Raw genomic sequence first — 56,066 nt, forward strand, 5'->3', positions numbered from 1 at the left:
GTCCGAGCCGAGTGGTACTAATAGCCCGGGACTTTCCTCACAGGGAAGGTTGATATATTTTAAGACGATAAGGCGAAGCTAGTTCTTCGGATTGATGTCCGGTCAAAATCTTGATAATGAAATTAAGGTGGCTATAGCACGAGGGATCCACCTCTTCCCATTCCGAACAGAGAAGTTAAGCCTCGTCACGCCGATGGTACTGCGTAACAGTGGAAGAGTAGGTAGCCGCCGTCTTGAAGAAGGCGATAGCCGATGGAGAGGAGTCAGTCCGTAAGGGGTGACTCCTTTTTTTGGTATATATCCTCTCTGCCTTTTTCTATTTTTAGGTGTACTTTGTTGTTCGGATGGATAAGAAATTGTAATTTTGTGCTTTTGTAATAGCTAAGAACCTCATATGGATACTGAAAAGAAAGAGAATAAAGAAGTAAATAAACTTTCGCTACTTATCGTAGCAGTTATAGTATTGGTACTGATTATTGCTGGTGCCGGTTATTATATTTATCATCAAAAGCAGCAAATGACTGATTTGGTGGAAACCTTTGATCTTGAGAAAGAATCTTTGGAGGATGAATATAATGAATTGTCTCTTCAATATGAAGGTTATAAGTTTAGCGTAGGCAATGATTCCCTTGTTGCCCTATTATCTACGGAGCAAGCAAAGGTACAACGTTTATTGGAAGAATTGCGTACGGTGAAGGCTACGAATGCGAAGGAAATAGCTCGCTTGAAAAAGGAATTGGATACCTTACGTAAAATCATGCGTAACTATGTTGTCCAAATCGATTCCTTGAATCGTGAGAATGAGCAATTGAAGGTTGAGAAGAAAGAGGCTGTTCAGAAATATCAGAGGGCTACTTCACAAGCTGCTACCTTGAAAAAGGAAAAAGAGAAATTGACGGAAAGAGTAACGTTAGCTAGTCGTTTGGATGCGACGGATATTAACGTGACTCCTGTGAACTCTCGAGGTAAACTAGCTAAGCGTATTAAGAAGATGCAGCAATTCGTCGTGACTTTCAAGATAGCGAAGAACATTACCGCTCCTGTCGGCGAAAAGATGGTATATGTACGGATCATGAAACCGGATGACGATATATTGGTGAAAAGCCGTGCGGATGTATTCGCTTTTGAAGGAAAGGAAATCAATTATTCTATGAAGAAAATGATAGAATATGAAGGTGAGGAGGTGGCTGTGACCATGTATTGGAATATCGAGGAATTCTTATCTCCGGGTACTTACCGTGTGGATATTTTCTCTGACGGTAATTTGATCGGACAGAAGAGATTTACCTTGGATGATTAACTATGAAATTATCTCCCGACTTTGAGAAGTTCCTAAGTTTTATTCCGGAGATTCTGTCTCGAGATGAATCTTTCCTAAAGGATTTGGAAAGTTGTACTCGAGGTGTGACAATCCGGAAAGGGGATTATTTGATTCGTACGGGCGAGTTGTGCCAAGATGCCTATTTTATTAATAAAGGGCTTTTTATCAATCAATATATTAATGAGAATGGGAATGAATGCGTAACCGGTTTCTCCTCGGATAGTATGTACCCATTTGTTTCTACAATCGGTTATTTTACACAAGTCCCTTCCGAGTTTGAGGTGAAAGCTATCGAGGATGGTGAATTACTTTGTTTCTCCCGGACGGATATCGAACGTTTGACGTTGGGATATCCAGCTTTCGCTACCTGTTATCAGAATGTGATGCTGATGATTATTTCCAAGCTCTATTCAATGTTCGCTGTCCGTCAAACCTGTAAGGCGGAAGAATTCCTGAAATATCTTTATACGAACCACCAATGGATCGTAAGCCGGGTACCTGATAAATATATAGCTCAATATATGGGGGTTAGTGATTCTTGGTATTGTAAGTTGAAGAAACGTATCCTTTATTGAATTAGTTCAATTTTATATTCGCTTTAAACCTATACTTTTGTGCGGGTTTTTATATTTTTGTCACATAGGGAATATGATGGCATTATATAGGTAGGTTAAAACGATATAAAGATGAAACGAACTATCTTACTATTAGCATTTGTAGTCACGGTGAGCTGTATGCACGCTCAGCGAATGTTGACATTGGAAGAGTGCCGGAATCTGGCGATCCAGAACAATAAGGAGCTACAAATCTCTGGCGAAAAGATCAAGATGGCGGATAACGAGAAGAAAGCCGCTTTTACCAAGTATTTTCCTCAATTATCGGCAAACGGTGCCTATATGTGGAACCAGAAGGATATAAACTTACTGGACATGGGCGCTTTGTCCTCATCCTTGAGTTCTTCTTTAGGTGGCTTGGCCCAATTACCGATGATCCAACATTTGATGAGTGGGGTGAACGATATGCAACATTTGGATGTGCAGAATATCTGGGTGGGTAATGTATCGTTGGTGCAGCCTGTATTCATGGGCGGGAAGATCGTTAATTATAACCAAATCACTAAGTTTGCCAAGCAATTAGCGGAGTCAATGAATAATTTACAGTTGCAGGACTTGATTTATAAGACTGACGAGACCTATTGGCAGGTCATATCTTTGGTGAATAAGAAGAAATTGGCGGACGCTTATGTGGATTTGCTCCGTAAGATGGATAGTGATGTGACCGCTATGATCTATGAGGGAGTCGCTACCGAGGCCGATGGTCTTTCTGTCAAGGTGAAACTGAATGAGGCGGAGATGGCTCAGACTAAGGTTGAGAATGGTCTGGCTTTAACCCGAATGCTTTTAGCGCAAATTTGTGGTCTGTCTTTAGAGGAGGATTTATCGCTTGCAGACGAGAAGCTGGATAATTTTCCGGTAGAGACAACACAAGCCTCGGCCGATCTGAATGAGGCTTTCATGAATCGTAATGAACTGAGAAGTTTGGATCTGGCAACGAAAATCTATAAGCGAAAAGAACGTATTGCTTTGGCAGAGATGTTGCCTAATGTCGCTTTAGCGGCGAATTACTTCGTCACGAATCCGAATGTTTTTAATGGTTTTAAAAATGATTTCGCCGGTATGTTTAATGTCGGAGTTATGGTAAAGGTACCCTTGTCCGGTTGGTGGGAAGGCACTTATAGGCGTAACTCGGCGAAAGCGGAAACGCGCATAAAAACACTGGAATGGCAGGATGCTCGTGAAAAGATCGAGTTGCAGGTAAATCAATCCGTTTATAAAGTGAATGAAGCGGGCAAAAAGTTGATCGCTTCTTCCCGTAATATGGAAAATGCGGAAGAGAATTTGCGGCGTGCGAATTTCGGTTTTGAGGAAGGGGTTATCCCGGCTTTGAACTTAATGGAGGCGCAGACAGCATGGGTTTCTGCTCGCTCTAGTTTGATTGATGCTCAAATCGAGGTGAAATTAACAGAAGTTTATCTAAGCAAGGCTTTGGGTAAACTGTCCGCAAATGAATAAGAGTAATAACAAATAAAAATATACACAGAGATGAACGAGAACAAGAAGTTTTCTATCAGTAACATGATGTTAGCTTTTATCACGGTATTGGTCGTGATCGGATTGGTAGCCTTGGCGGGTTTCTTCCTGCTTACACCGCCTGACGATATTATAATGGGGCAGGCCGAGGCCACCCAAGTTCGTATCTCCGGTAAGGTTCCCGGACGTATCGCTTCTTATCGTTTTGGCGAAGGCGATCAGGTAAAAGCCGGAGATACTTTGGTCTTTTTAGACACGCCCGAGGTTATGGCGAAGCTGAAACAAGCGGAGGCGGCTCGTGCGGCAGCGGAGGCGCAGAACGCTAAAGCAATTAAAGGAGCCCGTGAACAGGAAATCACGGCCGCTTATGAGATGTGGCAAAAGGCGCAAGCTGGATTAACTATCGCTAAGAAATCTTTCGATCGTATTCAGAATTTATACGAGAAAGGGGTGATGTCCGCTCAAAAAAGAGACGAGGTGGAGGCTAATTATAACGCTATGGTAGCGACAGAGAAGGCTGCCCGTTCTCAATATGAGATGGCAAAAGAAGGTGCCCGTAAGGAAGATAAGGCTGCCGCTGCCGCTATGGTCCAACGTGCGGAAGGTGCTATCGCCGAAGTGGAGTCGTATGTGGGCGAGAGCGCTTTGGTGGCTCCGATTGACGGGGAGGTTTCAGAACGGTTCCCGGAAGTCGGCGAGTTGGTTGGTACAGGCGCTCCGATCATGAATATCTCTGATTTAAATGATGTATGGGTAACTTTCAGTATTCGTGAGGATCTGTTGAAAGATATCAAGATTGGTTCGGAAGTAAATGCTTTTATTCCGGCGTTGGGGGACCTACCGGTGAAGTTGAAAGTCTATTATATGAAGGATATGGGTTCGTATGCCGCATGGAAAGCGACAAAGACGAATGGACAATATGACTCGAAGACTTTCGAGGTGCGTGCTCGTCCGTTGGAGAAAGTCGCTGATCTTCGTCCGGGAATGTCCGTGATCTTAAAGAAAAAAGGGAAAGAGATCGTATGACCTATAAAGAAAGTTTGCATAGAATCTGGCTTATCGCGAAGCGCGAGGTGCATCGGCTGGTGGCTCAACCGATTTACTTCTTTTGTATGCTGATCGCTCCGGCTATCTGTGTCATTTTCTTTGTATCGTTGATGCATGAGGGATTGCCGACCGATCTGCCGATAGCAGTGGTGGATATGGATAACTCTGCTACTTCACGCAATTTGATTCGCCAGTTGGATGCCTTTGAGCAGACAGAGGTGTATATGAAAACCATGTCGTTTACCGAGGCTCGTCAGGAAATGCAGAAAGGGAATGTATATGGAATTTTTTACATTCCATCCGGTTTCGCCGTGGACGCCACATCTGGAAAGCAGCCCCGGTTGTCTTTCTATACGAATGGTACCTATTTGATCGCCGCTTCCTTGCTGTTTCGGGATATGAAAACGATGTCGGTATTGGCAGGGGCCGCTGTGGGTTTACAGACCGGACAAGCTAAAGGATATACCGAAGCGCAGATCATGGGACAGCTACAACCGATCGTGATCGATACGCATCCGATCGGCAATCCGTGGTTGAATTATTCGGTATATTTGAATAATACGGTTTTGCCGGGTATCATTCAGTTGATGGTATTTCTAGTGACGGTATTCAGCATTGGTACAGAAATTAAATATTCTACATCCCGTAAATGGTTGGATATGGGAGGGAGTTCTATCGCAGTTAGTTTGTTGGGAAAGTTATTGCCGCAGACGGCTATTTTTACGGTCGTAGGCTTTATGTATTGTGCGGTGTTGTATGGATTTAATTCTTTCCCGTTAAATAGCGGTTGGTTTCCGATGCTTTTGGCGATGTTTTTGCTGATTATATCCTCTCAGGCGGTAGGCGTATTTATGATCGGCGTATTACCTACTCCCCGTTTAGGGCTTAGCTTCGCCAGCCTGTTCGGAATGATCTCGTTCTCCATTGTCGGATTCTCGTTTCCAGTACAAGGTATGGACCCTACGTTGCAAGCGTTGGCTCGTTTGTTTCCTCTACGGCATTATTTCTTGATTTATGTCGATCAAGCCTTGAACGGGCGGGCGCTATTCTATACGTTGGGCGAGTACGCTTGGTTGTTGGGATTTCTGATCTTGCCGTTCCTTATCGGGCGGAACTTGAAGAGGGCGTTGTTGGATTTCAAATATCTACCGTAAAAACTGTATGTGATGAAAAGAGAACATCGTTTACGATATATCATAAAGGAAGGTCTTCTGGATACGTTTTATATTTGGAAGGATGAATTGAGAAACGTGTTTAAAGATGCGGGGGTCATGATTTTCTTTTTCTTGGTGCCTTTCGTATATCCGCTGCTTTATTCATTTATATATAATAACGAGGTAGTACACGAGGCGAAGATGGTGGTGGTAGATCAAAGTGATTCCTATTTGAGTCGTGAGTTTACCAGACGGGTTAACGCCACGCCAGATGTGGAAGTAGTGGGTGTTTGTCCGGATATGGCGGAAGCCAAGAAGATGTTGGATGAGAAGAAGGCCTATGGGATTTTGCTCTTTCCCCCGGATTATAGTAAGGACCTGCATGAAGGGCGACAGACAACCGTCTCGTTGTATTGCGATATGAGCGCCTTATTGTTTTATAAGGCTTTCCTTTTGGCGACGACAGAGGTGTCATTGGATATGGGTAAGGAACTTCGGATGCATAATAATCCGTCGTCTACGGATAAGATGGACCAGATCACGGTAGACCCGATCCCGTATGAATCGGTAGCGTTGTTTAATTCCCAGAATGGCTTTGCCAGTTTCTTGGTACCGGCTATCTTGATCTTGGTGTTGCAACAGACCTTGATATTGGGTATCGGAATGTTGGGAGGAACGGCCCGGGAAAAGAACCGCTTTCATAGTCTGGTGCCTATTTGCCGGCATTTTAATGGGACTTTGCGTATCGTGTTCGGCAAGTCGCTGACTTATCTTTTGCTGTATGTGGTGGTTTGCATCTGGGTATTGGCTATTGTCCCTAAGTTATTCTCCTTACCTCAGGTTGGTGAGCCACTGACTATTTTGTTGTTTTTACTGCCTTACCTGTTTGCCTGTATTTTTATGTCTATGACGCTATCTGGATTTATGACGAGTCGTGAGTCGCCTATGTTGGTATTCGTTTTCACGTCTGTCATCTTGTTATTTATCTCGGGTGTCTCTTGGCCGGAGGCGGCTATTCCTCCGTTTTGGAAAGTGGTGGGTTATTTGTTTCCTTCTACTCCGGGTATCCAGGGATTTATTCGTATCAATACGGCAGGCGCTTCCTTGCATGAGGTGGCGCATGAATATCGGGTATTATGGATTCAAGCGGGCGTATATTTCATCTTGTCTTGTATCATTTACCGTTATCAGATCATACGTAGCCGCAAGATGATTATTAAGCAATATCGGTATATGAAGATGCGACGGATGTTGCGAGAGAGAGAATAATCCCTCGTTTAGGTCTACCCTAATCGCTCATTTAGGGTGTCCCTAAACGGGGGATTAGGGTGAGGGTAAATGTGTGATTAGATTTTAACTTTCGGTTTATACATATCCTCAGCCGTCAGGCCACATTCTTTCATCATGCGGATACTGTAAGACAGATCGCTGACGTTTGGTGTCACGTTGTTACTTCCAAACGTGAATTTAACGCCGGCGGCTTTCGCCTTCATAATGATCGCTTTATTTGGAATATTGTATAGTTCGTTGATCTCTAAAGCTTTTCCGCTTTTTGCCAATGCCTCGACGAAACGGTTCATGCGGGCCTCCGTCCAGAACTCGTCAAAACGCTTATCCATCGGAGATGGCAAGAAACAAGGATTTACATAGATATCTACCGGCTCTTCCAATACGGAGCAGATACGATCTACGATCATGTCCATATATTGCTCCTCATTCTCGATCCAAGTCTCTTCCGGAATCCATAGGCGGGTACGGCGACCTTTATTGTCCTTGAACGTCAAAGCGTCCGTAAACACATAGTCGAATTCTTTAAGAGTCTCGGGAGAGAATGTGGTTATCCATTCGCGTCCTTCCGCTTGCATACCAAGGATGAAAGGCTGTGAGCGCATCTCATTTAGGTAATCCATGACTTGTTGGTCGTTCGTGATCGGGAAACCGATGCCGCAGTTCGGTGCGATCGTATAATTGATACCGGTCTTGCGGGATTGCTTAGCGGCAACTTCCTTGGTTAATCCACCTTTTAAATGCACGTGATAATCCAATACAGGGAAATCCGATTGATGTAATTTTATGATCTCGTCATTTTGCTCATCGTTAGCTTCCGCCAATTGTGCGTTGATATCGATCGTGGATTCATCAATTACGTTCACGGTGATGTTCTTGATCTGGATCTCACCGCTACCATCACTCTCTATGCCAAATGTCCCTTCCGATAATAAGGCATAGGTGTTAGCGTCCGTACGATACGGTGCGGTCGGTTGGATATACTCTACAACCGGTTCGCCGTTTATATTTACATCGATCTCTTGTCCGGCTACCCGGATATCCATCTTGAACCATTGATCTTCTTTTACGAAGCTTTTGGTCAAATTCCTCACGGAAACAAGACTTCCTGTCATTTTCCACCAAACCTTATCAGCCCGGTCATTATTGATAGCGATACGATATCCTTTCTTCAAGTTCGGGTCCGTATGGAACCAGACGGCGCCTTTGCCTCCCGGGGTAGTATGTAAATCAAGGGTCAGATCGAAGTTTTTGTATTTGCCGTTTTTCAGTACGACCAGCGCATCCGTACCTTTCAAGGTCATTATGTCGTCTTGAACGGAGACATCGCCTGTCATTTTCCATTTGTTACTATCTTTGCCATCGAATAAGGTGCCACTGCCAGAAACACTACAGGCTGTGGTCAGGACAAAGAGAAGGCCCATCGCTAGAATTGATAATTTTTTCATGATATAAATGATTTAAGTAATAATATATCCTCCAAAGATAACGAAAATTAAAATACAATGTCCTTTTTGAAGATTTTAACTTCCATAAAGATATAAACCTAAGAATATAGTCTTACTTTTGTAAAAATTCTCAATCAAACTTAATTAATAGTACTATGCAGAACAGACGTAATTTTTTGAAGCAAGCCTCTTTGATGCTTGCGGGTGGGTTGGTAGCCCCGCAGTTATTATCTTCTTGTGGCGGTAAATCAGGACAAGCTGCCGCTACAGCATCGGAGTCTTCTAAATATATAGGGCTTCAATTGTATTCTTTAAGAGACCTTGTAAAAGATGAAGGTATCCAGAAAGTATTGGAAACCGCCGCTAAGATGGGTTATAAGAATCTGGAGACAGCAAGCTATGATAACGGTAAGATTTACGGTTTAGCTCCCGCTGAATTTAAGAAAATGGTGAATGACCTAGGTATGAAGTGTACGAGCGCTCACCTTGGACAGGCCTTTACGAAAGAAAAAGAAGCCGAGGTTATGAGTTGGTGGGATCAAGCGATCGATGCTCATAATGAGTTAGGCGTTAAATATATGGTTCAACCGTGGATGCCGGTTAACGATAAGACTACCTTGGATGACTTGAAGATGTACTGTGATTATTTCAACACGGTTGGTTATAAGACCGCTGCCGCTAGTATCGCATTCGGTTATCATAACCATGACTTCGAGTTCCGTAAGATTGACGATCAGTTGATCTATGATTATCTGTTGGATAACGTAAGCCCGAACCACGTATTCTTCGAGATGGATGTATACTGGGTAATGATGGGTGGCGGTGATCCTGTTGCTTACTTGAAGAACCGTCCGAGCCAGTTCAAGGCTATCCATATCAAGGATGAGAAAGAGATCGGCGCAAGCGGTAAGATGGATTTCAAGCCTATCTTCGATCAAATGTACGCTAATAACGTAAAGGATTGGTATGTTGAAGTGGAACAATATACTAACAATGATCCGGTTGCCAGCGTTCAGCAAAGCTATGATTTCTTGAATAAGGCTGATTATGTGAAATAATCCGTTCGATGATAAAAAAGAAGAGGCTACTTCATTATCGGGTAGCCTCTTTTTTTATGTTCGCTTATTTGGAATACTCGTTCAATCGGGTGGATTTCGCAAGCTCGATGATTTGTTTCCAATCTTTAGCTAAGTTTTCCATATCCGGATATAGTAAATCCGCTCCGGCATCTAATAAAACTTGATCGGGGAGAGGTCCGGTGTTTACGGCTATCGTAAAGATATTGGCTGCCACGGCAGCTTCTACTCCCATGGGAGCGTTCTCTACCACAAAAGTTTCATTAGGCTTCGCATGCGCTTTTTGAAGTCCCATTAAATAAGGTTCGGGGTGTGGCTTGCCATATTTCACGTCGAAAGCCGTAACCATTTTCTCTCGGTTGAAATGTCCCGGATAGGTATGGTTTAGCTTATCGATCAAGCTATGTTGGCCGGAACCGGTGACAACCAATCGTTGCAGTCCGGATGCTTCCACTTCTTTTAGAACCTCTGCGGCGCCGGTCATGGGGGCACCGTCATTATAGGTATTGAATAGATCCGCTTTCTCTTTATAGATCGTTTGCTTCTCCTCGGCGGTAGCGTCTCGTTGGAAAGTGCGTTGGTATAGCTCGTTGATCGTGCTTTCCCCAGTACGTCCTTCGAACCTATAAAAGTCTTCCGGCCGAGAAGTTAGCTGATGGAGGGTCGCTACCTCATGCCATGCCCGTGCATGAAAACGCATAGAGTCATATAATACACCATCCATATCGAAAAGAACAGCTTTGGGAGAAAGGGATTCCTGCCTGTGTTTACGCAGATATCGGATAATCGCTTCTTGAATCATGTTATTACCTTCTTAAAAACCAATACAAAGGTACGTAATAAATCGGAATTAACAGAAATGGGAGGAAAGCTTCTTGAAATTAAATAAATATGATATATAATGGAATTTCATTTTATGAAACAAAAATGGTTTAAATGGGTGCTTACTTTTGATCCACCTACATGTACACCCTAACCGGATTGATAAATTTTATAATTATCTGGATGAGTTGATAGATGTATTGAAAAATAAGGGATATAAATTTATTTCGTTGAGATAATTAATCAATAAATTATGACGTAGTTCGGTGAGAACTCTAGTAAGCGCATTAATAACGAATTTTCAAAGGCTATAACTTGCTATGAATAAGTGATATCATAATACTGTATACTATTTCTTATTAATTATATTTCTACCAAAGTCTCACTTGTCTATCTGAAAGGGGTTCAATTATACCTACATTTAGGTATATAATATTTCTGTATGCATTGATTTTTAATATATGTTATTTTGATATTCCCCAAATATTCATATATTTGCAATGATTAAACAACTAAGTTCTCACCGGACTCTTTTCTGGTGAAGAATGGTATATTTATTATCTAGTATGAATAGAGGAGAATTAGTACAATCTCTTGTGGAAGAAACAGGATTGCCGAAAAATGTTGTTAGAACCGTAGTGAATGCGTTACCGACTGTTGTGGCGAAAGGAATACGGGAAGGAGAATCTATTTCCATGAAAGGATTTGGATCTTTTGTACCTTGGCAACAATCCGAGCGATTGGCACGTAATCCGAAAACAGGGGAGGAAGTAATGATTACTCCACGTGTCTCGGTCAAATTCAAGGCCGGGAGCGATTTACTTAAAGAATTAAATGAGTAATAAAAACTATTCAAACGAAAAAACGGTTTCCTCGTGATGAGAAAACCGTTTTTTTATGGGGTAAATCGTATTATAAACGTGCTTTGATAGCTTCGCTTTCTTTCTCGTATCCCGGCTTATTCAACAGGGCGAACATATTCTTCTTATAAGCCTCAACACCCGGTTGATTGAATGGGTTAACGCCCAACATATAACCACTGATGCCACAAGCTTTCTCGAAGAAATAGAACAACTGACCAATATAGAACGCACTTACTTCCGGCATAGTTACCTTGATATTAGGAACGCCACCATCTACGTGAGCTAACTGAGTACCTAACTCAGCCATCTTGTTTACCTCGTCTACATGCTTACCTGCCAAGAAATTCAATCCATCCAAATCAGCCTCGTCCGTAGGAACCAATACGCTATGATCTGTAGCTTCCACGGAGATAACCGTTTCGAAAATCGTACGTTCACCGTCTTGAATCCATTGACCCATGGAATGCAAATCGGTTGTCAAATCTACAGATGCGGGGAAAATACCTTTACCGTCTTTACCTTCGCTCTCGCCATAAAGTTGTTTCCACCATTCTGCGATATAATGCAATTTCGGATGGAAGTTAGCCAAGATCTCAATCTTTTTACCGCTCTTATACAACTCGTTACGAGTAGCGGCATAGATAGCGGCCATATTATCAGCGAAAGGAACGCTCGCGTCTGTAGCTTTTTCCATGGAAACAGCTCCAGCAACCAAGTCACGGATGCTGATACCTGCCACGGCGATCGGAAGCAAACCTACCGGAGTCAAAACAGAAAAACGCCCACCTACGTTATCAGGGATGATGAAAGTCTTGTAACCTTCTTGATCCGCCAAGGTACGCAAAGCGCCTCTCTTAGCGTCCGTGATAGCTACGATACGATGTTTAGCCTCTTCCTTGCCAACAGCATCTTCCAATTGTTTCTTCAAGATACGGAAAGCCAAAGCCGGCTCTGTAGTCGTACCAGACTTGGAGATATTGATAATACCGAATTGCTTACCTTTCAAAACTTCGCTTAATTCATAAAGATAATCCTCTCCGATATTGTGTCCGGCGTATAACATAACCGGGTTTTTACGGTCGTTTTGCAACCAGTCGAAGCTGTTGTTTAACGCTTCTACTACCGCTTTGGTACCCAAATAGCTACCACCGATACCAATGGCTACGACCACCTCACATTTAGAACGAAGCACGTTCGCCGTATTCTCGATGTCGGCCAACTCTGTGTCCGTGATAGAAGAGGGGAGATGCAACCAACCCAAAAAGTCGTTACCTGCTCCGTTACCATTATGTAATGTGGCAATACATTCCATTGCCTTGGCCTCTTGAGCGTAAACCTGTTCCTTGGAGACAGTGCCCAGAGCCTTGTCGATGTTTAAACTGATGTTTTTCATATGCTATTTTATTTAAACGTTTCCGTTAATTGACGAATGACCGTCGTCGGCGATTTCTTCTCGTACAATATATCATAAACAGCGTCCAGTATCGGCATGTTCACTTTATATTTCTCATTGATCTCACGCATACACTTGGTTCCATAATATCCCTCGGCGATCATTTCCATCTCCAGCTGCGCTGTCTTCACGGAATATCCTTTACCGATCATGGTTCCGAAAGTACGGTTACGGCTGAACCGGGAATAAGCGGTAACCAGCAAATCGCCAAGGTAGACGGAGTCGGTGATATCCCGCTCCAGCCCGTGTACGGCGTCCACGAAATTACGCATCTCCTCAATAGCGTTCGAGATAAATACGGCTTGGAAGTTATCGCCATATTTCATCCCATGGCAAATACCGGCGGCGATAGCGTACACGTTCTTCAGTACGGCGGCGTATTCGATACCGGTCACATCCTTACAGAAGGAATTCTTTAAGTATTGATTCTTGAAAACGGGGGATATCGTACGGACCTTCTCGATGTCGGAACAAGCCAACGTAATGTACGAGAGCCGCTCCAGAGCGATCTCTTCCGCATGACAGGGACCACCGATAACTGCTATATTTTCTGTCGGAACCTTGTAATACTCCGCGAAGTAATCCGTAATCAACATATTCTCATCCGGTACGATACCCTTGATCGCCGAGATGATAAACTTATCTTTCAAAGAGGTCTTCACCTTCTTCAAATGTTGTTTCAAGAAAGGGGAAGGCGTAGCGAAGATCAAGGTATCCGACTCCTTGATCGCTTGGTTGATATTGGAATAGAAGTTTATCTTATTCGTGTCGAATTTCACGGCGGTGAGGTAACACGGGTTGTGTCCCAACTGCTTGAACTCCTCGATACGATCGGGCCTACGCATGTACCAGTTGATACTATCTTGAGTTGAAAGTACGATCTTGGCTAAGGCGGTAGCCCAGCTACCACCTCCCATTATCGCGATTTTTCCGGGCAAATCCATCGTATCACGCTTTTATTCTCCTACATTGGCTATCCAAGCCTCTACTTCTTGGACCGTAGGATTTTGCAGTTCTAACTTATATTTTTTATTAAGCTCACAAAGATCTTGTCTTAATTTGTTGGCGTTCGCTTCTTTCAGCGTGTCAACCGTCAAGTAGCCGGCTTTCTGCAAAGCGGGAATCCACTCCTCGGAAATACCCAAGGCTACGTATTTGTCGGCGTTATCTTTCTTTACGGTTTTCTCCGGACGCATTTGCGGGAAAAGCAATACCTCTTGGATCGTTGTCTGTCCGGTCATCAACATAACCAGACGGTCGATACCGATACCGATACCCGACGTAGGAGGCATACCGAATTGAAGGGCGCGTAAGAAATCTTGATCGATGAACATCGCCTCGTCGTCCCCTTTCTCGCTCAAGCGTAATTGCTCCTTGAAACGTTCTTCTTGGTCGATCGGATCGTTCAGCTCGCTATAAGCGTTCGCCAATTCCTTCCCGTTTACCATCAACTCGAAGCGTTCGGTCAATCCCGGTTTGCTACGGTGCATTTTAGTCAGCGGGCTCATCTCAACCGGATAGTCGATGATGAAGGTCGGCTGGATAAACGTACCCTCGCAGAACTCCCCGAAGATCTCGTCGATCAATTTACCTTTACCCATCGTATCGTCGATCTCCATCTTCAATGCCTTGCAGATCGTACGGATCTCGTCCTCGCTCTTACCTTCCAAGTCGTAACCCGTCTTTTCCTTGATCGCCTCCAAGATCGGCAAACGGCGGAAAGGAGCCTTGAAGCTGATTGTCTTACCGTCGATCGTGCTCTCGCTCGTACCGTTCACGGCGATACAGATACGCTCCAACAGCTTCTCAGTGAAGCTCATCATCCAGTTATAGTCTTTGTATTGGACATAAAGTTCCATACAAGTGAACTCCGGGTTGTGCGTACGGTCCATACCCTCGTTACGGAAATTCTTACCGATCTCGTATACACCCTCGAATCCACCGACGATCAATCGTTTCAAATACAACTCAGTAGCGATACGTAAATATAAATCGATGTCCAAGGAGTTATGATGTGTCGTGAACGGACGTGCGCTAGCTCCTCCGGCGATAGATTGCAGGATCGGAGTCTCTACCTCCGTGTATCCGGCCTCATCCAAAGCGGTACGCATGGTCTTGATGATAGCCGCACGTTTCATGAAAATATCTTTTACGCCATCGTTTACTACCAAATCCACGTAACGTTGACGGTAGCGAAGCTCCGGGTCATTAAAACCGTCGTAAGCGACACCGTCCTTATATTTAACGACCGGTAGCGGACGAAGTGATTTAGACAAAACTGTTAATTCTTGAGCATGAACGGAAATTTCTCCCATCTGAGTACGGAAAACGAATCCCTTGATCCCGACGAAATCACCGATATCCAGTAACTTCTTGAAAACGACATTGTAGGTGTCCTTATTCTCATCCGGACAAATATCGTCACGGGAGATATAGACCTGTATTCTGCCTTCGGAATCCTGTAATTCCATGAAGGAAGCCTTACCCATGATACGACGGCTCATGATACGGCCGGCGATACTTACCGGGCGTGGCTCAGCGTCGTCTTTGAATGTCTCTTTTATTTCTTTGGAAAATGCGTTCGTTACATACTCAGCTGCGGGATAAGGCTCTATCCCCATCTGACGCAACTGCTCCATGCTATTACGTCTTATTATTTCCTGTTCACTCAGTTCTAATAGATTCATTATGCTATTATTTTGTATAATACGGTGCAAAAGTACAAAATATTTCTGATTTATGCTGACTTATGTGGTAAAAGGTTGAGGTCACCGATCTTGTTTGTTCATGGATAAAGTATCTTAGGTTCATCGGTAAAGTATCTTAGGATCCTTGGTGAAGTATCTTAGGTTTGTAGGCCATGAACTTAAGACCCAATAATTTTATCTTTACATCCTGTTTTGATCCCGGGGATGAGACAAATGGAATAAACAGCCCTCACTCCGATAAATCCGGTAGCCAAAACTCAACCAACGGTAATGTCTTTCTCCGTCCTCCAAGCCCCAGCCATAGAAATCCTCATTTTCCATACCCGCTTGCAGATATTTGTTCGTTTGGACAAAAATCGCTCCTCCGACTGCCCCAATAACTCCTTCCACCATATACAAAGAGTTCATTTTTCTTTGGTGTTTTTTTAGGAAGTCAATGTCTCTATGTGTCCAGTAATGTTCCCTCAATATATTTGAAGTGTCCAAAGCATTCCCATCGTATGGATAAGCTACCTTGTATGTCTTAGATCTTGTCAAGTCTATTCGCATAAATATCTTTGCTTAATGTTCAACAATGCCAATATCACACCGGGGAAACCATTCAGTAATCCTCGGTGTAACCGTTAGTTATTCACTTGACAAGGCTCAAATTATATATTTGGATACTCCAAAAAGATTATCGAGTGAGCCTGTTTTGATGTTACGGGGATCATCTTTAACGGCTGTGCTGTAAAACATGTTTTAATGGGAATTTTGGCAGATTGCCCTAAGATGGCAAAGCTGTAAATAATCACGGTATAACTTCCCTTCTCGAAGAATATATACTTCAAGTGGCATAGGATATATACTTCATAGCCCAAGTAAGTATATCTTCTATCGCAGGTATGTCACTGATTTGCTACTGACCCGAAATAAGGTCGCACTCCTTCCGGCAGGAAGAAACGGATATCCTTGCCGGTTTGGTAAGCGTTACGGATAAATGTGGAGGAGATTTCCATCAAGGGAGCGTCTACCTTTTTCACGTTCGGATAAATGGTTGGGATCGAGATATCGAATCCTAGGCGGGGATAAATCAGCAGTTTGTAGTTTTGGAGTATTTTTTCATATTCTTTCCATCGGGGAAAAAGCAGCCAGTTATCGGCTCCCATGATAAAATAAAAGTCCCTATCCGGATAGTTGCTGGATAAGGCTCGCAAGGTATCAATGGAATAAGAAGGTTTCGGCAGGTGGAACTCAATATCGCAGACCTTGAATTTCGGATATCCGTCAATGGCGGCTTGGGCCATTTCCAACCGTAGTGAGTCATCTAGCAAGTCATCCTTTTTCTTCAGCGGATTATGAGGCGTGACCACGAACCACACCTCATTCAGTCCCTCGAACTCACATAGCCAGTTCGCCAAGGCGAGATGGCCTATGTGAATGGGATTGAACGATCCACTGTAGATGCCGGTCTTGAGTCTCATCCGATTTATACTTACCCCTTCTTTTGCCAACCCTTATAGTTGATAAAACAAATGAATATATTAAATATCAGGGCACCCCCGATGATATACTCCTTATAATACAGGCTGATACCACCTAATACGAGGCTCGCTATCCCACAAACGATAGAAAGCCCCATCATAAAACGGGTATTCTTGAATATATTAGGCATAGACTATTTGTTTAAGAACTCACGAATGATCTTCAACGCGTCTTTTTGGGCAGTCTCCAGATCATCGTTTACGACAACCTTATCAAACCGTCCCGTGAACCCTAATTCATACTCAGCCTTGGCGATACGGCTTTCGATAACTTCCGGGCTGTCTGTTCCCCGTCCTTCCAATCGCTTCCGTAGGTCATCGATGCAAGGAGGTTGGATAAAGACAGACAGGGCACGGTCTCCATAGAATTTCTTGATATTGCATCCGCCTACCACATCCACATCGAAAATCACGTTGTCCCCTTCATTCAAGATACGCTCTACCTCGCTCTTTAACGTACCGTAATATTTATCGGTATACACCTCCTCATATTCCAAGAAGTCTCCATTAGCGATACGACTGCGGAACTCTTCCGGCGTAAGGAAATAATATTCCACACCATTCTTCTCGGTTCCCCGCGGAGCCCGGCTGGTAGCCGAGATGGAGAAACGAAGGTGTAAATCTTGTTTCAAAAGATAATTAATAATGGTTGATTTTCCGGAACCCGAGGGTGCGGAGAAGATAATTAATTTGCCAGCCATTCTCGTTAATCTTATTATAATACGTTTAGTACCTGTTCCTTGATTTGTTCCAACTCGTCTTTCATCTGGACCACGATCTTCTGCATCTCGGCGTGGTTGCTCTTTGATCCGAGCGTATTGATCTCACGCCCCATTTCCTGAGCGATAAAACCGAGCTTCTTGCCTTGGCCGTGACCGGATTCCATGGTTGAGATAAAATATTTCAAGTGGTTGTCCAGACGGTTCTTTTCCTCGTTGACATCCAGCTTCTCGATGTAATAGATCATCTCCTGCTCGAAACGATTCTTGTCGTAGTCCTTCTCGGCTATCTTTTGCAGGTTATCCATGATACGAGCCTTGATCTTCTCGATACGTTCCCCCTCGTATTTCTCCACTTCTTTCAACAGAGTGGCGATATTGGCTATCTTTTGCTCGAAAAGCTTTTGAAGCATGGCTCCTTCTTGGATACGGAAATCACACAGGTGCTTGATAGCGTCCTTTACCGTTTCTAAAACCACCTCCCATTCGGATTCGTCCGGTTCTACGGTCTCAGACTTGATTGCGTCCGGCATCCGGAGCAAGGTCTGGAACCAATCGTTCGGAACGCTGATATTCAGTTTCTCTGCGATCTCCTTGATTTGGTTGTAATAATTCTCTACGGCGGCAAGATTGATCTGTGTAGGAGTATCTTTGCCTATATATTCTATAAAGATATTGAACTCAACTTTTCCCCGCTCCAAAGATTGAAGTAACAGGCTCCGAAGCTCCATTTCCTTATCCTTGTATATGGAAGGGATACGGGTGGACAAATCCAATTGCTTACTGTTTAAAGCCTTTATCTCTACGGTTACTTTTTTTGAAGGGAGCTCGGCAGTAACCTTACCGAACCCAGTCATTGATTGTATCATTTTTCTCAAAAGTTTGCGCAAAGATAGTGGTTTCCTTTTAGATTTGATGTTTATTTTCTCATAAATAGATGTTTCTCATAGGGCTGCCTTGATAGTATAATGAATTTTTGTATACCTTCGCAGCCTAATCAGATTGAAGGATTGAGATTGTTTGTTCGTTCAATTATCAATTGTTAATAGTTAATTATTATGTCATTGATCTTAAATATCGAGACATCCACTTCCGTATGTTCAGTAGCCCTGTCGGAAGGGGAGGAGGTGGTCTTTGAGAAGGCTTCCTTCGAGGGGCCGTCTCATGCGGCGTTATTGGGCGTTTATATGGAAGAGGCATTAGAGGCCGCGAAGTCGAAAGGGATGAAACTGGATGCCGTGGCGGTAAGTAGCGGACCCGGATCTTATACGGGGTTACGCATCGGGGTGTCTGTGGCTAAAGGATTATGCTTTGGGTATGGTATTCCTTTGATCGGTATTCATACGCTGGATATTTTAGCGTCTGCCGCTATCCGGAAAAATAAGGGGGAGGCCGATTGCTTGTATTGCGCTATGTTGGATGCCCGCCGTATGGAAGTCTACTCTTCGATTTATGATTCCCATCTCAACACGATACGTGCCACGACTGCTGATATCGTAGATGCTGATTCGTATGCTTCTTTTTTAGAGAACGGTAAGGTTTGTTTCTTTGGAGACGGTGCCGCTAAATGTGAGACGGTAATCACTTCTCCGAACGCCTGTTTTATAGATGGTATCTATCCATTAGCTGTAAATATGGCATCCTTGTCGCAGCAAGCATATGATGATGGCCGTTTTGAGAATGTGGCTTATTTTGAGCCTTTCTATTTGAAAGAATTCCAAGCAACGATCGCTAAGAATAAAGTGCTGAACGAGGCGTTAGGGAAAAACAAATAAGAGTAAGGGTACACAACCAAATTCATGTTCCGGCTGTTTATTCTAAAATGAATAAATCAGTTAAAGACATGAGAAAGAAAAGTGTGAATACGCTATTGGTATTTGGTGTGGTTGTCGCTATAATCCTTTTGATGATCTGGTTGTTCCTCGGGACAACGTTGGTGGAGGATACGAGTACGGAGATTAGTCCGGTTCCTATAGAGCAAGCTAACTGAGAACAATAACATAAAAAGGCGGGATCCTTTCGGACCTCGCCTTTTTTAATATAGATAGTTGTTTTATTAACCAAGGAATCCTAGCAAGATACCGGCAGCTACAGCGGAACCGATTACACCTGCTACGTTCGGACCCATAGCGTGCATCAATAAGTAGTTACTTGGATCGTATTCCAAACCTACGTTCTGGGAAATACGGGCAGCGTCAGGTACGGCGGATACACCGGAGTTACCGATCAACGGATTGATCTTGTTGCCTTCTTTCAGGAACAGGTTAAAGAACTTAACGAACAATACACCGGCACAAGTAGCGATAACGAATGACAACGCACCCAAACCGAAAATCTTGATAGAGTTCAATGTTAAGAACTGGGTAGCTTGTGTAGAAGCACCTACCGTGATGCCTAATAAGATCGTGATAACATCGATCAGCGGGCCGCGGGCTGTCTCTGCCAAACGGCGAGTAACACCACTTTCCTTGATCAAGTTACCGAAGAACAACATTCCTAACAATGGCAAACCAGACGGTACCAAGAAGGCTGTTAATAACAAGCCAACGATCGGGAAAACGATTTTCTCCGTCTGTGAAACGGCTCTTGGAGGTTTCATACGTATCACACGTTCTTTCTTCGTTGTAAGCAATCTCATAAACGGTGGCTGGATAATAGGAACCAATGCCATATATGAGTATGCGGATACAGCGATAGCACCCATCAAGTTAGGAGCTAACTTGGATGACAAGAAGATTGCAGTTGGACCATCAGCTCCTCCGATAATACCGATAGCACCGGCTTGGCTTGGGTCAAATCCCATTTGCAATGCAATGATATAAGCACCGAAAATACCAAATTGGGCGGCAGCTCCGACTAGCATTAACTTAGGGTTGGATATCAAAGCGGAGAAGTCTGTCATGGCACCGATACCGAGGAATATCAAGGGGGGATACCAACCTTGTTTCACTCCTTGGTATAAAATGTTCAATACAGAACCCTCTTCGTATATACCTAATTGTAATCCGGCATCCTTGAAAGGGATATTTCCGATCAAGATACCGAAACCAATAGGGATCAGAAGCATTGGCTCGAATTCATATTTAATCGCTAGGAATATGAACAGCAAACCTACCAATAGCATCACGATATGCCCTGGAGTCGCGTTCGCAAATCCTGTATAGGAGAGAAATATTTGGATATTTTCTCCTAGGAATTGTAAGAAACTTTCTTGCATATCATTAACCGATTACAACGAGATCTGCACCTTCCAATACAGAGTCGCCTTTGTTTACTTTAATTTCTACAATTTTACCGTCACGATCGGCATTGATGTTGTTTTCCATCTTCATGGCTTCCAATACCAAGATCTTTTGGCCTCTCTTAACTGTATCGCCGACTTTACAGTCTACACTTAAAATTACACCTGGCAGCGGAGATTTAACAGCGCCGGCTACACTTGGAGCTGCTTGACGGGTGATAACAGGTTCACCGCTGGCATTGGTCGGAGCTTGAGCCGGACGTTTCAATGTAACCATTTGTTTTTTCGCAGGTTTCTCCATTTTTACGTTATAAGGGGTTCCGTTTACCTCTACCTCTGCCACATCATCTACAACTGAGTTGATATGTACTTTATATGTGTTACCGTTAATGGTATATTTAAAACTTTTCATTCGTCAATTGGATTTTAGGATGATTACTTTTTATTTGGAGTCTGACGCAGAGAATAAAGCTTAGAACTCCATGGTGAATAGCTGCGTTGAACCTTGTGGATAGTCAATACCGTGTTCTCGATATCGTGGTTGTCATCGCTCATCTCATAAAGAGCGGTAGCGATAGCGGCAAAAATTTCACCTGATTCTTGACCGATATTGGCTGATACGGCAGCACCTGTTCCTGCGGCTTTTTGAGCGTTACGCTTGCTAGCTTTGATCGCTGCGTTACCGATCTGCTTGAATACTAGATACAAAATGATTAAGCCAAGGAATACGACTGCCATGGCTGTTATGGTCATACCAATACCCCATGGGTCGTTCCGTTGGAAGTTCTCAAGTTTCGCATTCGAATCTAACGTCAGATTATTGGTGCTAGGAGTCACTTTGTCAAGGATACTCCAATTTCCTACTCCATCAAGATCCAGACCGTAACTAACATCTGCTTTTTGCCCGGCAGGGATTGTCACCTCGTCGATCAAAGTTGTACCATCTGAATCATATAAGGCTAGATAATTATCTTTGTTTGGATCGAATGTGAAGTTTACATGAAATGTCCCTTTTGTTGGCTGATCATCTGCCCAAAAAAGAAGATGCTGGCGGGGAGGAACTTTGGTAAGTACATCTCCCTTCGGGATCATATATTTTCTGGGATTACTTTTATCGTTCGTTAAGAAGCATCCTCGTAAATCCACCGTACCTGCTGAGTTATTAAATAACTCAAACCATGGATGGCGTTTTCCATAGTCATCAACAAAGTTATCTTCATTGACAACTAGCACTTCATTTAATTTAACGGAGGTAGTCAACTGTGCCTTGGCTCCCATACTGAAGAGAACCATTAACAGTAGCAATACCCCTATTTTCTTATTTATCATATTCATCTCCTGTTTTACGGATTATAGAGGCAGGTTATCATGTTTCTTAGCAGGATTGCTTAACTTCTTAGTCTGCAATTGCTGCAAAGCACGAATAATACGGAAACGAGTGTTACGCGGTTCGATAACATCGTCGATATAACCGTATTGAGCTGCGTTATAAGGATTAGCGAATGCTTTCTTATATTCAGCTTCTTTCTCTGCTGCGCATGCTTTCGGATCTTCAGCGGCTGCTACTTCCTTGGCGAAGATAACCTCTACGGCACCGCTCGGGCCCATAACGGCGATCTCGGCTGTCGGCCATGCGTAATTCATATCACCACGTAAATGTTTAGAACTCATCACGCAATAAGCTCCACCGTAAGACTTACGCAATGTAACGGTAATCTTAGGAACGGTAGCCTCACCATAAGCGTAAAGCAATTTAGCGCCATGAAGGATTACACCGTTGTATTCCTGACCTGTACCCGGAAGGAATCCCGGAACGTCAACCAATGTTACCAAAGGAATATTGAAAGCGTCGCAGAAACGAACGAAGCGACCTGCTTTACGAGATGCGTTGCTATCCAAGCATCCTGCCATAACCTTCGGCTGGTTAGCTACGATACCGACGGATTGTCCGTTGAAACGAGCGAAACCTACGATGATATTCTTAGCGTAGTCCGCATGGACCTCTAGGAACTCGTTGTTATCGACGATCGTACCGATAACCTCATACATATCGTAAGATTGGTTGGCGTTATCGGGAATGATATCGTTCAATACATCATCCAGACGATCGATCGGGTCTTTGCACTCAACTAACGGCGTTTCCTCTAAGTTGTTCTGAGGTAAGAAACTGAGCAGTTTACGGATCAATTGCAAACCATCTTCTTCTGTATCGACAGCGAAATGGGCTACACCCGATTTGGTAGTGTGTACGCTGGCTCCACCCAACTGCTCTTGGGTTACATCCTCACCTGTTACGGTTTTTACGACTTTCGGACCAGTCAAGAACATATAGCTGGTACCACGTGTCATGATGTTGAAGTCTGTCAAAGCCGGAGAATAAACGGCTCCACCGGCGCAAGGGCCGAAGATACCGGAAATCTGGGGAACAACACCGGAAGCCAAGATGTTACGTTGGAAAATCTCTGCGTATCCTGCCAAGGCATTTACTCCTTCTTGGATACGAGCTCCACCGGAGTCGTTCAAACCGATAACGGGAGCGCCCATCTTCATGGCTTGATCCATTACTTTACAGATCTTCATAGCCAAAGCCTCAGACAAGGCTCCACCGAATACGGTGAAATCTTGAGCGAAGATATATACCAAACGTCCGTCGATCGTACCATAACCTGTTACGATACCATCGCCTAAATATTTAGTTTTCTCGATACCGAAGTTTGTACAACGGTGTTGAACAAACATGTCGAATTCCTCGAAACTACCTTCGTCAAGCAACATGGCGATACGCTCACGAGCGGTATATTTGCCTTTTTTGTGCTGTGATTCGATTCTTTTCTCTCCTCCACCCAAGCGAGCTTGCTCACGAAGTGCGATGAGCTCTTTTACTTTTTCAAGCTGGTTACTCATTGTATTTTGATTTGTTGTTAGAAATGAACGGATTAATTATTTGTTGCCCGGCATGCAAAGCTCTGTCAATACGCTGCAAGTTGATTTCGGGTGAAGGAAAGCGATGTTCAAGCCTTCCGCGCCACCACGGGGAGCTTTATCGATTAATTTAACGCCTTTTTCCTCAGCCTCGTTCAAAGCTGCCTGTACATCAGGTACCGCGAATGCGATATGGTGGATACCTTCACCTTTTTTCTCGATAAATTTTGCGATCGTGCTATCTTCGCTGGTCGGCTCTAGTAATTCAATCTTAGTCTGTCCTACCTTGAAAAATGCGGTTTTTACTTTTTGGTCTGCTACTACTTCGATATTGTAGCATTTTAATCCAAGAACGCCTTCATAATAGGGTAAACAAGCCTCGATACTCTTCACTGCGATACCTAAATGTTCGATATGTGTAAGTTCCATGTCAATAATAATTTAAAGATTTAGTAAATATTTGTTTCTATTGTGTGCAAATGTACACTACTTTTTATGAATGAGGAAATAATTTTTTGTTTTTATCTCCCAGTAAATGTGTTTAAAGATACATTTTATTAAAAATCGACAATCAGACGAACGTTCAATTGACGTCCGGTCAGATAGTTTGGAACTGCGTATTGGACATTATATACATCTGTTATCCAATAGTAGGAACTAACGTTTTTGATGTCTAATATGTTAAATACATCTAGACCTAGCCAAATGTTTTTCAAATGGCGGAAGAAGCCCCTGTCCATGATAGCGTCCGTGCCTCCTGCCAATTGATAGGAGAGGCCGATATCTACACGTTTGTAGGCGGGCGTACGGAAATAGCCGGCTTCGTATCCTTTGCCCGGGATTGTCTGGGGAAGTCCTCCGGATAGAACTCCTTTCAGATTTAGCTTGACTCGTTTATAGCCCGGGAAATAATCTTGGAAGAAGAGTGAGATGTTGTAGCCTTGGCTATTGGCCATAGGAACGGTCGTTGTTTCCCGGATGGTTTGCTGGGCTTTCATCAAGGAGAAGCTGATCCATGAGTCGGTACCCGGTACGAATTCTCCGAAGAATTTGACATCGAGTCCCATGGCGTAACCTTTGGCGCAGTTCTCACCGTAATAGCGGATCTTGACGTTATCTACGGTGTAGGGATTCAGATTGTCCAGCTTTTTATAGTACATCTCGGCGGTCACCTTGAAATTCCGGTCTACGGCACGGAACGTATAATCTCCTCCCAATATGAAATGGATGGAGCGTTGTGACTTTAGATCTTTGTTCAATACCGTGATATTATTGCCGTTCTCGTCTTTGTCTACTTTACGTAATTCCTTGTAGAAGGGCGATTGATAATACAGTCCGGTGGCGAAACGGAGCGTCAAGTCTTGGTCGAAGTTCGGGATAAAGCCCAATGAGGCACGGGGACTGAAAAGGAACTCCTTATTATAAGTCCAATAACTACCTCTAACTCCTGCGACTAACGTGAACAGACCTTGCTTGGTCCTGAATTTGAACGCGTCTTGCGCATAAGCGGAAAAGCGTGTGCTTTCTATCTGATTATCAGAAAAGAGGTTCGAATATACACTTACGTTATTACCGGTTTGGGGCAAAGAATAACCTGAGGAATCCCTTTTTTCCCATTCACTGATCTTATCATTGATTTTCTCCATTTGTACCGTGGCTCCCCATTTCAACGTATTGTTTAAAAGGCGGGCCATCCCATAATGCCCGACATTCATGACGGTGGAGTTCAAACGGTTTCGTGCGTGCTCGTGATAACGGCCTACGGACATGGCGGCTGACGCGTCGTCATCCGGATTTTCCGCTCCGTTCTCGCTCAGCCAATATTCTCCGGCGATATCGTATCCCTCTTCTTCCTTGCTTTTGAAAGCGGAGGCTTGAAGTCCCAACTCTGTGTTCTCATTGGGGTTGTGTTTCAATGTAAGCGCACCGAATAAGGTTTGGAAACGGTCTCTTTCCCTTCCGTCGAAATAGACTTTGAAGTTCTTGGGATGCTCGGCTGTACCGAAAGAGGTTTCCCGGCTATAAGGGGTGAATTTATAATTATTGTTAGCGAGGTTTCCCAAGAAATTGATTTCCCATTTAGGGGCCAATTGGTACGTGATGTAAGTTTGCAGATCGATAAATTTAGGGTCGTATTCTGCGTCTGTATCCATGGTACCCAAAATAGACCGACCGCTTTTAAAGCGGAAACCCGTTACTTGGGTAAATTTACCGATAGAACTGCCTACATAAGCATTCGCACCCAACAAGCTCGCGGAAGCCGAGCCTTCGAATATCTTAGGCTTTTTATAGGTAATATCCAGCACGGAACTCATCTTGTCTCCGTAACGGGCCTCGAAGCCACCGGCGGCGAAATTGACCGCCTCTGTCAGGTCCGGATTGATAAAGCTAAGGCCCTCTTGTTGTCCCGAGCGAATCAGAAGCGGACGGAATACCTCGATCCCATTCACATAAACGATATTTTCATCATAACTACCTCCACGTACGGAATACTGGGAACTTAACTCGTTATTGGACGATACTCCGGCAAACGTAACGACCAAGCTCTCTATACTACCTCCGGAGGGATCGGGCAATAACTTGATTTTGTCCGCATTTAGGGACTCCATGGTCGTGGTCTGTTTGCGGATGGCAGTAACAGATACTTCCCCTAAATCAAATGAGGTATAGTTCATCTGTACGTTCAGGCGCATATCGGCTTGTGCCGAAGGAATGATACGTTCAGCTTTATTATATCCCAGACAAGAGTAAATAACGGAGATAGAATCCCCCGGCGATATGGAAAAGGAATAATATCCCTTCTCGTTGGTCATGGAGCCGATCAACGTGTTTTTAACCCGGACATTCACTAATTCCAGAGGGTTACCGTCGGCGTCACGGACATAACCAGTGATTTTTATGCGGCCTTCGCCAAAGGCACTCACGGAAATAAGTATAAATAGCAGCGCGGCTATCGCACGAATCTTCATAATCTATTGTTCAATTATAAAAATACTAACGAGAAAAAAGAACGATACGTATATATGGGTGCAAAAAATTATATTTATATTTGCGAATCTTAATATTAAAAGAGTACAAAGAACGAAAAAAATGGAGAGTTTTGCAACACTTATACAAAATAGAAGAAGTACACGTAAGTTTACCGAACAACTACTTTCACCCGAGCAGGTAGAACTGATCTTGAAAGCGGCGTTGATGGCTCCGGCCTCAAAACGTAGTAATCCTTGGCAGTTCGTGGTCGTGGAAGATAAGGAAATGTTGAAGAAACTTGCCGGGTGTAAGAAAAATGGTTCTGCTTTTCTGGAGGGTTGTGCCTTGGCCGTGGTTGTCTTGGCGAATGTGATGGAAAGCGATGTTTGGATCGAGGACGCTTCGGTCGCTTCTATTTATATGCAATTGCAAGCGGAGGATTTGGGATTGGGCAGTTGCTGGTGTCAGATCCGGAACCGGGTAACAGAGGACGAGGCGGATTCGAATAATTATGTTCGTTCGTTGCTGGATATCCCTTATCAATTGGATGTCTTGTCTATCATTGGTATCGGTTATAAGGATCAGGTTCGTAAGCCTTTTGATGAATCCCATTTACAATGGGAGAAGATACATATAGGAAAGTTCTCTCTTCCGGAAGAAAATAAAGAGGCGGAAGAATGAGAGTCGTATTTGTTGGTGCCGGAAACTTAGCTACCCGGCTTTCGTTGGAAATGCGTAAGTCCGGAATGAGTATCGGGCAAGTGTATAGTCACACAAGTGAGCATGCTAAGATTTTAGCCGATGAATTGGGATGTGGGTGGACTGTTGTCCCGGAAGATATTGTGGAAGATGCCGACTTGTATGTTTTCTCTTTGAAAGATGCCGTGCTCCAAGATGTTATCGCCCGTGTAAAACCGAATAACGGTTTGTGGGTGCATACGGCAGGGAGTATGCCAATCTCTGTATTTGAAGGTCTTACGGCTAGATATGGGGTGGTTTATCCGTTACAAACGTTTAGTAAGAGTAGGGAGGTGGATTTCAAGAAAATACCGTTCTTTTTAGAGGCGAACTCGTCTGAAGATGAGAAGGTGCTGGGAGAGGTGGCTAGGGCGCTCTCCAGTGATGTCCGTTTCCTCTCCTCCGAGAAGCGAAAGAACTTACATTTAGCGGCGGTTTTCGCTTGTAATTTTACGAATCATATGTATGCGCTAGCTGAAAAGATCTTGGAAGAACAGCAAATACCGGGAGAGGTCTTGCTACCTTTGATAGACGAGACAGCCGCTAAGGTACATGTAATGTCGCCGGCGCGAGCCCAAACGGGACCAGCTATACGATATGACGAGAATGTGATAAACAAACATATGGCTATGCTTAAAGATCCGGATATGCGAAATCTATATGAGCTGATTAGCCGAAGTATACATAAGGAGGCTCGACATGAGTAGTATAAACTATGATTTGAGAAAAATAAAGGCTTTTGTCTTTGATGTAGACGGGGTGCTATCCTGCGATGTGATTCCGCTTCACCCGAATGGCGATCCGATGCGTACGGTCAATATCAAGGATGGCTATGCCTTGCAATTGGCCGTGAAGAAAGGTTATGAGGTCGCTATAATTACGGGCGGATATACGGAAGCCGTACAGATTCGCTTTTCTCGTTTAGGAATACAACATATTTATATGCGTAGCGCTGTAAAGGTGCATGACTTTAAGGATTTCATGGAAAAAACGGGCTTGTCTCCTGAGCAAATCATGTATGCGGGTGATGATATTCCTGATTATGAGGTAATGACGCGAGTCGGATTGCCGGTGGCACCTGCGGATGCGGCTCCGGAGATCAAGGAGATAGCGAAATATATATCCTCCCGGCGAGGTGGCGAAGGCGTAGCTAGGGACGTGATCGAGCAAACGATGCGGGCGCAAGGACACTGGTTCGGCGAGGAGGCTTTTGGGTGGTAAAATTTTGGTGAATGTGTAACGCTTAATCGAATAGGTTATGTTAGAGAATTTAAAAAAGTACAAGATCGTCTTAGCCTCTAATTCTCCGAGACGACGGAATTTGTTATCTGGTCTGGATATCGACTTCGAGGTGAGGGTAATTCCGGATATTGACGAGTCTTACCCGGATTCTATTGACTCCATGGAGATCCCTTTATATATTGCCCGTTCGAAAGCGGAGGCCTATAAATCGACTATGGCAGATGATGAATTGCTGATCACGGCGGACACGATCGTCTGGACGTTTGACGGGGTTATGGGGAAGCCTGCGAACCGGGAGGAAGCTTATGCTATGCTTCATGCTTTGTCGGATCATGTACATCAGGTAATAACCGGCGTTTGTATCATGACGAAGGACAAAAATGTAGGCTTTTCCGTCGAATCTGCGGTTTGTTTCGCAAAATTGGGTGATGAAGAGATTAATTATTATTTGGATAAATATAAACCTTATGATAAAGCGGGAGGGTATGGCATTCAGGAGTGGATCGGTTATATCGGGGTAGAGGCTATCAATGGTAGCTTTTATAACGTGATGGGATTACCTGTGCAAAAGCTTTATCAGGAATTGAAACATTTTTAATCTCAATTCAAGGTAAAGTATTTATCCTTCATATAATATTCTATCTGATTTAATGTGTGCGCTAAGGCTGGGGGAATCGGTAAGACGACCGGTTTCTCCACATTCCATTCCGGGTCATTTATGATCATGTCGGATAGACTGCCCGCATGTATTAAGATAAGGCGGGTAGGGGCTGAGGCTATAACCTTATGATTGGTGTTTTGCGCAAGTAGCATGAAATGATCTTTTGCCACTTCCGCTATATGTGTCCCTTCTTGGCTGTAAATAATAAGTTTTCCCGAAAATACGAAGATTAATAGGTTATCCGTGGTTGTGGTATTAAACAGGGAATCTCCGGCTCTCAGTATTTTGCATTCAAGTTGATTTAGATAACGCTTCATGTAGGAACTTAAGGATTTTCGAGGATAGCCAATGTTTTTCTGTTAGGAAGGTATTCCAACATACCTTTTGAGTAGGTGACTTTCTGTTGTCCGTTGTTGTCCGCATAAATAATGAAATACTCTATTTGGGGGATGGATTGTGCCAGTAGCTTCGCTTTCTCGACTCCCAAAACCATGAAAGTCGTAGCGTAAGCGTCTGCTGTCATACAATCTTCTGCCACGATTGTCGCGCTAAGAATATTTTGTCCAGCGGGATAACCGGTCGCCGGATTGATCGTATGGGCATATTTCTTACCATCCTTGATGTAGAAGTTTCGGTAGTCACCAGAAGTAGCCACACCTCCTTTTTGGCATAATTGTACGATCTCTTCAACATCATTTGTTACGCCGCTTGTCCCTATTTCCGGCTTGTTGATGCCGACTCGCCAACAGTCACCTTGTTGATTTATGCCTTTCATGGTGACCTCACCACCTATTTCTACCATGTAGTTCTTTACGCCTTCCTTTTCCAGCAGGCGGGCGATAACATCGCAAGCATAACCTTTTGCGATGGACGAACAATTCAATAGAATCCGGGGATCTTCTTTGATGATTTTCTTTCCTTCCAATCTTACTTTTTGATAACCGACGAAAGCCTTTATGCTATCGATCATCTGCGGGGTTACGCTATCCATCTTACTGAATCCGAATCCCCATAGATTAATTAATGGAGCACAAGTAATATCAAAAGCTCCTCCTGATTTTTGGGAGATTTCTTCCGCCTTATTGAATACTTCGGTAAACCATTCGTCTACCTCCACATCCTCGTTATTATTGACTTTCGCGATCGTGGAGTTGGGGTTGAAAGGATTTAAGGAGAGGTTAAAACGTTGCAGCTCGCTGTCGATCTTATCGGTTAGGATTTGCTTGGCCTTGTATTTGATGTGGTAACTTGTATGAAAAACAGAACCACTCTCTTCGAAATATTGGGCTTTGTCCGAGCAAGCCGTAAACGATAAGATCAACAGGCTGACTAATATGGTAATATTCTTGCGCATCATTATGAAATTTTATGTCGCGAACTTACATAAAAAATTCCATATATGCCCCTTTCATGGGGGAGACGCTATTGTGTGTATAAATATCAAGGATTCCTTTTTTATATTGTGACTCTGGTTTTATCCAATGTGCACGCCTTTCGGATAGGATCTTTTCTATCTCTTCCACGCTTCTCTCAATACTGTCAGTACCGATTATATCCAATGTTCTCGCTGGAATATCGATACGGATCAAGTCATCGTTCTCGACCAAGGCGATTGGTCCCCCTTCGGAAGCCTCCGGGGATACATGTCCGATCGCCGGGCCTCGGGTCGCTCCGGAGAAACGACCGTCGGTGATCAATGCGATGGTCTCTACCAACTCAGGATCGGAGGCGATCGCTTCTGTCGTATAAAACATTTCTGGCATTCCACTTCCTTTCGGTCCTTCATAACGGATAAATACCGCTTCTCCCGGATGGATTTTCTTTTGTAATACCGCCTCAATAGCGTTCTCCTCACAATCGAATACCCTCGCTTTCAGGGTGACTTGCATCAAGCGGGGTGAAATCGCCGAATGTTTTACGACTGCCCCTTCGGGCGCTAAATTTCCTTTCAATATAGCGATGGCTCCTTGTGCCTTGATCGGTGTATGAAAAGGTTTGATAATATCGCCAACCTTTACTCCTAGGGCAGGAAGATATTTATGGCAATTCTCATAGAAGCCGTTGAGTTGTAAATCTTTTAAGTTTTCTTCCAATGTTTTGCCGGTAACAGTCATGACGTCGAGATGGAGGAATTCTTTGATTTCTTCCATGATCGCCGGTACGCCTCCCGCATACCAGAAATATTCGCCGGGCCAAAAACCGCTGGGACGTATATTTAAAAGGTAGGGGATCTTACGATGTATCTTGTCGAACAAATCCGGTGATAACTGGATTCCCAGTTCATGGGCGATAGCTGGAAGATGAAGCAGGCTGTTGCTGGAACCCGCTATGGCGGCATGTACCATGATCGCATTTTCAAACGCTTGTATCGTCATGATATCGGAGGGTTTTAACTCTTCTTTCGCCAGTCCGAGTGCATGTTCTCCGGCTTTACGGGCGGTTTCTTTTAACTCGGGTAAATGGGCGGGGATCAAGGCGGAGCCCGGTAAAGCGATGCCAAGCGCTTCTGCCATTACTTGCATTGTAGAGGCGGTACCCATGAAAGAGCAAGCTCCACAATCCGGACATGCGTCACGCTTATAAACCATGAATTGTTCTTCCGTTATTTCTTTTCGCTCGTACTGGGCGCTATAGGTACCGATTTGTTCTAACGTGAGTAGGTTGGGACCGGCTTTCATTATACCACCAGGCATGAATATAGCAGGCATATCTAGCCGGGCTATCGCCATCAAATGCGCAGGGACGGATTTGTCGCAACTGGCTATAAAGACACCAGCGTCGAAAGGAGTCGCTTTTACATGAATCTCCATCATGGCGGCCATGATATCACGGGAGACTAATGAGTAGTTCATACCATCGTGTCCCTGCGCCTCTCCATCACAAATATCAGTGACGAAGTAGTTTGCGGCACGTCCCCCCTTTTCCTTTATACCGATTCCGGCCTCGTCCACCAATTTATCCAGATGGGCGCTTCCCGGATGGCTATGTCCGTAACTGCTTTCTACAATGATTTGCGGTTTACTCAATTCGTCGATTTTCCAACCGCTGCCTAGCCGGAGTGAATCCAGCTCCGGCGCTAGTTTTCGTAATTGCTGGCTTTTCATGTCTATTAATTAATGTATAAGGTTATTTATTCAATAAGGTATCCCTAGCTAAAGAATACATGCTCTATCAAAATCTTTGTACCGATACCGATTAAGATTAAACCTCCGATGAGGTCCAGCTTCAAGTCGATTCTCTTGCCGAATCGGTTACCGAAATAGACGCCGAAGGCAGAGATAGCGAAGGTGACAACACCGATAGTCGAGGCTTGCAGCAAGAGCGGTGATTTTAAGATCGCCAGAGAGATTCCTACGGCGAGGGCATCGATACTTGTCGCTATTCCCAATCCGCATAATGTCCGGTTACATAGAGGATCGAATTTCCCGTCTTCCTCCTCTTCCTTCGTGCTATCGTATATCATTTTTCCACCTAAGTAAAGCAAGAGGGTAAATGCGATCCAATGGTCGAAGGCGCAAATGTATTTTTCGAATCCTAATCCCATCGTATAACCGATCACGGTCATTCCGGCTTGGAATATACCGAGCACGCTCGCTATCTTTATAATATTACCGGCGGTGCAGTTGTTCTTAAGAACTGCGCCGCCGGTAACTGATACTGCTAGGCTATCCATGGATAAGCCGATCGCTAGTAGCAGAACTTCAATGTATAACATACTAGAATGATTCCCGTTTAATAATTTCTTCTATGGGCTTACGTTTCTTTGGAGTCTCATCGAATAATGCCGGATCGGAAGGATAGCCGAACGGTATCAATACAACAGGCTCGATCGTTTCCGGAATTTTAAAATGTTTACGGCAAAGCTCCGTGTCGAAATTGCAAACCCAACAAGTACCCAATCCTTGTTCGGCAGCGGCTAAACAAATGTGTTCCGTGGCGATAGCCGTATCGATATCCATATGATCCTTATGATCGCCCCGTTTCCAAGATTGCTGATGATCTCCGCAAACGATCAAGTAATAAGGCGCTTGCTTGAACCATTCCCGGGGATAGCATTCTTGTAATTTAGCTTTTCCTTCCGCACTTTGAACCCATACAAAATACCAAGGTTGATAATTTACCGCCGAAGGGGCCAAACGAGCTGCTTCTAGGATATAATCAATCTTTTCTTGCTCTACGTTTTTGGGGGCATACTTTCGGATAGAGCAACGTTTTCTCGCTAATTCTAGGAAACTCATATCTCATCCTCTATTTTATAGTTATTGCGATTCGGAGAATTGCGGGAAATCAACTCCCCGATAAAGCCCGCTAGGAACATCTGGGTTCCCAGAATCATCGCTGTCAATGAAATATAGAAATAAGGGGAACTTGTAACCAAAGGTCTTAGATCTCCAGAGTACATCGAGATCAATTTCATGCTGAGTACGATTACTAGAGCGATAAAACCAATGAAGAACATAGCGCTTCCCCATAAACCGAAGAAGTGCATCGGTTTCTTTCCGAATTTGGAAGTAAACCAAAGCGTGATCAAATCAAGATAACCGTTCACGAAGCGATCCAACCCGAATTTAGTAGTTCCGTACTTGCGGGCTTGATGTTTCACTACTTTCTCGCCAATCTTGTGAAATCCGGCAATCTTAGCTAAATAAGGTATGTAACGGTGCATATCGTTATACACCTCTATATTTTTAATGACAACATTCTTATACGCTTTCAATCCGCAATTGAAATCGTGTAAGTTCTTTATTCCCGAGAATTTACGAGCTGTCGCGTTGAATAATTTCGTGGGGATCGTCTTAGACAACGGGTCATATCTTTTCTTTTTCCAACCGGATACCAGATCGTACCCGTCTTCGGTGATCATCCGGTAAAGTTCGGGTATCTCATCCGGGCTGTCCTGTAGATCGGCGTCCATGGTAATGACTACGTCACCTTTAGCCCGCTGGAATCCGCAGTGCAATCCCGGCGACTTGCCGTAGTTGCGACGGAACTTGATTCCCCGGATATGTGGAGAACGTTGTTTCAACTCCTCGATCACTTCCCAAGAATTATCCGTACTACCGTCATTCACGAAAATGACTTCGTAGGTATAATTATGTTCTTTCATCACCCGCTCTATCCACGAGAATAACTCGGGTAAAGACTCGGCTTCGTTATACAACGGGATAACAACTGATATGTCCATTATTTGTCTGTAATTAACTTTTTAGCGGTTTTCAGTGATGGAACCAGTCGAATTGTTCCTGCACAAGAGAGCCGCTACCGGTATAGAAAGTATGATGCCGTAAAATACGTTATTAAATATTCCTTGTATGGCCATATGGATTGGCGAGATGCGAATATTGCTGAGCGAGTCGAGCATATCCGAGTTAACTTGGCTATCTTTTAATGCAGTCGTTAATTGCCCGATCGCATTTGCCACGAAATCAGGTGGGGCGATGAACTGATAAAAGACAAAGTATTCAAGCGAGACGATCAATGCGGCGAAAAAATACAACATCGTGCCGAATCTCCATGCATGAAAGAAACTGATCCTTCCACCGATGTCGTGCCGATATCTTTTCGTCATGTAGTAGGCGATGAAAGGGACGGCGAGCGTCAATAGCCAATAGACAAGACTCAAGGAGGGGACTGAAACGCTGAAGATGAAAAAGATGTATTTCACTACCCAATATATACCCATGGCCAAACCATAAGTCATAGCGCCTTTTAAAAGTAAATTCTTATTCTCTTCCATGATGTTGCTGTTTTGAATTCTTATCAGCAAAGTTAATATATTAATGCAAATGCGCAACTATATTATGTCTAAAATAGAAAAAAGGAAGCCTACGTATAAGCTTCCTTTTAAGTTGTGTTTTATCTGAGCCTCTTGTCGGATTCGAACCAACGACCCCGAGATTACAAATCACGTGCTCTGGCCAACTGAGCTAAAGAGGCAGGTGGGTAAGCTTACTACATCGCGCCGCTACAACCAAGTACCCTTGCTGCGGTCAAGCCCTGGGGGATTCCGAGGGAGCATGCCGTGTAGGACTTACCCGGGTGCAAAAGTAGATATTATTTTTTACTTTGCAAGCGTTTTCTTACTCTTGGGATGATAATTGTTTATAAAGAATTGAAAACCTTATGCTTTTGGTAGTGTTAAAGAATGTTTTATGTGTTGTGGCCGATGGTTTATCAAAGAATGTTGATTTTTTCATTGTGAGGAAAAAACATTTTCATCATGAAGAAAAAGTATTTTCACCGTGAAGAAAAAGTATTTTCATCACGATGAAAAAACAGTTTACTTGGAAGAGGTTCCGCTTTCCAATATGCTGACGATGGAGAACAACGTAAAGCAGATCGCTCCCAGTCCGGCCAATACCCGTGCGGGAATGGCATAATAACTATGCTCGGCCGCCATCTCGAAAAGGAAAGCGGAGAGGAAAAGGCAGAATAAAGCCGTGAATATAGGAATCAATGGAATCCGGTTGGCAAGCTTGAATTCTTCCCTCCATATTTTAGACAGCAAGATCACCTTGCTGGAGATACTATAGCAAACTAATCCAAGGCCGATCATGATATATCCGGTTGAGGCATTAGCCGGGTCGCTATCTCCTAATACGAAGAGACCCCATATCAGACTGATAGATCCCATCAGGATGACAAAACGGTGCCATAGCCTTTTTTCCAATCGGGAATATGTGTTTCTTATTTGTCGGGCGATCGTGGCGACTAAAGCGATTAAGCTGCTGCAAATACATGCTAGTCCGGCCATCACGTGCCCGGCGACAAAGTATTGGGAATGCTCGTCGCTATGCGCTAGCAACCGGTAAGCCCAAATCCATGCGACTATGGATATAAATGATGCTACAAGGATCAAGAATACCCCCTGCCAAAAGTTGAACGCTTTGTCTGGTATTCTGGGATCGTCGCTTTTGGCGTTCATTTGTATTAAGGTGAATCGGGTAGAGGCGGTAGCCGTTGTCGCTACGCATGCGGTTATAAGGCCCACCCCGCAAATGACATGGCCCGCGACAAAGTCTGCTGGCGCCGGTGAGGACATGAGTAAGATAAAGCCCGCCAGAAAAGTGATGGTTGCCGAGAGATATCCAAGGATAGGCAAAGCGAATCTGGCTACATTATTATATGTATGGATAATTTGACGAATAATGGTCGCTGCCGTAGCGAACAAAGCTATACAAATAAAGCCAAGAGAGAATACGACAGGTCCGGCGACGAATCTGCTGGAGTCCACTCCATAGTTAAAGACAAAAAATCCATAACCGAAACAAAAGAGGGCCATTAGCAATGGAATCGCCCTGAATAAGACACTAATCCCGTAATTCATAACTTGTTTTTTATTTAGATTTTTCTTCAAACAGAGATGCGATCCTTTTTGTTCAAGAAGAATTTTAGAGGTTATGCGATGTTTTTGCGTGTTATTTCATCATTTTTGTTTTTCTTTGCGGAAAATATCAGAGAAGTGAATCTTATTATAGAACAAGGTAACACGTCATCAAAGGTCGCTGTGTATAAAAATGGGCATATAGAGGCTTCTTTTGTATACAAGCAATTCGGTGTATCTGTGGTCGCTGCTCTTTTTGAGAAGTACGCTTTTACGCAAGGCATTTTATCGACGGTGATAGATACGGACGATGAGTTGATCGCTTATCTAAAAAATAAGCTTCAGCGTTTTGTCTTTCTGGATGAACATGTAGCTTTACCGATCAAGGTGGAATATGGGACGCCGAAAACGCTAGGCAAGGACCGTTTGGCCGCTGTCGTGGGGGCGAATTATTTGCGGCCGGGAAAAAATCTGCTGGTTATCGATGCCGGTACCGCTATCACGTATGAGGTGATAGAAGCGCCGGGTATCTTTCTGGGGGGGAATATCTCTCCGGGGATGACAACCCGTTTTCGAGCGTTGAACCATTTTACGAAGAAACTGCCTTTGGTAACGGAAGAGGATGATATACCGCTTATCGGGAGAAGTACGGAAACGGCTATCCAAGCGGGTGTGGTGAATGGGATTGTTTACGAGATGGACGGATATATTGACGAGCTGAAAGTAAAATATCCGGATCTTTTGGTTTTTTTAACAGGCGGTCATTCGTTTTATTTTGAAAGACGGCTAAAAAACTCCATCTTTGCAGACATTAATTTAGTGTTGACAGGATTAAACAGAATCTTAGAGTATAATGTTGAAAATTAATAAGGTAGTAATAATAAGTTTTCTTATCTTTACACAATTGCCATTGTGGGCTCAAAATAACACGAACTCGCCTTATACGCGATTTGGATATGGAGAGTTGGCGGATCGATCTTTTGGTGCCGGAAGGGCGATGGGTGGAGTCGGTTATGGATTAAGGTCCTCTAAACAGATAAATCCATTAAATCCAGCATCTTATAGTTGCATGGATTCGTTGACATTCCTTTTTGATTTTGGTGCGTCCGGTCAGGTGTCTTGGTTCTATGACGGTACGAACAAGCAACGACAGATGAATGGAAACGTGGAGTATATCGCCATGCAATTTCCGATCACCCGGCGTTTAGCGATGAGTATCGGTTTATTACCTTATTCATATGTAGGATATGATTTCGGCGAGAGCCGTACCGAGGGCGGTTTAAGTTGGGGAGAAAGCTTTAGTGGCGAAGGTGGCTTAAGCGATGCCTATTTAGGGCTCTCCTATGATATTTGGAAGAAGCGTCTTTCCATTGGTGTGAACGCCGGATTTTTATTTGGAAATATAACACATTCCCGCAACTTGATTTTCCCGAGCTCGACAGGGGCGGACGATGTGTATAGAAACCAACGTTATGAGATTCGTGATTTAAAGTTAGATTTTGGTATTCAATATACGCATCCTTTGAGTAAGACGGAGCATGTCACGGTAGGTTTCGTTTACTCTCCCGGAAAAAAGTTGAATACGACTGTGTATGATACTCAGCTTGTCGGTTCTTCGGCTACATCCGGATATACAAGGAACGATACAATTAAGAATTATCGGTTTGATATGCCGAACTCTTACGGAGCGGGTATCTCCTATGTGAAAGAGAATCGGTTGACATTAGCCGCAGACTTCTTATATGAGGACTGGGCGAACGCTTATTTTGATAACGAGAAAGGCCAATTCAAGAACCGTACACGTGTAGCGGCTGGTGCCGAGTTTATTCCTCGTTATGATAATCGTAATTATTTGGGGCGTATCAGATACCGTGCCGGTTTTCATTATAGCAATTCGTACTTAAGAGTCAGTCGCTCCGAGGAGAATGGTTATAAAGGACATGGTTATAATGAATATGGGGCGAGTGTCGGTTTTGGGCTTCCATTGATCGATAACCGTTCATTAGTGAACCTGTCATTTGAATACGTGAAGATCCGTCCGGAATTACGTACAATGATTGATGAGCAGTATTTCCGGTTTACGGTGAACTATACATTTAACGAATTATGGTTTTTTAAACGAAAAGTGGATTAAACCGGGAATGGCCGAAAGGGTCTAATGAGTATGATACTTTTTTGAAGGAATATAAATATTATAGCTAACTTTAATAGAAAGAGATATGAAGATCAAAGTTTTATTACTAGCGCTTGGATGTACTATGGGTACATTGGGCGCTTATGCGCAGAAAGGAGTAGATAATGGTACACAGTTCGGTTCCGGTGAGGATAGCGTGCGTTGTATTACCAATATCAGCTTGTTCGTTCCTTACGCGAAAGCCGGAAACTTCAAAGACGCCTTTGATTTCTGGAAGATCGTGTACGATGAGTGTCCTGCCGCTACAAAAGATATCTATTTGTACGGTGTGAAAATTATGGGCTGGAAGATCGCTCAAGAGAAAGATCCCGCTAAGAAGAAAGCTCTTATTGATGATTTGATGGGAGTTTACGACAAGCGTGTGAAATATTTTGGAAATGATCGCCGGTATGGAAAAGACTGGATCGTTGCTCGAAAAGTGCAAGATTATTTAGCGCAAACTGGAGATAATGCCGACTATAATCAGGCCTATACTTGGTTGAAGGAGATCGTTGATGAGAAAGGTGCTGATACGGAGGCTCTAGGTCTCTCCTTGTTTAGTTTCTCTTCTATGAAGAAAATGGTTAACGATCCGAATTTCAAAGAACAGTATATTCAAGATTATTTGAAGGTTTCTGGTGGCTTGGATGCTCAGTTAAAAGCTGCGCAGGTTGCAAACAATCAAAAAGAAGTGAATGCCTTGACCGCATATAAGAGTGGTGTTGATAATGCCTTTGCGAATAGTGGTGCTGCCGATTGCGAGACTTTGCAGAATTTGTATGCTGCTAAGATCGAGGAGAATAAGGACAACTTACCTTATTTGAAAGAGACTATATCCTTGTTGAGAAGAACAGGTTGCCAAGAAATCGAGGCTTACTTTTTGGCATCAGACTATGCTTATCGTCAAGAACCTAGTGCCGAGGCTGCTGTTGGGCTAGGAAAGAAAGCCGTTAAGATAAAGGATTATGATACGGCTATTAAATACTTTGATGAGGCCGCGAATTTAGAAACGGACGCGACTTCAAAAGCTGATGATTATTATATGATCGCATTGTTGCTGTTTGAGCAAAATGCTTATTCAAAGGCTAGACAATATTGCCAGAAAGCTTTGGAGGTAAATCCTAACTATGGCAATGCTTATTTATTGATCGGCAAGATGTATGCCGCTACTTCTAAATCTGTCTTCCCGAATGATGGAGTATTGGCAAGAGCTGCTTATAATGCCGCTATCGATAAATTTGAGAAAGCGAAACAGGTAGATCCGAGTGTTGCTGAAGAGGCTAATACTTTGATATCATCTTATCGTGCTCACCTTCCTTCTACGGAGGAGATCTTCATGCACCCGGATTTGGAGAAGGGTAAACCTTTCACTGTCGGTGGTTGGATCGGAGAGCGTACAACGATTCGGTAATTATGATAGGAAATCGTTTTCATTGTAAAACGGAAAATATGGGCATAACAACTACCTTCGTGGTGGTTGTTATGCTTCTTTTGTTTTCTGCCTCTTGCAGTAAGGAGCATAAGGAGGTGGTTGATGTTGAGTTTGACCCGGACAAGACTTATACGATGAAGGCTACGGATGTGTCATCCTTGATCTCCGATTCTGGTATCACGAGATATCGCTTGAAAGCGAAAGAGTGGCAGATTTATGGGAAGGCGGCGGAACCCCATTGGTATTTCCCCGAGGGGATCTACGTGGAGAAGTTCGATACCTTATTCCAGACAGAAGCGAGTATTAAGGCGGATACAGCCTATTATTATGATAAAAAAGGGCTTTGGGAGCTGATCGGTAATGTAGAGGTGGAAAGTCTGCAAGGGGAGCATTTTGAGACTTCCCAATTGTTCTGGGACCAGAAGCAAGAGAAGGTTTATTCTGATAAGTTTATGCGTATCGAGCAAGAAGATAAGATCATAACAGGTATAGGTTTTGAGTCGAACCAAGATATGACTCAGTATAAGATATTTAACTCACAAGGTATTTTCCCGGTGAGCGATGCTCCGGCCGATACGACACGGACAGCTCAGGGGGATAGTGCCCGGGTAGATGTGTCACAAATAGATTCAATAAAAAGTAATTAAGGTGGGGACGCTGACTTATATTTTAATTTCCCTCGCATTTTCCGCATTCTTTTCCGGGATGGAGATCGCTTTTATCTCCTCCAATAAGCTTCGTTTCGAGCTGGATAAGAAGGAACGTAGTCTATCCAGTAAGATACTGGGTATTTTCTATCGTAATCCAAATTTGTTTATCTCTACCATGTTGGTAGGAAATAATATTGCGTTGGTCGTTTATGGTCTTCAGATGGCAATCGTATTGGAGCCGTTTATAGCCAAGGTGGTTGCGAATGAGGCATTGATCGTTTTTATCCAATCCGTGATATCTACGATCTTGATCTTGTTTGCCGGGGAGTTTATTCCCAAGACCATATTTAAGTTGAATCCTAATTTATCACTCAATATATTTGCGATACCATTATTTATCATATATATCATCCTGTATCCGGTCTCCAAGTTCTCATCCCTGCTATCTTTTTTGATTTTGAAGTTAGGGGGCGTGAAGAACTTGAAAAGTTCACCTCAGGCATTAGGCAAGGTAGACTTGGATTATTTTATACAGCAAAGTCTGGAAGATGCTCCGCAAAATTCGGATATGGATACGGAGGTTAAGATTTTCCAAAACGCCTTAGACTTCTCGAATGTCCGTTTGAGGGATTGTATCGTGCCCCGGACGGAGATTGTAGCCTGTGATACGTCTGCTACGATAGAGGAATTGCGTTCTAAGTTTATCGAGACAGGACTTTCGAAGATATTGGTGTATAACGAGAATATTGACGATATTATCGGGTATATCCATTCTTCCGAGCTTTTCAAGAATCCGGAGGATTGGACCCAGCATATCCGTAGCGTATCGATCGTTCCGGAGACGATGGCGGCGAATAAACTGATGAAACTGCTGATGCAAGAGAAGAAGAGCTTGGCTGTTGTCGTGGATGAGTTTGGCGGTACGTCGGGTATCGTGACACTTGAGGATTTGGTGGAGGAGATTTTCGGAGAGATTGAGGACGAGCACGATATGAAGTCGCATGTGGCTAAAAAAGTATCGGACAATGAGTATTTGCTGTCGGGTAGAATGGAGATTGATACCTTGAACGAAATGTTCGGGTTGGATCTTCCGGAGTCGGATGATTATGTCACCATCGCCGGTTTTATCTTGCACTTCTATCAAAAATTCCCGAAATTGAACGAGACTGTCCAGATCGATAAATATTCGTTTAAGATAATCAAAGTAACGGCTACGAAGATCGAACTTGTACGTATGAAAGTAGGGATTTGATAAAAAAAAGGATTATATGCTGTGGAATTTCCTTTTTTTCATATCTTTGTGCCCTTAAAATGTGAAATAATAAACTTTAAAAAATAATAAAGATAAATGGCTACGCTGGAAAAAATTAGAAGCAAAGCAGGACTGCTGGTACTCGTGGTGGGTTTGGCATTGTTCGCTTTTATCATTGGAGACTTTTTAAACTCTGGTTCTACTTATTTTAGGCAATCACAGGAACGGATCGCCGAGATTGATGGAGAGGTTGTAAAAATTCAAGATTATCAAGGTCGCGTTGATGAGATGGCCGAGATGTATAAGATGCAATCCGGTTCAGCCAGCCTGCCCGAGGAATATATGACACAGATTCGCCAGTCCGTATTCGATGCGATGGTACAAGAGGTCGTGTTGGACGAGGCTACTGCTAAATTAGGTATGGGAGTAAGTCCGGAAGAATTGTTTGATATGGTTCAAGGTGAGAATATCTCTCCGTTGATCCAACAAATGCAAATGTTTACGAATCCTCAGACTGGTGCTTTTGATAAGGCTGCTTTGTTGAATTTCTTGAAACAAATCGATTCCGATAATATCGCTAGCTATCCGGCAGATCAACAGGCACAGCTGATTCAAGCTAAAAACTTCTGGTTGTTCTGGGAGAAGAACATTAAACGTCAACGTTTGGAGCAAAAATATACGACATTATTGAGCAAGGCTATTTCCGCAAATTCATTGGACGCTAAGGAAGCTTATAATGATAATGCCGAGAATTCGGATATCATTTACGCTATGCAATCATATGCTACGATTCCGGATTCAACGATTGAGGTAAGCAAGAGTGAGATCGAGAAATTGTATAACCAACGCAAGGAGCTTTATAAACAAAAAGAATCTAAGGTAATTAAATATATCGCCGTAGATATCCGTCCGAGTAAAGAGGATTATGATAAGGCACAGGCCGAGATCGAGAGCTTGAAAGAGGAGCTGGCTACGTCTGAAAGAGTGGCTGATGTAGTAAACGAGAACTCTGAGGTTCCTTATGTTGACGCTTTCTTCACGGAGAAGGCTTTGGATCCGGAGATGAAACAATTCGCTACGACTTCTGAGGTTGGCGCTGTTTATGGTCCTGTATTCGAGAATGACAAATACAGAATGTTTAAGTTAGTCGATAAGACGGTCGCTCCGGACTCAGTAAAAGTTAGCCACATCATGTTGGCCGGTAAATCTGAGGCTGAGACAACAGCTTTGGCTGATAGCTTGATGGGGGCGTTGAAAGGTGGCGCTAATTTTGCTGAATTAGCTAAGAAATACTCAGCAGACCAAGCCGCCGAGAATGGTGGTGAACTAGGTTGGTTTACAGAGGTTACCGCTTTGAGAGGTGTGAATGATGATTTTAAGAAGGCTGTCTTCTCAACTCCATTGAATGAGGTAGCGGTTGTGAAATCTTTATATGGTACTCACCTTGTAAAAGTAACAGAGAAAACAGGAAATGTTGAAAAATATAAGATCGCAGATATCGACATGACTGTATCTCCTAGCTCTAAGACCTATAGCAACATCTACAATGAGTTGAATCAGTTCGTATCGAAGAACAACTCTATGGCTAAATTGGAGGAGAATGCGAAGGAAGCCGGTTATAACTTGATTTCAGGTGCAACGGTTACTACGGATGATCAGTTGTTAGGTTCTATCAAGAATTCACGTTCGGTAATTCGTTGGGCGTTCCAGAACGATAAAGGTTCTATCTCTGAGATCTTCGAGTGTAGTGATAAGTTTGTCGTGGCTGCTGTAGAAGGAAGTATTTCCGAGGGGTATCGTCCGGTTGATATGGTCGCTCCGGCTTTGAGAGCTGAATTGGCTGCCCAGAAGAAAGGCGATAAGATCGCTCAGGAATTGGCTGCTAAGAATTTAACTTCAGTTGAGGCATATGCTGAAACGATGGGTTCTTCTGTAGACTCTGTAAAGTTCGTGAACTTTGGTACTCGCCGTATCGCTGGTATCGGTATCGAACCGAACTTGAACGCTATGGTTTCTATGGCTCAAGTTGACCAAGTAAGTGCTCCGGTTAAAGGTAACAACGGTGTATATGTGTTCAAGGTATACGCAAGAAATAAAGATGGTAAGGAGTTCAACGAGGCTGAGGAAATCCGTGCGTTGGATGCTTCGAACGCATATCGTGTAGGATTCCAAGCTATCCAATCTATGGTCAACAACGCTAAGGTGGAAGACAACCGTATCCGTTTCTATTAATAAAGAGTATTTATACTTAAGATAAAAAAGATCCCCTGTTTTGTCGTCAAGATATATTTATTTTGACGGCAAAATAGGGGATCTTTATTTTGTGGAATATTTCTCGTACTTTCGCGAATAAGAAAATATCGATAGCATGGTTGACAAAAGACAATTATTAGGGATGACCTTGGAGGAACTGAAAGGTGTAGCGTCTGAGGTGGGTCTTCCCGCATATGCGGCTAAGCAAATGGCCGATTGGATTTATAAGAAGAAAATAACCCGGATTTCGGAGATGACAAATATAGCGGTAGCCAAACGTGCTTTATTGGAGGATTCATTCGAGATCGGGGCTTATCCGCCATCTGAGTATCAAAAGTCGAAAGACGGTACGATCAAATATCTATATGCTGCCGGACCGGGGCGTTTTGTTGAGTCTGTTTATATTCCTACGGATGATCGGGCGACTCTTTGCGTCTCTTCTCAAGTCGGATGCAAAATGAATTGCTTGTTTTGTATGACGGGAAAACAAGGTTTCACGGCAAACCTGACAGCGAACCAGATATTGAACCAGATCCAGTCCTTGCCGGAAAACGATTCATTGACGAATATCGTTTTCATGGGAATGGGGGAGCCACTGGATAACGTAGACGAGCTTTTCAAGGTTTTGGAAATACTCACGGCCCCGTATGGATATGCGTGGAGCCCGAAGCGTATCACGGTTTCAACCATCGGTGTGACGAAAGGCTTGAAACGCTTTTTAGAGGAGAGCGAATGTCATCTGGCCGTAAGTCTGCACTCGCCCTATCCTATGGAACGTCTTTCCTTGATGCCGGTTGAAAAGGCATTCCCAGCGAGGGAGGTGATCGATTTAATCAAACAATATGATTTTTCGCATCAACGACGTGTCTCTTTTGAGTACATTGTTTTTAAAAATTTGAACGATAGCTTGAAACATGCCGAAGCTTTGAGTTGTTTATTAGGTGGAATTCCTTGTCGGGTAAACTTGATCCGTTTTCATGCGATACCGAATGTGTCTTTAGAGACTTCCGATATCGTTAAAATGGAGGCGTTTCGGGATTTCTTAAACACCAAAGGAGTTGTATGTACGATAAGGGCATCACGTGGGGAGGATATTTTCGCCGCTTGTGGAATGCTTTCTACCGCAAAAAATGTTACATTTGTATAATATAAAACACACGGGTATGAAAACACGTTCTTTATTCATCGGTATGTTGCTGCTTCTTGTTTTGATGGGAGCATGTAATTCGGGTTCTGTGATGACTCAAGCTACGGGCTTCGCATATGAGGTTGTCGTGGTTATGGATCAAAAGGATTGGAAAGGCCCTGCGGGAGAAGCCATAAAGTCTGAGTTGGCCTCTTCGGTGCCCGGATTGCCGCAAGCCGAGCCTTCTTTGAAGATTACCTACGTACAACCAAAGGATTTTACAGGTCTGTTACGGTATGTAAGGAATATATTAGTGGTTACAATAGATCCCACCGCTTATACGAAAGTTTCTGTAGGCTACGAGAATAATGTCTGGGCTAGAGGGCAGGTGGTTGTTTCGCTGAAAGCTCCTAATACGGAGTCGATCGTCGAGTATTCAAAGACCCATGAGAAGGCGTTGGTCGATTTCTTCGTAAAGGTGGAGATGAATCGTGCGATAGAGCAATTACAAAAGGAATATAGTATGGTGGTTATGGATAACCTGAAAAGCGACCTGAACGTGATGTTAAACGCTCCGGCAAACTTCACGTACTATAAGGATACGACAGATTTCTTCTGGTCTTCCAATAACGCTAACACAGGCCGTATGGACTTAATCGTATATACTTTCCCTTATACTGATCCGAATACGTTTACGGAGGAATATCTGGTCGCTAAACGAGATTCTGTATTGAAGGCGAATCTGCCGGGTTCGTTCCCGGGTTCCTATATGCAAACAGAAACGCGTGCGGGAGTGGAGTATACGCCAATAACCTTAAATGGTAAATATTGCGGCGTGATGCGCGGTTTGTGGAGAATGCAAGGCGATATGATGGGAGGCCCGTTCGTAAGCCACACCCGCTTGGATGAAAAGAATCATCGTGTGGTTGTAGCCGAGGGATTTGTGTATGCTCCGGAGACAGACAAGCGTAATTTCATGCGTAGAATAGAAGCTGCCTTATTTACGTTACGTTTGCCGGGTGAATTTGATGAACCGGTAACTGAGACATTAGATATCCCAAAAGAGAAAAAGTAATAAACAAACAAAATATATGGAAGAACGACTGATTAAAGTGGGGATCACCCACGGAGATATAAATGGTATCGGCTATGAGGTAATATTAAAGACCTTTTCCGATACCCGCATGGCGGAGCTTTGCACGCCGATTATCTATGGCTCGTCCAAGATAGCCGCTTATCACCGGAAGGCATTGGAGCTTCCTCCTATCAATATGAATATTATTTCACATGCGGAGGATGCAGGAGTAAACCGGGTGAACATTATTAACTGCGTGGAGGACGAGACCAAGGTGGAGTTGTCGAAATCTACGCCGGTTGCCGGTGAGTCGGCTTTCAAGGCGTTGGAAGCGGCAGTTACGGATATGAAGCGGGGAGTAGTGGATGTACTGCTTACCGCCCCGATCAATAAACATAATATCCAGAACGAGGATTTTCATTTTCCCGGGCATACTGAGTATTTGGAGAAATGCTTCGGTGGCTTGGATAAAAAAGCCTTGATGATCTTGATGAAAGATGATCTTCGTGTCGCTTTGGTGACGGGGCATATTCCATTGTCGCAAGTAGCGTCTTCCATCAACGTGGGCGATATCGTGAATAAGCTGCGTATTTTCAATCAGTCGTTAAAGCAAGACTTCGGTATTGTGAAGCCACGTATCGCGGTTCTTTCCTTAAACCCTCATGCCGGTGATGCCGGATTGCTGGGTACGGAAGAGGAGACGATTATCATACCGGCAATGCAAGCGGCGGAGAAAAAAGGCGTAATGTCATTTGGCCCTTATGCGGCTGATGGTTTCTTTGGTTCGCAGATGTATGATAAATTTGATGGTGTCTTAGCGATGTATCATGATCAAGGGCTCGCTCCTTTCAAGACGTTGGCGATGGATGACGGGGTGAACTATACGGCAGGATTGCCGATCGTACGGACTTCTCCGGCACACGGAACAGCTTATGACATAGCCGGGCAGAACGTGGCTTCGGAAGAGTCGTTCCGCCAAGCCTTATATGCGGCGTTGGATATCTTCCGGAACCGGTTGCGTTATCAAGAGGCTACCGCCAATCCGTTGCGTAAGCAATATTTCGATAGGGGGGGGGATAATGAGAAACTGGACTTGACGAAAGAGGACGATACGGACGGATTATAGTAGATCTTTCCTGACAAGTTTCAATAAATACATAAAATGTCATGTTAATAACGAATGGATGTTATTGACATGACATTTTTGTATGGGGCGTGGGACGCTTTTTGGTTTTAAACTTTTAAGATAGGAAAAGTTTGCGTAAGTTTGCGGTTTAAAACGAAAATTACGATTATGTTTAAAGACAAAACGATAGTATATACATCCGGGACGTTTGATATGTTCCATTATAATCATCTTAGGATGATCAATTACGCCCGTAGTTTGGCGGATATATTGATCGTCGGGGTTAGTACAGATGAGTTGGTCTCTTCTTATAAAGCGAAGCCGATCATTCCGTTCCATGAACGTTTGCAGATCATCGAGGCGTTGAAGACTCCCGATATCGTTATTCCACAACATTCCTTGGATCATACGGAAATCGTGAAGAAGCTGAATATCGACGCTTTCGTGGTAGGTGATGACTGGTTCGGAAAGTACGACTATCTGAAGGATTTAGGCGTTCAGGTATTTTATTTCCCTTACGGAACGGGGGTTTCCTCCTCGAATCTGAAAAAAACGATACATGATTCTTATGAGGCGAATCTGACAACCCAACGTCAGGCGAAGCCGGAAACAGTGAAAGGATCTGCCGCTAAATAACGATCAGTTTCATGGATAAATTTATTTTAATTACCGGTGGGACAAAAGGGATAGGAAAGGCGGTAGCGTCCTGTTTAGGAAAGGCCGGATATAACCTTATACTGACTTATGCTTCCGACCAAGCGGCCGCAGAGGAGGTACGTAGCGAGTTGGTGGGGCGTTTCGATATACAGGTTTCTATTCTGCGGGCCGATATCTCGGATCGGAATACGATCGGGGTTATCGATTCTTTCTTGGAGGAGAATAGGCTACGTTTGGACGGCCTTGTGTTCAATGCGGGAATGACCTGTCGGGATCCTTTTGAGGAACTTTCATTCGAGGATTGGGAACGGGTTTTCTTTGCTAATATCCATTTCCCGGTCTTTCTTTTACAGAAGATTGTTGGACGGATTAATAAGGGGGGAAGTATCGTGTTTACGGGTTCCTTGATGGGAATACAGCCTCATTCGGTATCCTTGGCATATGGGGTGACGAAAAGTGCTGTTCATGCGCTGGTCAAAAACATGGTGAAGTTCTTAGTTCCCTATGAACTGCGTGTGAATGCCGTGGCTCCCGGTTTCGTCGATACGGAATGGCAGAAAACAAAGCCTGCCGAGATCCGTCGGAATATAGAGAACAAGGTCTCTTTGGGACGGTTCTGCGACCCGGATGAATTGGCGGAAGTTTATAAAATGTTGATAGAGAATAGTTATTTTAATGGCGAGGTAGTCGTTGTGGATGGCGGTTACTCGTATAAATAAGAAACAAATGAGCGAGTTGGATAAGGAATACGAAGCATCGTTAAAGTCGATAGAAACAGAAAATAAGATAGACCGAATTTTTTATCGTCCGATAGGATTTCGTATTGCTCGTATGTTGCGAGGCACGGGAATTACCCCGAATATGATTACGGTTATCTCGATCTTCGTGGGTGCGGCGGTCGGATTTATGTTTTATCACGATAATTTGACATATAATATCTGTGGTATATTATTGTTGGTATTTGCCAATATCCTCGACTGCGTGGATGGGCAGCTGGCACGTCTTACAGGGATCAAGTCCGCTATCGGGCGTATCTTGGACGGATTCGCCGGGGATATCTGGTTCGCTTCGATCTATATCGGATTCGCTCTTCGTTTGTCTCATGATTACGGTACGGATTGGTTCTTTGCCTTGGCGGTCTTATCCGGTCTGTCTCATTTAGTCCAAGCGAATATCACGGATTATTATAAGACGCTTCACCTTTATTTTATCAGTAAGGATAAAGGATCGGAGTTTCAGTCTTTGGAACAGGTGGAGGCGAAACATAAGGAGATGAAGTATGGCATTAACAAGTTTTTCTACTTCTTATATCGTTGGTATACGATGTTGCAAGTGAAAGCTACGCCTACCTTACAGAGTATGTTACAAAATTTGCACGCGAAGTATGGGGATAATATTCCGGAGAATATCCGTGTGGACTTTCGTAAACAGAGTCGTCATTTAATGCGTTACATAGACTTGTTGACCTTTAATGGCCGGACGATGGTTATGTTTGTGATCGTACTAACGGGACAGGTCTGGGCTTATTACCTATACGAGATCATCGTGTTGAACATCGTACTAGCGATAGTGATGAGGAAACACGAGAAGATGTGTGCCTCGTTTTTAGGATAAAGTATGAAGAAGAGTGTTGTTGACATTTACGATTTGCAAGAGATGGCCCCGTTCTTCAAGGGGCGAGTGGGGACATGGTTGGGTAAGTTGCTGATAAAGTGCTTACGTGTGGATCTGGTTAATAAGGTACATGCCCGGAATTGTCATTTACGGGGCGCTGAGTTTACTTCCGCTTTATTGCATGACCCCATTATCGATCTCAGCTATGAGGTTCATAATAAAGAGATTTTAGATCATCTGCCGGAAGGGGCTTTTGTTACCGTTTCCAACCATCCGATCGGGTCGTTGGATGGAATCATGCTGATTGATATTTTCGCTTCCCGCCGTCCGGACTTTAAGGTGATGGTGAACGGCATCTTGACCAAGATCGGGGCGATGGAGGATAATTTCATATCCGTGGTGCCCGATTCCCACAAGCGAGGGGCGAATCCGGCGAATGTCAATGGCGTTCGACTATCCCTGCAACGCTTGAAAGAAGGTCATCCGATGGGTTTCTTCCCTGCTGGAGCGATCTCATTTTATAATAAAAAAGAGAAACAGGTACGGGATTTATCGTGGGCGCATAGCGTGATCCGCTTAGTTCGTAAGGCGAAAGCACCGGTATACCCTGTTTATTTTGATTTCCAAAATACCCATTTTTTCTATTGGCTAGGGAATATCAGCTGGCAAATACGTACCTTGCGTATTCCTACAGAGGCTTTCAATAAGCGTGGAAAGAAAGCGGATGTATATATCGGTGAGCCTATCTTGCCGGAAGAGATCGCCGCCATCCCGGAAGACAAGGATCTTGCCGAGTTCTTGTATAAACGTACATATGGTGCTAAAAAATAAGAAACGACCGATAGAATCTGTTATCAATAGTGGTAGTTTGAATTAAGATTTGTAATTTTGGCAGAGTAACTGAAATAATTACAGATTTTAAAAGTGAAAGAGTGATGAAGGTTGATGTACAACAGATAAAACAGCGTTTTGGGATTATTGGTAATAACCCCGGATTAAATCGTGCGATCGATGTTGCGCTCCAGGTAGCGCCAACCGACTTATCTGTTCTTATTACAGGAGAAAGTGGTGTCGGAAAGGAGACTTTCCCGCAAATTATTCATCAGAACAGTCAGCGTAAGCATGGACAATATATAGCCGTAAACTGTGGCGCCATTCCGGAAGGGACGATAGATTCGGAGCTCTTCGGGCACGAGAAAGGTTCTTTTACCGGGGCGTTGGCCGACCGTAAAGGGTATTTCGAGGTAGCGGACGGTGGAACGATCTTCTTGGATGAGGTCGGAGAGCTGCCAACTCCTACGCAAGCACGCTTGCTTCGTGTGTTGGAGACGGGTGAGTTTATCAAGGTCGGTTCCTCCAAGGTACAGAAGACGAACGTGCGTATCGTTGCCGCTACGAACGTGAATTTAGTGCAGGCGGTTTCGGAAGGTAAATTCCGGGAGGATTTGTACTATCGTTTGAATACGGTGCCTATTCAAGTGCCTCCCTTGCGGGAGCGTCCGGAAGATATCGTCTTATTATTTCGTAAGTTCGCCAGTGATTGCGCCGAGAAATACCGGATGCCGCCGATCCGCTTGGATGATGAGGCCCGTCAATTATTGGTTTCTTACCGTTGGCCGGGTAACGTGCGTGAGTTGAAAAATATCACGGAACGTATCTCCGTAATCGAGGAGACACGGGATATAACGGCGGATGTCCTGCGCCTTTATCTGCCGAACGTGAATGTTGAGAAATATCCGGTATTGGTGAAGCAAGATCCGGATCAAAAGATATTTAACAGCGAGCGGGAGATCCTTTATCAAGTCTTGTTCGATATGAAAAAGGACGTGAACGAGCTAAAGAAATTAGTGCATGATATCATGGGAGGGAATATCCCGATGCCAACGGTGGCAGACGATACCCCTTATGCGCATCCGATCCATCCGGCGGCGGTTCATGCCATGCACCCGACGATCCAAGATGCCGAGGATGTGGAAGAGGAGACTTTATCCTTGGAAGAGGTGGAGAAGGAGATGATCCGTAAGGCTTTGGAGAAGCATAACGGGCGACGGAAGAACGCGGCGGCCGACTTGAAGATATCGGAGCGTACGTTATATCGAAAAATCAAGGAATACAATTTGGAATAAAAATATGCTAAAGAAGATTGTCAACATACGTTTGTCGGCAGCCAATTGGCTTATACTCTCATTTTTGACGGTATTGGCTACGGCTTGCTCTATTTCCTATAAGTTTAATGGAGCCTCTATCGATTATACGAAGGTGAAGACCATTACGATTCGTGACTTCACGAACCAAGCTCCCTACGTGAATCCGACCCTTGCGCCGCAGTTTACGGAGGATTTGAAGGATATTTACATCCGTCAGACTCGTCTGCAACTGGTTCCGAGCAATGGCGACCTTGAGTTGGAGGGTGAGATCACTGGTTACGACTTCGCTCCAATGGCCGTGAAGGAGGATGCTATCGCCTCGCAGACGAGGTTGACGATCACGGTGCGGGTTCGTTACTCCAACCGGGTTAACCCGGATGAGGATTTCGAGCAGTCGTTCTCCGCTTACCGCGAGTTCGACAGTAACTTGATGCCGCAGCAGGTAGAGGGAACATTATGCGAGGAAATCATAGAGGAAATAGTAGACCAAATCTATAACGCTACGGTTGCCAATTGGTAGAATGAGGGCGGAGGATTTATATCGTTTGATGGAGGAGCCTTCGGAATTGACCGAGGGGACTCTTCTTGAGTTGCGACGAATCGTGGAGGATTACCCGTATTTTCAAGTGGCACGGATGTTGTATCTAAAGAATCTGGCCGTATTAAATGATATGAGTTTTACCTCGGAGCTGGAGAAGATGGCGATATTCTTGCCGGACCGGAAAATGCTGTTCCAACTGATAGAGGGAGATAAATATGGCTTGAACTCCCGTGTGGAGCATGAGCCGGATATGCGAAAAGAGGATACTTTCTCCTTGATAGACGCATTCCTCTCTAACCGTAACGAGGAACCGGAGCCTAAGAAAGAAGCCCCGTTCCTGTTCCAGCCATCGGTATCGTCAGATTATATGTTTTGGTCATTATCGAAAGAGGAAGAAGAGAAGCCATCTGGAGAGGATGCGGAGAATAGGCTTCGACATCACGACTTGATCGATTCGTTCATTAAAAATGACCAACAGCGTATGCCGGGTAGTGGGCTGGAAATCCGTGAGGAAACCAGCCGTGCGGAGACTCCAGAGTCGGTGAAAGATTTGGATGATGAGCAGTCCAAATCGCTGGAAGACTCGTGCCTTACGGAAACTTTAGCCCGGATTTATATAAAACAGAAGCGATATGATAAGGCTTTGCAAATTATTAAAAACTTAAGCTTGAAATATCCAGAAAAAAATGTTTACTTTGCAGACCAAATCAGATTTTTGGAAAAGTTGATTATTAACACTAAAAAATAAAACTAAGATGTACGTATTTATTTCTATCTTAATCCTGATTGCCTCTATACTATTAATCTTGATCGTGTTGATCCAGAACTCAAAAGGTGGAGGTTTGGCTTCAGGATTCTCTTCTTCTAACCAAATCATGGGTGTACGTAAGACCACAGACTTTTTGGAGAAAGCTACTTGGAGTTTGGCGGGTGCCGTAATCGTACTGAGTATCGTGATTACCGCATTTATCCCCAGAACTGAGCATGCCGCTCAATCAGAGATCAAGCAACAAGTGAACGACGCTGTCTCTATCGATCCTAACACGATCGCTCCGGACTTTGGTACAGCGCAACAACCGGCAGTTCCGGCAGAGGAAACTCCCGCTACTACACCTGCGGAGGAAAGCAACAAATAAGATTGTATTTGAGAATAATATAGAAGCCATATCCACTAACAATGGATGTGGCTTTTTTTGTGCTACTTTAAGTGGAAGCTTCTTTAGGTCTTGATCTTTTCACTTATGTGAAAAGATCGTATCACAAGGGTGAAAAGATCGTATCACGTATATGAAAAGATCGTTTCATCTTTGTGAGACGATTATTGCGAATAGGGGCTTCTATCTCTTCATAGAAAGAAATGATCAGTTAAGTGGAATATTGTTCGTATATTTGTTACATATAATAGTAATAAGTATAAATACTCAGATATGGATATGATAAATTTTGATGGGTTGTTGATCGGTATCGTTACATTTTTGATTATCGGTCTGTTTCATCCGGTAGTCGTGAAGGCCGAGTATTATTGGGGGACGAAATGCTGGTGGATATTCCTTGTCTTGGGGATTTTAGGAGTGATAGCCTCCCTGTTTATAGACAGCGTGTTTGTGTCCGCTATTTGCGGCGTATTCGCCTTCTCATCGTTCTGGACGATCAAGGAGATTTTCGAGCAGGAGGAGCGTGTGCAGAAAGGTTGGTTCCCTAGAAATCCGAAAAGAAAATACCCTTGGGACGATAGTGAGGTGAAATGAATTCTTTTCGTATCTTTGCGCTCGTGAAAGCGATATAAAAGCAATAAAGCTATGAAGACAAAGAGAAAAAAGCAAGATCCGTTAGTCGAGTACATAAAGGCTAACCGGAAAGGCAGTCGTGAGGCCGAGTTAGAAAACCACGGCAGGCCGGTCAGTCATAACCGGATTCATGTATCGAAGAAAGTTTATAATCGTAAAAGAATGAAGGCAGATGCCCAGAGGCATCTGCCTTATTTGTTTTTAGTGGCCTAAAAGGAGACCTTAGTTCGCTGTATTGTTATTGATCGGTGTCTTTTCCTTGAACCACTCCACTAGTATCCCATTCTTGAAGCTTAGGATGTAGTAGCCTTCAGAGTAGTCGGCTATCGTCATGGTTACCGTCTTATAACTGATACTCTCTATCGGGCCGTCGGGGGTTATCCGTGCGCCAGCCGACTCAAAATCCTTTCCTAGTATCGATATAACCTTTTGCTTGGTCATCCCTAGCTCTATCTTATGCATTCGGTTGTCCATTTTATAAGGATTCATTACCGTAGCGCATCCCATCAATAGGAACATTGTCAGCAACACGTATATCCCTTTCACCATCTTCATCTCTCTTTTTGTTATTTGTTGTATTGGGGGCTAAAGTAGACATTATCCCGGATATATAGTAATACGAGGATATAAAAAAAGAGGAAAACCTTTCGATTTTCCTCTTTTCCTAGAGCGGAAGACGGGGCTCAAACCCGCGACCCTCAGCTTGGAAGGCTAATGCTCTATCAACTGAGCTACTTCCGCAATAATATGTTGCGAATTAAAAAGGTGGGCAGTGATGGATTCGAACCACCGAAGGCGAAAGCCTGCTGAGTTACAGTCAGCCCCATTTGGCCACTCTGGTAACTGCCCCCTTGTTCTTAATTGCAGTGCAAAGGTACGATTTATTTTGAAACCTGCAAGCGTTTAGGCAGAAAAATTTACCATTTTTATTGCGGTAACCGCTGCCTCGTCCCCTTTATTGCCATATCTACCTCCCGCACGATCCTCGGATTGCTGCATGGTGTCGGTAGTTAACAGGCCGAAAATGAAAGGAATATCGTACATTAAATTCAATTCTGTAATGCCTTGCGTAACGCCGGAACAAACGTAATCAAAATGTGGCGTATCGCCTCTTACGACGCATCCCAGAACGATCACAGCGTCTAATTCTTTAGTCTCGGCCAATCTTTTGGCTCCAAAAGTCAGTTCAAAACTACCCGGAACTCGTTTAACTACGATGTTCTCCGGTTTCACCCCGTGCTTTTCAAGCGTGTTGCAAGCACCTTCCAATAACTTCTCGGTAATGTTCTTGTTCCATTCCGCAACTACGATGCCGATGTTCATCTCTGAAGCATCAGGTACGCTGTTGAAGTCGTACTCGGATAAATTCTGATAAGCTGTAGCCATACTTGTCTCTTTAAAAGAAGAGGATGCCTTGTTTGACCGAGACATCCTCTGTTATACTATATAATATACTGTTTATTTATTTTCCTGCCGAAGCACGGGTGATATACTTATCGATATCGGATGCCTCCATGGAAGTGTAATACTTGTCCTTGATAGTCGTGTAAGCCTTTACAGCCTTGTCATACTCTTTCAAGTTCTCGTAAGCGATACCGGCCTTCTTCAAGTAAATCGGGCTGAT

60 protein-coding genes, 3 tRNA genes and 1 rRNA gene (1 of these 64 running past the window's edge) are annotated in these 56,066 nt (G+C 43.8%); 34 read left to right on the plus strand and 30 right to left on the minus strand.

Annotated features, from left to right (window positions below; all coding sequences use genetic code 11):
* Positions 1-123 precede the first annotated feature (123 nt).
* From rrf to DWX33_RS14835, 7 genes are all read left to right on the plus strand, one after another.
* Positions 124-234: ribosomal RNA gene (gene rrf, locus DWX33_RS14805) — 5S ribosomal RNA — on the plus strand.
* A 160-nt stretch (positions 235-394) separates the two neighbouring features.
* On the plus strand, positions 395-1,300 hold the full coding sequence (locus DWX33_RS14810; RefSeq protein WP_005861467.1) for a hypothetical protein: 906 nt from the start codon (positions 395-397) through the stop codon (positions 1,298-1,300).
* 2 nt (positions 1,301-1,302) lie between these two features.
* A complete protein-coding gene (locus tag DWX33_RS14815; RefSeq protein WP_036616817.1) occupies positions 1,303-1,896 on the plus strand; it encodes a Crp/Fnr family transcriptional regulator in 594 nt (197 codons plus the stop codon).
* Between the two features lie 111 nt (positions 1,897-2,007).
* A complete protein-coding gene (locus DWX33_RS14820) occupies positions 2,008-3,393 on the plus strand; it encodes a TolC family protein (RefSeq protein ID WP_008774144.1) in 1,386 nt (461 codons plus the stop codon).
* A gap of 30 nt (positions 3,394-3,423) precedes the next feature.
* Complete coding sequence (locus DWX33_RS14825) at positions 3,424-4,437, plus strand: HlyD family secretion protein (RefSeq protein ID WP_005865742.1); 1,014 nt, start codon at positions 3,424-3,426, stop codon at positions 4,435-4,437.
* Positions 4,434-5,612 carry an ABC transporter permease gene (locus DWX33_RS14830; RefSeq protein ID WP_005865745.1) on the plus strand — a complete coding sequence of 393 codons (1,179 nt, stop codon included), beginning with the start codon at positions 4,434-4,436 and terminating at the stop codon, positions 5,610-5,612. Before DWX33_RS14825 ends, DWX33_RS14830 begins: the two co-directional genes overlap by 4 nt.
* A 12-nt stretch (positions 5,613-5,624) precedes the next feature.
* Positions 5,625-6,881, plus strand: a complete 1,257-nt coding sequence (locus tag DWX33_RS14835; RefSeq protein ID WP_022192865.1) for an ABC transporter permease — start codon at positions 5,625-5,627, stop codon at positions 6,879-6,881.
* 77 nt (positions 6,882-6,958) lie between these two features.
* On the opposite strand, the gene DWX33_RS14840 is transcribed toward DWX33_RS14835, so the two are convergent.
* The gene (locus DWX33_RS14840; RefSeq protein ID WP_122380608.1) at positions 6,959-8,347 is read right to left on the minus strand and encodes a DUF1080 domain-containing protein; all 1,389 of its coding nucleotides are present in this window, start codon (positions 8,345-8,347) and stop codon (positions 6,959-6,961) included.
* A gap of 155 nt (positions 8,348-8,502) precedes the next feature.
* On the opposite strand from DWX33_RS14840, the gene DWX33_RS14845 reads away from it, so the two are divergent.
* Positions 8,503-9,405 (plus strand): sugar phosphate isomerase/epimerase, encoded by a 903-nt coding sequence (locus DWX33_RS14845; RefSeq protein ID WP_122380609.1) that lies wholly within the window; start codon positions 8,503-8,505, stop codon positions 9,403-9,405.
* Between the two features lie 64 nt (positions 9,406-9,469).
* On the opposite strand, the gene DWX33_RS14850 is transcribed toward DWX33_RS14845, so the two are convergent.
* Positions 9,470-10,225, minus strand: a complete 756-nt coding sequence (locus DWX33_RS14850; RefSeq protein ID WP_122380610.1) for an HAD family phosphatase — start codon at positions 10,223-10,225, stop codon at positions 9,470-9,472.
* 586 nt (positions 10,226-10,811) lie between these two features.
* Here DWX33_RS14850 and DWX33_RS14855 point away from each other — a divergent pair.
* Positions 10,812-11,087 (plus strand): HU family DNA-binding protein, encoded by a 276-nt coding sequence (locus DWX33_RS14855; RefSeq protein ID WP_008774141.1) that lies wholly within the window; start codon positions 10,812-10,814, stop codon positions 11,085-11,087.
* A 70-nt stretch (positions 11,088-11,157) separates the two neighbouring features.
* Here the strand turns inward: DWX33_RS14855 and DWX33_RS14860 are convergent, their stop codons facing one another.
* From DWX33_RS14860 to DWX33_RS14895, 8 genes are all read right to left on the minus strand, one after another.
* Entirely contained in the window at positions 11,158-12,501 is a 1,344-nt protein-coding gene (locus tag DWX33_RS14860; protein WP_022192868.1) for a glucose-6-phosphate isomerase, read from the minus strand.
* An 8-nt stretch (positions 12,502-12,509) separates the two neighbouring features.
* Complete coding sequence (locus DWX33_RS14865; RefSeq protein WP_122380611.1) at positions 12,510-13,505, minus strand: NAD(P)H-dependent glycerol-3-phosphate dehydrogenase; 996 nt, start codon at positions 13,503-13,505, stop codon at positions 12,510-12,512.
* Between the two features lie 12 nt (positions 13,506-13,517).
* Entirely contained in the window at positions 13,518-15,248 is a 1,731-nt protein-coding gene (lysS, locus tag DWX33_RS14870; protein ID WP_122380612.1) for a lysine--tRNA ligase, read from the minus strand.
* A gap of 201 nt (positions 15,249-15,449) precedes the next feature.
* Positions 15,450-15,677, minus strand: coding sequence for a galactosyltransferase-related protein (locus DWX33_RS22910; RefSeq protein WP_057329110.1), 228 nt, complete (start codon positions 15,675-15,677; stop codon positions 15,450-15,452).
* Positions 15,678-16,156: 479 nt separating this feature from the next.
* Positions 16,157-16,732, minus strand: coding sequence for a nicotinate (nicotinamide) nucleotide adenylyltransferase (nadD, locus tag DWX33_RS14880; protein WP_122380613.1), 576 nt, complete (start codon positions 16,730-16,732; stop codon positions 16,157-16,159).
* Positions 16,733-16,743: 11 nt separating this feature from the next.
* Positions 16,744-16,923 carry a hypothetical protein gene (locus DWX33_RS14885; RefSeq protein WP_022192875.1) on the minus strand — a complete coding sequence of 60 codons (180 nt, stop codon included), beginning with the start codon at positions 16,921-16,923 and terminating at the stop codon, positions 16,744-16,746.
* A gap of 3 nt (positions 16,924-16,926) precedes the next feature.
* Positions 16,927-17,493, minus strand: a complete 567-nt coding sequence (gene gmk, locus DWX33_RS14890) for a guanylate kinase (protein ID WP_121961613.1) — start codon at positions 17,491-17,493, stop codon at positions 16,927-16,929.
* A 14-nt stretch (positions 17,494-17,507) separates the two neighbouring features.
* A complete protein-coding gene (locus DWX33_RS14895) occupies positions 17,508-18,380 on the minus strand; it encodes a YicC/YloC family endoribonuclease (RefSeq protein WP_008774137.1) in 873 nt (290 codons plus the stop codon).
* A gap of 189 nt (positions 18,381-18,569) precedes the next feature.
* Here DWX33_RS14895 and tsaB point away from each other — a divergent pair, with 189 nt between their 5' ends.
* Complete coding sequence (gene tsaB, locus DWX33_RS14900; RefSeq protein ID WP_121961614.1) at positions 18,570-19,286, plus strand: tRNA (adenosine(37)-N6)-threonylcarbamoyltransferase complex dimerization subunit type 1 TsaB; 717 nt, start codon at positions 18,570-18,572, stop codon at positions 19,284-19,286.
* Positions 19,287-19,354: 68 nt separating this feature from the next.
* Entirely contained in the window at positions 19,355-19,501 is a 147-nt protein-coding gene (locus DWX33_RS22605; protein ID WP_005861514.1) for a hypothetical protein, read from the plus strand.
* 66 nt (positions 19,502-19,567) lie between these two features.
* Here the strand turns inward: DWX33_RS22605 and DWX33_RS14910 are convergent, their stop codons facing one another.
* The 6 genes from DWX33_RS14910 to DWX33_RS14935 form a co-directional block, all read right to left on the minus strand.
* On the minus strand, positions 19,568-20,728 hold the full coding sequence (locus DWX33_RS14910; protein WP_008774134.1) for a sodium ion-translocating decarboxylase subunit beta: 1,161 nt from the start codon (positions 20,726-20,728) through the stop codon (positions 19,568-19,570).
* 4 nt (positions 20,729-20,732) lie between these two features.
* Positions 20,733-21,164: a biotin/lipoyl-containing protein gene (locus tag DWX33_RS14915; RefSeq protein WP_008774133.1), complete on the minus strand. Its 432-nt coding sequence runs from the start codon at positions 21,162-21,164 to the stop codon at positions 20,733-20,735.
* A gap of 23 nt (positions 21,165-21,187) precedes the next feature.
* Positions 21,188-22,081, minus strand: a complete 894-nt coding sequence (locus tag DWX33_RS14920; RefSeq protein WP_008774132.1) for an OadG family transporter subunit — start codon at positions 22,079-22,081, stop codon at positions 21,188-21,190.
* A gap of 21 nt (positions 22,082-22,102) precedes the next feature.
* Entirely contained in the window at positions 22,103-23,656 is a 1,554-nt protein-coding gene (locus tag DWX33_RS14925; RefSeq protein ID WP_005861522.1) for an acyl-CoA carboxylase subunit beta, read from the minus strand.
* 36 nt (positions 23,657-23,692) lie between these two features.
* On the minus strand, positions 23,693-24,103 hold the full coding sequence (gene mce, locus DWX33_RS14930; protein WP_005861524.1) for a methylmalonyl-CoA epimerase: 411 nt from the start codon (positions 24,101-24,103) through the stop codon (positions 23,693-23,695).
* 128 nt (positions 24,104-24,231) lie between these two features.
* On the minus strand, positions 24,232-26,643 hold the full coding sequence (locus DWX33_RS14935; RefSeq protein WP_122380614.1) for a TonB-dependent receptor: 2,412 nt from the start codon (positions 26,641-26,643) through the stop codon (positions 24,232-24,234).
* 121 nt (positions 26,644-26,764) lie between these two features.
* On the opposite strand from DWX33_RS14935, the gene DWX33_RS14940 reads away from it, so the two are divergent.
* The 4 genes from DWX33_RS14940 to DWX33_RS14955 are packed head-to-tail and all read left to right on the plus strand — an operon-like array spanning position 26,765 to position 29,222.
* Positions 26,765-27,325, plus strand: a complete 561-nt coding sequence (locus DWX33_RS14940; RefSeq protein ID WP_005861528.1) for a nitroreductase family protein — start codon at positions 26,765-26,767, stop codon at positions 27,323-27,325.
* Entirely contained in the window at positions 27,322-28,089 is a 768-nt protein-coding gene (locus DWX33_RS14945; RefSeq protein WP_022192879.1) for a Rossmann-like and DUF2520 domain-containing protein, read from the plus strand. The genes DWX33_RS14940 and DWX33_RS14945 overlap by 4 nt, the downstream gene beginning before the upstream one ends.
* Entirely contained in the window at positions 28,082-28,603 is a 522-nt protein-coding gene (locus tag DWX33_RS14950; protein ID WP_005865795.1) for an HAD family hydrolase, read from the plus strand. Before DWX33_RS14945 ends, DWX33_RS14950 begins: the two co-directional genes overlap by 8 nt.
* A 37-nt stretch (positions 28,604-28,640) precedes the next feature.
* A complete protein-coding gene (locus DWX33_RS14955; RefSeq protein WP_008774130.1) occupies positions 28,641-29,222 on the plus strand; it encodes a Maf-like protein in 582 nt (193 codons plus the stop codon).
* A 2-nt stretch (positions 29,223-29,224) separates the two neighbouring features.
* On the opposite strand, the gene DWX33_RS14960 is transcribed toward DWX33_RS14955, so the two are convergent.
* From DWX33_RS14960 to DWX33_RS15005, 9 genes are all read right to left on the minus strand, one after another.
* A complete protein-coding gene (locus DWX33_RS14960) occupies positions 29,225-29,602 on the minus strand; it encodes a hypothetical protein (RefSeq protein ID WP_005865798.1) in 378 nt (125 codons plus the stop codon).
* Positions 29,603-29,610: 8 nt separating this feature from the next.
* Positions 29,611-30,642: an FAD:protein FMN transferase gene (locus tag DWX33_RS14965; protein WP_122380615.1), complete on the minus strand. Its 1,032-nt coding sequence runs from the start codon at positions 30,640-30,642 to the stop codon at positions 29,611-29,613.
* A 22-nt stretch (positions 30,643-30,664) separates the two neighbouring features.
* A complete protein-coding gene (gene ilvD / locus DWX33_RS14970) occupies positions 30,665-32,389 on the minus strand; it encodes a dihydroxy-acid dehydratase (RefSeq protein ID WP_005865802.1) in 1,725 nt (574 codons plus the stop codon).
* 44 nt (positions 32,390-32,433) lie between these two features.
* Positions 32,434-33,000, minus strand: coding sequence for a manganese efflux pump MntP family protein (locus tag DWX33_RS14975; RefSeq protein WP_008774127.1), 567 nt, complete (start codon positions 32,998-33,000; stop codon positions 32,434-32,436).
* 1 nt (position 33,001) lies between these two features.
* Entirely contained in the window at positions 33,002-33,523 is a 522-nt protein-coding gene (locus tag DWX33_RS14980) for a nitroreductase family protein (RefSeq protein ID WP_005865806.1), read from the minus strand.
* Entirely contained in the window at positions 33,520-34,470 is a 951-nt protein-coding gene (locus DWX33_RS14985; RefSeq protein WP_005865808.1) for a glycosyltransferase family 2 protein, read from the minus strand. Before DWX33_RS14985 ends, DWX33_RS14980 begins: the two co-directional genes overlap by 4 nt.
* 21 nt (positions 34,471-34,491) lie before the next feature.
* Positions 34,492-35,022, minus strand: a complete 531-nt coding sequence (locus DWX33_RS14990; RefSeq protein WP_005865810.1) for a DUF4199 domain-containing protein — start codon at positions 35,020-35,022, stop codon at positions 34,492-34,494.
* Positions 35,023-35,148: 126 nt separating this feature from the next.
* A tRNA-Thr gene (locus tag DWX33_RS14995) sits at positions 35,149-35,222 on the minus strand.
* 343 nt (positions 35,223-35,565) lie between these two features.
* Positions 35,566-36,612, minus strand: a complete 1,047-nt coding sequence (locus DWX33_RS15005) for a DUF2776 domain-containing protein (protein ID WP_005861552.1) — start codon at positions 36,610-36,612, stop codon at positions 35,566-35,568.
* Between the two features lie 36 nt (positions 36,613-36,648).
* On the opposite strand from DWX33_RS15005, the gene DWX33_RS15010 reads away from it, so the two are divergent.
* From DWX33_RS15010 to DWX33_RS15100, 19 genes are all read left to right on the plus strand, one after another.
* Positions 36,649-37,476, plus strand: a complete 828-nt coding sequence (locus DWX33_RS15010; protein ID WP_005865812.1) for a type III pantothenate kinase — start codon at positions 36,649-36,651, stop codon at positions 37,474-37,476.
* Positions 37,463-38,743 (plus strand): membrane protein, encoded by a 1,281-nt coding sequence (locus DWX33_RS15015; RefSeq protein ID WP_005865814.1) that lies wholly within the window; start codon positions 37,463-37,465, stop codon positions 38,741-38,743. The genes DWX33_RS15010 and DWX33_RS15015 overlap by 14 nt, the downstream gene beginning before the upstream one ends.
* Before the next feature lie 85 nt (positions 38,744-38,828).
* Complete coding sequence (locus tag DWX33_RS15020) at positions 38,829-40,193, plus strand: lipopolysaccharide assembly protein LapB (RefSeq protein WP_122380616.1); 1,365 nt, start codon at positions 38,829-38,831, stop codon at positions 40,191-40,193.
* 2 nt (positions 40,194-40,195) lie between these two features.
* On the plus strand, positions 40,196-40,861 hold the full coding sequence (lptC, locus tag DWX33_RS15025; RefSeq protein WP_008774124.1) for an LPS export ABC transporter periplasmic protein LptC: 666 nt from the start codon (positions 40,196-40,198) through the stop codon (positions 40,859-40,861).
* A gap of 1 nt (position 40,862) precedes the next feature.
* Positions 40,863-42,116, plus strand: a complete 1,254-nt coding sequence (locus tag DWX33_RS15030) for a hemolysin family protein (RefSeq protein ID WP_005865821.1) — start codon at positions 40,863-40,865, stop codon at positions 42,114-42,116.
* A gap of 96 nt (positions 42,117-42,212) precedes the next feature.
* Complete coding sequence (locus tag DWX33_RS15035; RefSeq protein WP_122380617.1) at positions 42,213-44,348, plus strand: SurA N-terminal domain-containing protein; 2,136 nt, start codon at positions 42,213-42,215, stop codon at positions 44,346-44,348.
* A 136-nt stretch (positions 44,349-44,484) separates the two neighbouring features.
* Positions 44,485-45,516, plus strand: coding sequence for a 23S rRNA (adenine(2503)-C(2))-methyltransferase RlmN (rlmN, locus tag DWX33_RS15040; RefSeq protein ID WP_044545472.1), 1,032 nt, complete (start codon positions 44,485-44,487; stop codon positions 45,514-45,516).
* Positions 45,517-45,532: 16 nt separating this feature from the next.
* Entirely contained in the window at positions 45,533-46,570 is a 1,038-nt protein-coding gene (locus tag DWX33_RS15045) for a DUF4837 family protein (RefSeq protein ID WP_008774122.1), read from the plus strand.
* A gap of 16 nt (positions 46,571-46,586) precedes the next feature.
* A complete protein-coding gene (gene pdxA / locus DWX33_RS15050; RefSeq protein WP_122380618.1) occupies positions 46,587-47,696 on the plus strand; it encodes a 4-hydroxythreonine-4-phosphate dehydrogenase PdxA in 1,110 nt (369 codons plus the stop codon).
* A 168-nt stretch (positions 47,697-47,864) separates the two neighbouring features.
* Positions 47,865-48,332 (plus strand): adenylyltransferase/cytidyltransferase family protein, encoded by a 468-nt coding sequence (locus tag DWX33_RS15055; protein WP_005861572.1) that lies wholly within the window; start codon positions 47,865-47,867, stop codon positions 48,330-48,332.
* A gap of 11 nt (positions 48,333-48,343) precedes the next feature.
* Entirely contained in the window at positions 48,344-49,072 is a 729-nt protein-coding gene (locus tag DWX33_RS15060; protein WP_005865829.1) for an SDR family NAD(P)-dependent oxidoreductase, read from the plus strand.
* 7 nt (positions 49,073-49,079) lie between these two features.
* Positions 49,080-49,967, plus strand: a complete 888-nt coding sequence (locus DWX33_RS15065; RefSeq protein ID WP_005861576.1) for a CDP-alcohol phosphatidyltransferase family protein — start codon at positions 49,080-49,082, stop codon at positions 49,965-49,967.
* A 3-nt stretch (positions 49,968-49,970) separates the two neighbouring features.
* The gene (locus DWX33_RS15070; protein WP_008774120.1) at positions 49,971-50,798 is read left to right on the plus strand and encodes a lysophospholipid acyltransferase family protein; all 828 of its coding nucleotides are present in this window, start codon (positions 49,971-49,973) and stop codon (positions 50,796-50,798) included.
* A 104-nt stretch (positions 50,799-50,902) separates the two neighbouring features.
* Entirely contained in the window at positions 50,903-52,093 is a 1,191-nt protein-coding gene (locus tag DWX33_RS15075) for a sigma-54-dependent Fis family transcriptional regulator (RefSeq protein ID WP_005865833.1), read from the plus strand.
* Positions 52,094-52,097: 4 nt separating this feature from the next.
* Positions 52,098-52,634, plus strand: a complete 537-nt coding sequence (locus tag DWX33_RS15080; protein WP_005861582.1) for an LptE family protein — start codon at positions 52,098-52,100, stop codon at positions 52,632-52,634.
* A 1-nt stretch (position 52,635) separates the two neighbouring features.
* The gene (locus DWX33_RS15085) at positions 52,636-53,403 is read left to right on the plus strand and encodes a hypothetical protein (RefSeq protein WP_057329098.1); all 768 of its coding nucleotides are present in this window, start codon (positions 52,636-52,638) and stop codon (positions 53,401-53,403) included.
* Positions 53,404-53,410: 7 nt separating this feature from the next.
* The gene (gene secG, locus DWX33_RS15090; protein ID WP_057327074.1) at positions 53,411-53,791 is read left to right on the plus strand and encodes a preprotein translocase subunit SecG; all 381 of its coding nucleotides are present in this window, start codon (positions 53,411-53,413) and stop codon (positions 53,789-53,791) included.
* Between the two features lie 291 nt (positions 53,792-54,082).
* Entirely contained in the window at positions 54,083-54,403 is a 321-nt protein-coding gene (locus DWX33_RS15095) for a DUF4491 family protein (protein ID WP_008774116.1), read from the plus strand.
* 51 nt (positions 54,404-54,454) lie between these two features.
* Complete coding sequence (locus tag DWX33_RS15100; RefSeq protein WP_005861590.1) at positions 54,455-54,655, plus strand: hypothetical protein; 201 nt, start codon at positions 54,455-54,457, stop codon at positions 54,653-54,655.
* A gap of 9 nt (positions 54,656-54,664) precedes the next feature.
* Here the strand turns inward: DWX33_RS15100 and DWX33_RS15105 are convergent, their stop codons facing one another.
* The 5 genes from DWX33_RS15105 to DWX33_RS15125 form a co-directional block, all read right to left on the minus strand.
* A complete protein-coding gene (locus DWX33_RS15105) occupies positions 54,665-54,997 on the minus strand; it encodes a hypothetical protein (protein ID WP_008774115.1) in 333 nt (110 codons plus the stop codon).
* Between the two features lie 113 nt (positions 54,998-55,110).
* Positions 55,111-55,183 (minus strand) — tRNA-Gly (locus tag DWX33_RS15110).
* A gap of 25 nt (positions 55,184-55,208) precedes the next feature.
* Positions 55,209-55,291, minus strand: a tRNA-Tyr gene (locus DWX33_RS15115).
* Between the two features lie 54 nt (positions 55,292-55,345).
* Positions 55,346-55,828 (minus strand): 6,7-dimethyl-8-ribityllumazine synthase, encoded by a 483-nt coding sequence (ribH, locus tag DWX33_RS15120; RefSeq protein ID WP_008774114.1) that lies wholly within the window; start codon positions 55,826-55,828, stop codon positions 55,346-55,348.
* 76 nt (positions 55,829-55,904) lie between these two features.
* Positions 55,905-56,066 carry the 3' portion of a tetratricopeptide repeat protein gene (locus tag DWX33_RS15125; RefSeq protein ID WP_005861596.1) on the minus strand. The gene runs 522 nt beyond the window's last position, so only the last 162 of its 684 coding nucleotides appear in the window; its start codon lies off the right edge, out of view; it ends in the stop codon at positions 55,905-55,907.

Source organism: Parabacteroides sp. AF19-14 (genome assembly GCF_003635485.1).
Taxonomy (GTDB): domain Bacteria; phylum Bacteroidota; class Bacteroidia; order Bacteroidales; family Tannerellaceae; genus Parabacteroides; species Parabacteroides distasonis.

What these genes read in the sequence shown, in the direction of transcription:
- DWX33_RS14810 (WP_005861467.1), top strand. Translation starts at nt 395, where the DNA reads ATGGATACTGAAAAGAAAGAGAATAAAGAAGTAAATAAACTTTCGCTA.
- DWX33_RS14815 (WP_036616817.1), top strand. Translation starts at nt 1,303, where the DNA reads ATGAAATTATCTCCCGACTTTGAGAAGTTCCTAAGTTTTATTCCGGAG.
- DWX33_RS14820 (WP_008774144.1), top strand. Translation starts at nt 2,008, where the DNA reads ATGAAACGAACTATCTTACTATTAGCATTTGTAGTCACGGTGAGCTGT.
- DWX33_RS14825 (WP_005865742.1), top strand. Translation starts at nt 3,424, where the DNA reads ATGAACGAGAACAAGAAGTTTTCTATCAGTAACATGATGTTAGCTTTT.
- DWX33_RS14830 (WP_005865745.1), top strand. Translation starts at nt 4,434, where the DNA reads ATGACCTATAAAGAAAGTTTGCATAGAATCTGGCTTATCGCGAAGCGC.
- DWX33_RS14835 (WP_022192865.1), top strand. Translation starts at nt 5,625, where the DNA reads ATGAAAAGAGAACATCGTTTACGATATATCATAAAGGAAGGTCTTCTG.
- DWX33_RS14840 (WP_122380608.1), bottom strand. Translation starts at nt 8,347, where the DNA reads ATGAAAAAATTATCAATTCTAGCGATGGGCCTTCTCTTTGTCCTGACC.
- DWX33_RS14845 (WP_122380609.1), top strand. Translation starts at nt 8,503, where the DNA reads ATGCAGAACAGACGTAATTTTTTGAAGCAAGCCTCTTTGATGCTTGCG.
- DWX33_RS14850 (WP_122380610.1), bottom strand. Translation starts at nt 10,225, where the DNA reads ATGATTCAAGAAGCGATTATCCGATATCTGCGTAAACACAGGCAGGAA.
- DWX33_RS14855 (WP_008774141.1), top strand. Translation starts at nt 10,812, where the DNA reads ATGAATAGAGGAGAATTAGTACAATCTCTTGTGGAAGAAACAGGATTG.
- DWX33_RS14860 (WP_022192868.1), bottom strand. Translation starts at nt 12,501, where the DNA reads ATGAAAAACATCAGTTTAAACATCGACAAGGCTCTGGGCACTGTCTCC.
- DWX33_RS14865 (WP_122380611.1), bottom strand. Translation starts at nt 13,505, where the DNA reads ATGGATTTGCCCGGAAAAATCGCGATAATGGGAGGTGGTAGCTGGGCT.
- lysS (WP_122380612.1), bottom strand. Translation starts at nt 15,248, where the DNA reads ATGAATCTATTAGAACTGAGTGAACAGGAAATAATAAGACGTAATAGC.
- DWX33_RS22910 (WP_057329110.1), bottom strand. Translation starts at nt 15,677, where the DNA reads ATGAACTCTTTGTATATGGTGGAAGGAGTTATTGGGGCAGTCGGAGGA.
- nadD (WP_122380613.1), bottom strand. Translation starts at nt 16,732, where the DNA reads ATGAGACTCAAGACCGGCATCTACAGTGGATCGTTCAATCCCATTCAC.
- DWX33_RS14885 (WP_022192875.1), bottom strand. Translation starts at nt 16,923, where the DNA reads ATGCCTAATATATTCAAGAATACCCGTTTTATGATGGGGCTTTCTATC.
- gmk (WP_121961613.1), bottom strand. Translation starts at nt 17,493, where the DNA reads ATGGCTGGCAAATTAATTATCTTCTCCGCACCCTCGGGTTCCGGAAAA.
- DWX33_RS14895 (WP_008774137.1), bottom strand. Translation starts at nt 18,380, where the DNA reads ATGATACAATCAATGACTGGGTTCGGTAAGGTTACTGCCGAGCTCCCT.
- tsaB (WP_121961614.1), top strand. Translation starts at nt 18,570, where the DNA reads ATGTCATTGATCTTAAATATCGAGACATCCACTTCCGTATGTTCAGTA.
- DWX33_RS22605 (WP_005861514.1), top strand. Translation starts at nt 19,355, where the DNA reads ATGAGAAAGAAAAGTGTGAATACGCTATTGGTATTTGGTGTGGTTGTC.
- DWX33_RS14910 (WP_008774134.1), bottom strand. Translation starts at nt 20,728, where the DNA reads ATGCAAGAAAGTTTCTTACAATTCCTAGGAGAAAATATCCAAATATTT.
- DWX33_RS14915 (WP_008774133.1), bottom strand. Translation starts at nt 21,164, where the DNA reads ATGAAAAGTTTTAAATATACCATTAACGGTAACACATATAAAGTACAT.
- DWX33_RS14920 (WP_008774132.1), bottom strand. Translation starts at nt 22,081, where the DNA reads ATGATAAATAAGAAAATAGGGGTATTGCTACTGTTAATGGTTCTCTTC.
- DWX33_RS14925 (WP_005861522.1), bottom strand. Translation starts at nt 23,656, where the DNA reads ATGAGTAACCAGCTTGAAAAAGTAAAAGAGCTCATCGCACTTCGTGAG.
- mce (WP_005861524.1), bottom strand. Translation starts at nt 24,103, where the DNA reads ATGGAACTTACACATATCGAACATTTAGGTATCGCAGTGAAGAGTATC.
- DWX33_RS14935 (WP_122380614.1), bottom strand. Translation starts at nt 26,643, where the DNA reads ATGAAGATTCGTGCGATAGCCGCGCTGCTATTTATACTTATTTCCGTG.
- DWX33_RS14940 (WP_005861528.1), top strand. Translation starts at nt 26,765, where the DNA reads ATGGAGAGTTTTGCAACACTTATACAAAATAGAAGAAGTACACGTAAG.
- DWX33_RS14945 (WP_022192879.1), top strand. Translation starts at nt 27,322, where the DNA reads ATGAGAGTCGTATTTGTTGGTGCCGGAAACTTAGCTACCCGGCTTTCG.
- DWX33_RS14950 (WP_005865795.1), top strand. Translation starts at nt 28,082, where the DNA reads ATGAGTAGTATAAACTATGATTTGAGAAAAATAAAGGCTTTTGTCTTT.
- DWX33_RS14955 (WP_008774130.1), top strand. Translation starts at nt 28,641, where the DNA reads ATGTTAGAGAATTTAAAAAAGTACAAGATCGTCTTAGCCTCTAATTCT.
- DWX33_RS14960 (WP_005865798.1), bottom strand. Translation starts at nt 29,602, where the DNA reads ATGAAGCGTTATCTAAATCAACTTGAATGCAAAATACTGAGAGCCGGA.
- DWX33_RS14965 (WP_122380615.1), bottom strand. Translation starts at nt 30,642, where the DNA reads ATGATGCGCAAGAATATTACCATATTAGTCAGCCTGTTGATCTTATCG.
- ilvD (WP_005865802.1), bottom strand. Translation starts at nt 32,389, where the DNA reads ATGAAAAGCCAGCAATTACGAAAACTAGCGCCGGAGCTGGATTCACTC.
- DWX33_RS14975 (WP_008774127.1), bottom strand. Translation starts at nt 33,000, where the DNA reads ATGTTATACATTGAAGTTCTGCTACTAGCGATCGGCTTATCCATGGAT.
- DWX33_RS14980 (WP_005865806.1), bottom strand. Translation starts at nt 33,523, where the DNA reads ATGAGTTTCCTAGAATTAGCGAGAAAACGTTGCTCTATCCGAAAGTAT.
- DWX33_RS14985 (WP_005865808.1), bottom strand. Translation starts at nt 34,470, where the DNA reads ATGGACATATCAGTTGTTATCCCGTTGTATAACGAAGCCGAGTCTTTA.
- DWX33_RS14990 (WP_005865810.1), bottom strand. Translation starts at nt 35,022, where the DNA reads ATGGAAGAGAATAAGAATTTACTTTTAAAAGGCGCTATGACTTATGGT.
- DWX33_RS15005 (WP_005861552.1), bottom strand. Translation starts at nt 36,612, where the DNA reads ATGAATTACGGGATTAGTGTCTTATTCAGGGCGATTCCATTGCTAATG.
- DWX33_RS15010 (WP_005865812.1), top strand. Translation starts at nt 36,649, where the DNA reads ATGCGATCCTTTTTGTTCAAGAAGAATTTTAGAGGTTATGCGATGTTT.
- DWX33_RS15015 (WP_005865814.1), top strand. Translation starts at nt 37,463, where the DNA reads ATGTTGAAAATTAATAAGGTAGTAATAATAAGTTTTCTTATCTTTACA.
- DWX33_RS15020 (WP_122380616.1), top strand. Translation starts at nt 38,829, where the DNA reads ATGAAGATCAAAGTTTTATTACTAGCGCTTGGATGTACTATGGGTACA.
- lptC (WP_008774124.1), top strand. Translation starts at nt 40,196, where the DNA reads ATGATAGGAAATCGTTTTCATTGTAAAACGGAAAATATGGGCATAACA.
- DWX33_RS15035 (WP_122380617.1), top strand. Translation starts at nt 42,213, where the DNA reads ATGGCTACGCTGGAAAAAATTAGAAGCAAAGCAGGACTGCTGGTACTC.
- rlmN (WP_044545472.1), top strand. Translation starts at nt 44,485, where the DNA reads ATGGTTGACAAAAGACAATTATTAGGGATGACCTTGGAGGAACTGAAA.
- DWX33_RS15045 (WP_008774122.1), top strand. Translation starts at nt 45,533, where the DNA reads ATGAAAACACGTTCTTTATTCATCGGTATGTTGCTGCTTCTTGTTTTG.
- pdxA (WP_122380618.1), top strand. Translation starts at nt 46,587, where the DNA reads ATGGAAGAACGACTGATTAAAGTGGGGATCACCCACGGAGATATAAAT.
- DWX33_RS15055 (WP_005861572.1), top strand. Translation starts at nt 47,865, where the DNA reads ATGTTTAAAGACAAAACGATAGTATATACATCCGGGACGTTTGATATG.
- DWX33_RS15060 (WP_005865829.1), top strand. Translation starts at nt 48,344, where the DNA reads ATGGATAAATTTATTTTAATTACCGGTGGGACAAAAGGGATAGGAAAG.
- DWX33_RS15065 (WP_005861576.1), top strand. Translation starts at nt 49,080, where the DNA reads ATGAGCGAGTTGGATAAGGAATACGAAGCATCGTTAAAGTCGATAGAA.
- DWX33_RS15070 (WP_008774120.1), top strand. Translation starts at nt 49,971, where the DNA reads ATGAAGAAGAGTGTTGTTGACATTTACGATTTGCAAGAGATGGCCCCG.
- DWX33_RS15075 (WP_005865833.1), top strand. Translation starts at nt 50,903, where the DNA reads ATGAAGGTTGATGTACAACAGATAAAACAGCGTTTTGGGATTATTGGT.
- DWX33_RS15080 (WP_005861582.1), top strand. Translation starts at nt 52,098, where the DNA reads ATGCTAAAGAAGATTGTCAACATACGTTTGTCGGCAGCCAATTGGCTT.
- DWX33_RS15085 (WP_057329098.1), top strand. Translation starts at nt 52,636, where the DNA reads ATGAGGGCGGAGGATTTATATCGTTTGATGGAGGAGCCTTCGGAATTG.
- secG (WP_057327074.1), top strand. Translation starts at nt 53,411, where the DNA reads ATGTACGTATTTATTTCTATCTTAATCCTGATTGCCTCTATACTATTA.
- DWX33_RS15095 (WP_008774116.1), top strand. Translation starts at nt 54,083, where the DNA reads ATGGATATGATAAATTTTGATGGGTTGTTGATCGGTATCGTTACATTT.
- DWX33_RS15100 (WP_005861590.1), top strand. Translation starts at nt 54,455, where the DNA reads ATGAAGACAAAGAGAAAAAAGCAAGATCCGTTAGTCGAGTACATAAAG.
- DWX33_RS15105 (WP_008774115.1), bottom strand. Translation starts at nt 54,997, where the DNA reads ATGAAGATGGTGAAAGGGATATACGTGTTGCTGACAATGTTCCTATTG.
- ribH (WP_008774114.1), bottom strand. Translation starts at nt 55,828, where the DNA reads ATGGCTACAGCTTATCAGAATTTATCCGAGTACGACTTCAACAGCGTA.